The 56,915-nt window shown below is 71.9% G+C and carries 49 protein-coding genes (1 of these 49 cut by a window edge); 27 read left to right on the top strand and 22 right to left on the bottom strand.

Going from position 1 to position 56,915, the window contains the following annotated elements; all coding sequences use genetic code 11:
* The 3 genes from ACFYM2_RS01610 to ACFYM2_RS01600 form a co-directional block, all read left to right on the top strand.
* Nucleotides 1-447 carry the 3' portion of a histidine kinase gene (locus tag ACFYM2_RS01610; RefSeq protein ID WP_359008622.1) on the top strand. It extends 852 nt beyond the left edge of the window, so the window shows 447 of its 1,299 coding nt (coding positions 853-1,299); the start codon falls outside the window, past its left edge; its stop codon occupies nt 445-447.
* The gene (locus ACFYM2_RS01605) at nt 444-1,106 is read left to right on the top strand and encodes a response regulator transcription factor (RefSeq protein ID WP_359008598.1); all 663 of its coding nucleotides are present in this window, start codon (nt 444-446) and stop codon (nt 1,104-1,106) included. The genes ACFYM2_RS01610 and ACFYM2_RS01605 overlap by 4 nt, the downstream gene beginning before the upstream one ends.
* Nucleotides 1,107-1,178: 72 nt before the next feature.
* Nucleotides 1,179-2,414, top strand: coding sequence for a cytochrome P450 (locus ACFYM2_RS01600; protein WP_388832462.1), 1,236 nt, complete (start codon nt 1,179-1,181; stop codon nt 2,412-2,414).
* Nucleotides 2,415-2,974: 560 nt separating this feature from the next.
* On the opposite strand, the gene ACFYM2_RS01595 is transcribed toward ACFYM2_RS01600, so the two are convergent.
* Nucleotides 2,975-3,784, bottom strand: a complete 810-nt coding sequence (locus ACFYM2_RS01595) for a diacylglycerol kinase (RefSeq protein WP_359008602.1) — start codon at nt 3,782-3,784, stop codon at nt 2,975-2,977.
* Between the two features lie 177 nt (nt 3,785-3,961).
* On the opposite strand from ACFYM2_RS01595, the gene ACFYM2_RS01590 reads away from it, so the two are divergent.
* Complete coding sequence (locus ACFYM2_RS01590) at nt 3,962-5,245, top strand: adenylosuccinate synthase (RefSeq protein WP_388458401.1); 1,284 nt, start codon at nt 3,962-3,964, stop codon at nt 5,243-5,245.
* Between the two features lie 415 nt (nt 5,246-5,660).
* Nucleotides 5,661-7,640, top strand: a complete 1,980-nt coding sequence (locus tag ACFYM2_RS01585) for a hypothetical protein (protein WP_388832459.1) — start codon at nt 5,661-5,663, stop codon at nt 7,638-7,640.
* Nucleotides 7,641-7,657: 17 nt separating this feature from the next.
* Here ACFYM2_RS01585 and ACFYM2_RS01580 read toward each other — a convergent pair whose 3' ends face one another.
* From ACFYM2_RS01580 to ACFYM2_RS01570, 3 genes are read right to left on the bottom strand one after another with little or no spacing between them, the layout of a single operon-like run.
* Entirely contained in the window at nt 7,658-8,233 is a 576-nt protein-coding gene (locus ACFYM2_RS01580) for a GNAT family N-acetyltransferase (RefSeq protein ID WP_388832456.1), read from the bottom strand.
* Nucleotides 8,234-8,271: 38 nt separating this feature from the next.
* On the bottom strand, nt 8,272-8,583 hold the full coding sequence (locus ACFYM2_RS01575; RefSeq protein ID WP_388832453.1) for a DUF397 domain-containing protein: 312 nt from the start codon (nt 8,581-8,583) through the stop codon (nt 8,272-8,274).
* On the bottom strand, nt 8,580-9,416 hold the full coding sequence (locus tag ACFYM2_RS01570) for a Scr1 family TA system antitoxin-like transcriptional regulator (protein WP_388832450.1): 837 nt from the start codon (nt 9,414-9,416) through the stop codon (nt 8,580-8,582). Before ACFYM2_RS01570 ends, ACFYM2_RS01575 begins: the two co-directional genes overlap by 4 nt.
* A 156-nt stretch (nt 9,417-9,572) precedes the next feature.
* Here ACFYM2_RS01570 and ACFYM2_RS01565 point away from each other — a divergent pair, with 156 nt between their 5' ends.
* Complete coding sequence (locus ACFYM2_RS01565; RefSeq protein WP_388458408.1) at nt 9,573-9,977, top strand: hypothetical protein; 405 nt, start codon at nt 9,573-9,575, stop codon at nt 9,975-9,977.
* 93 nt (nt 9,978-10,070) lie between these two features.
* Here the strand turns inward: ACFYM2_RS01565 and ACFYM2_RS01560 are convergent, their stop codons facing one another.
* Nucleotides 10,071-10,826 (bottom strand): ALF repeat-containing protein, encoded by a 756-nt coding sequence (locus tag ACFYM2_RS01560; protein WP_388458410.1) that lies wholly within the window; start codon nt 10,824-10,826, stop codon nt 10,071-10,073.
* A 255-nt stretch (nt 10,827-11,081) separates the two neighbouring features.
* On the opposite strand from ACFYM2_RS01560, the gene ACFYM2_RS01555 reads away from it, so the two are divergent.
* Complete coding sequence (locus tag ACFYM2_RS01555) at nt 11,082-12,728, top strand: serine/threonine-protein kinase (RefSeq protein ID WP_388832447.1); 1,647 nt, start codon at nt 11,082-11,084, stop codon at nt 12,726-12,728.
* A gap of 806 nt (nt 12,729-13,534) precedes the next feature.
* Here ACFYM2_RS01555 and ACFYM2_RS01550 read toward each other — a convergent pair.
* Entirely contained in the window at nt 13,535-14,317 is a 783-nt protein-coding gene (locus tag ACFYM2_RS01550) for an SDR family oxidoreductase (RefSeq protein WP_388832445.1), read from the bottom strand.
* Nucleotides 14,318-14,364: 47 nt separating this feature from the next.
* Nucleotides 14,365-14,871: a nuclear transport factor 2 family protein gene (locus ACFYM2_RS01545; RefSeq protein ID WP_388458416.1), complete on the bottom strand. Its 507-nt coding sequence runs from the start codon at nt 14,869-14,871 to the stop codon at nt 14,365-14,367.
* A 159-nt stretch (nt 14,872-15,030) separates the two neighbouring features.
* Between ACFYM2_RS01545 and ACFYM2_RS01540 the strand changes: the two genes are divergently transcribed.
* The 5 genes from ACFYM2_RS01540 to ACFYM2_RS01520 all read left to right on the top strand — a co-directional run bounded on the left by ACFYM2_RS01540 (nt 15,031) and on the right by ACFYM2_RS01520 (nt 22,026).
* Nucleotides 15,031-15,933 (top strand): LysR substrate-binding domain-containing protein, encoded by a 903-nt coding sequence (locus ACFYM2_RS01540; protein ID WP_388832442.1) that lies wholly within the window; start codon nt 15,031-15,033, stop codon nt 15,931-15,933.
* Nucleotides 15,934-16,582: 649 nt separating this feature from the next.
* Nucleotides 16,583-17,944 carry an aspartate aminotransferase family protein gene (locus tag ACFYM2_RS01535; RefSeq protein ID WP_359008707.1) on the top strand — a complete coding sequence of 454 codons (1,362 nt, stop codon included), beginning with the start codon at nt 16,583-16,585 and terminating at the stop codon, nt 17,942-17,944.
* Between the two features lie 165 nt (nt 17,945-18,109).
* Nucleotides 18,110-18,781 carry a GntR family transcriptional regulator gene (locus tag ACFYM2_RS01530; protein WP_359008709.1) on the top strand — a complete coding sequence of 224 codons (672 nt, stop codon included), beginning with the start codon at nt 18,110-18,112 and terminating at the stop codon, nt 18,779-18,781.
* A 2-nt stretch (nt 18,782-18,783) separates the two neighbouring features.
* Nucleotides 18,784-21,204 carry a glycosyltransferase gene (locus ACFYM2_RS01525; protein WP_388833060.1) on the top strand — a complete coding sequence of 807 codons (2,421 nt, stop codon included), beginning with the start codon at nt 18,784-18,786 and terminating at the stop codon, nt 21,202-21,204.
* Between the two features lie 171 nt (nt 21,205-21,375).
* Nucleotides 21,376-22,026 carry a hypothetical protein gene (locus tag ACFYM2_RS01520; protein ID WP_359008711.1) on the top strand — a complete coding sequence of 217 codons (651 nt, stop codon included), beginning with the start codon at nt 21,376-21,378 and terminating at the stop codon, nt 22,024-22,026.
* A 66-nt stretch (nt 22,027-22,092) separates the two neighbouring features.
* Here ACFYM2_RS01520 and ACFYM2_RS01515 read toward each other — a convergent pair whose 3' ends face one another.
* Complete coding sequence (locus ACFYM2_RS01515) at nt 22,093-22,839, bottom strand: SLATT domain-containing protein (protein WP_359008713.1); 747 nt, start codon at nt 22,837-22,839, stop codon at nt 22,093-22,095.
* Between the two features lie 432 nt (nt 22,840-23,271).
* Between ACFYM2_RS01515 and ACFYM2_RS01510 the strand changes: the two genes are divergently transcribed.
* The 3 genes from ACFYM2_RS01510 (at nt 23,272) to ACFYM2_RS01500 (ending at nt 25,072) form a co-directional block, all read left to right on the top strand.
* The gene (locus ACFYM2_RS01510; RefSeq protein WP_350231204.1) at nt 23,272-23,607 is read left to right on the top strand and encodes a YbaB/EbfC family nucleoid-associated protein; all 336 of its coding nucleotides are present in this window, start codon (nt 23,272-23,274) and stop codon (nt 23,605-23,607) included.
* A 128-nt stretch (nt 23,608-23,735) separates the two neighbouring features.
* On the top strand, nt 23,736-24,335 hold the full coding sequence (gene recR / locus ACFYM2_RS01505) for a recombination mediator RecR (RefSeq protein ID WP_359008715.1): 600 nt from the start codon (nt 23,736-23,738) through the stop codon (nt 24,333-24,335).
* 77 nt (nt 24,336-24,412) lie between these two features.
* Nucleotides 24,413-25,072 carry a DUF5063 domain-containing protein gene (locus ACFYM2_RS01500; protein WP_359008717.1) on the top strand — a complete coding sequence of 220 codons (660 nt, stop codon included), beginning with the start codon at nt 24,413-24,415 and terminating at the stop codon, nt 25,070-25,072.
* Between the two features lie 33 nt (nt 25,073-25,105).
* On the opposite strand, the gene ACFYM2_RS01495 is transcribed toward ACFYM2_RS01500, so the two are convergent.
* Nucleotides 25,106-25,858: a helix-turn-helix transcriptional regulator gene (locus ACFYM2_RS01495; protein ID WP_388832438.1), complete on the bottom strand. Its 753-nt coding sequence runs from the start codon at nt 25,856-25,858 to the stop codon at nt 25,106-25,108.
* A gap of 115 nt (nt 25,859-25,973) precedes the next feature.
* On the opposite strand from ACFYM2_RS01495, the gene ACFYM2_RS01490 reads away from it, so the two are divergent.
* The 5 genes from ACFYM2_RS01490 to ACFYM2_RS01470 all read left to right on the top strand — a co-directional run bounded on the left by ACFYM2_RS01490 (nt 25,974) and on the right by ACFYM2_RS01470 (nt 31,333).
* A complete protein-coding gene (locus tag ACFYM2_RS01490; RefSeq protein WP_388832435.1) occupies nt 25,974-26,423 on the top strand; it encodes an RICIN domain-containing protein in 450 nt (149 codons plus the stop codon).
* A gap of 293 nt (nt 26,424-26,716) precedes the next feature.
* Nucleotides 26,717-27,997 (top strand): aspartate kinase, encoded by a 1,281-nt coding sequence (locus tag ACFYM2_RS01485; RefSeq protein ID WP_359008723.1) that lies wholly within the window; start codon nt 26,717-26,719, stop codon nt 27,995-27,997.
* The gene (locus ACFYM2_RS01480) at nt 27,994-29,052 is read left to right on the top strand and encodes an aspartate-semialdehyde dehydrogenase (protein WP_359008725.1); all 1,059 of its coding nucleotides are present in this window, start codon (nt 27,994-27,996) and stop codon (nt 29,050-29,052) included. Before ACFYM2_RS01485 ends, ACFYM2_RS01480 begins: the two co-directional genes overlap by 4 nt.
* Before the next feature lie 266 nt (nt 29,053-29,318).
* Nucleotides 29,319-29,987, top strand: coding sequence for a SigE family RNA polymerase sigma factor (locus tag ACFYM2_RS01475; protein WP_388832432.1), 669 nt, complete (start codon nt 29,319-29,321; stop codon nt 29,985-29,987).
* Entirely contained in the window at nt 29,984-31,333 is a 1,350-nt protein-coding gene (locus ACFYM2_RS01470; protein ID WP_388832430.1) for a hypothetical protein, read from the top strand. The genes ACFYM2_RS01475 and ACFYM2_RS01470 overlap by 4 nt, the downstream gene beginning before the upstream one ends.
* Here ACFYM2_RS01470 and ACFYM2_RS01465 read toward each other — a convergent pair.
* From ACFYM2_RS01465 to tatA, 7 genes are all read right to left on the bottom strand, one after another.
* Complete coding sequence (locus ACFYM2_RS01465; RefSeq protein WP_388458433.1) at nt 31,282-32,133, bottom strand: SURF1 family protein; 852 nt, start codon at nt 32,131-32,133, stop codon at nt 31,282-31,284. The genes ACFYM2_RS01470 and ACFYM2_RS01465 overlap by 52 nt on opposite strands.
* A 626-nt stretch (nt 32,134-32,759) precedes the next feature.
* A complete protein-coding gene (locus ACFYM2_RS01460) occupies nt 32,760-34,553 on the bottom strand; it encodes a prolyl oligopeptidase family serine peptidase (protein WP_388832427.1) in 1,794 nt (597 codons plus the stop codon).
* 66 nt (nt 34,554-34,619) lie between these two features.
* Entirely contained in the window at nt 34,620-35,000 is a 381-nt protein-coding gene (locus tag ACFYM2_RS01455; protein WP_359006892.1) for a hypothetical protein, read from the bottom strand.
* 68 nt (nt 35,001-35,068) lie between these two features.
* Nucleotides 35,069-35,578 (bottom strand): hypothetical protein, encoded by a 510-nt coding sequence (locus ACFYM2_RS01450; protein ID WP_359006889.1) that lies wholly within the window; start codon nt 35,576-35,578, stop codon nt 35,069-35,071.
* A gap of 27 nt (nt 35,579-35,605) precedes the next feature.
* Nucleotides 35,606-36,913, bottom strand: coding sequence for a hypothetical protein (locus tag ACFYM2_RS01445; RefSeq protein WP_388832424.1), 1,308 nt, complete (start codon nt 36,911-36,913; stop codon nt 35,606-35,608).
* A 952-nt stretch (nt 36,914-37,865) separates the two neighbouring features.
* Nucleotides 37,866-38,828, bottom strand: coding sequence for a threo-3-hydroxy-L-aspartate ammonia-lyase (locus ACFYM2_RS01440; RefSeq protein WP_388832421.1), 963 nt, complete (start codon nt 38,826-38,828; stop codon nt 37,866-37,868).
* A gap of 37 nt (nt 38,829-38,865) precedes the next feature.
* Nucleotides 38,866-39,111 carry a Sec-independent protein translocase subunit TatA gene (tatA, locus tag ACFYM2_RS01435; RefSeq protein WP_388832417.1) on the bottom strand — a complete coding sequence of 82 codons (246 nt, stop codon included), beginning with the start codon at nt 39,109-39,111 and terminating at the stop codon, nt 38,866-38,868.
* Nucleotides 39,112-39,284: 173 nt separating this feature from the next.
* Between tatA and ACFYM2_RS01430 the strand changes: the two genes are divergently transcribed.
* The 3 genes from ACFYM2_RS01430 (at nt 39,285) to ACFYM2_RS01420 (ending at nt 43,150) form a co-directional block, all read left to right on the top strand.
* Entirely contained in the window at nt 39,285-40,802 is a 1,518-nt protein-coding gene (locus ACFYM2_RS01430; protein ID WP_359006880.1) for an LCP family protein, read from the top strand.
* Between the two features lie 166 nt (nt 40,803-40,968).
* Nucleotides 40,969-42,492 carry an alkaline phosphatase gene (locus tag ACFYM2_RS01425; RefSeq protein ID WP_388832414.1) on the top strand — a complete coding sequence of 508 codons (1,524 nt, stop codon included), beginning with the start codon at nt 40,969-40,971 and terminating at the stop codon, nt 42,490-42,492.
* A 106-nt stretch (nt 42,493-42,598) separates the two neighbouring features.
* Nucleotides 42,599-43,150: a hypothetical protein gene (locus ACFYM2_RS01420; RefSeq protein WP_388832411.1), complete on the top strand. Its 552-nt coding sequence runs from the start codon at nt 42,599-42,601 to the stop codon at nt 43,148-43,150.
* A 33-nt stretch (nt 43,151-43,183) separates the two neighbouring features.
* Here the strand turns inward: ACFYM2_RS01420 and ACFYM2_RS01415 are convergent, their stop codons facing one another.
* The 3 genes from ACFYM2_RS01415 to ACFYM2_RS01405 all read right to left on the bottom strand — a co-directional run bounded on the left by ACFYM2_RS01415 (nt 43,184) and on the right by ACFYM2_RS01405 (nt 46,644).
* Entirely contained in the window at nt 43,184-44,275 is a 1,092-nt protein-coding gene (locus ACFYM2_RS01415) for a type III polyketide synthase (RefSeq protein WP_388832408.1), read from the bottom strand.
* A gap of 29 nt (nt 44,276-44,304) precedes the next feature.
* Nucleotides 44,305-45,510: a cytochrome P450 gene (locus tag ACFYM2_RS01410; RefSeq protein ID WP_388832405.1), complete on the bottom strand. Its 1,206-nt coding sequence runs from the start codon at nt 45,508-45,510 to the stop codon at nt 44,305-44,307.
* A gap of 465 nt (nt 45,511-45,975) precedes the next feature.
* Nucleotides 45,976-46,644: a DNA-binding response regulator gene (locus ACFYM2_RS01405; protein ID WP_388832402.1), complete on the bottom strand. Its 669-nt coding sequence runs from the start codon at nt 46,642-46,644 to the stop codon at nt 45,976-45,978.
* Nucleotides 46,645-46,778: 134 nt separating this feature from the next.
* On the opposite strand from ACFYM2_RS01405, the gene ACFYM2_RS01400 reads away from it, so the two are divergent.
* The 3 genes from ACFYM2_RS01400 (at nt 46,779) to ACFYM2_RS01390 (ending at nt 50,272) form a co-directional block, all read left to right on the top strand.
* Nucleotides 46,779-47,336 carry a hypothetical protein gene (locus ACFYM2_RS01400; RefSeq protein ID WP_359006863.1) on the top strand — a complete coding sequence of 186 codons (558 nt, stop codon included), beginning with the start codon at nt 46,779-46,781 and terminating at the stop codon, nt 47,334-47,336.
* A gap of 351 nt (nt 47,337-47,687) precedes the next feature.
* Nucleotides 47,688-48,914 (top strand): ATP-grasp domain-containing protein, encoded by a 1,227-nt coding sequence (locus ACFYM2_RS01395; protein ID WP_388832399.1) that lies wholly within the window; start codon nt 47,688-47,690, stop codon nt 48,912-48,914.
* The gene (locus ACFYM2_RS01390) at nt 48,911-50,272 is read left to right on the top strand and encodes an MFS transporter (RefSeq protein ID WP_388832396.1); all 1,362 of its coding nucleotides are present in this window, start codon (nt 48,911-48,913) and stop codon (nt 50,270-50,272) included. Before ACFYM2_RS01395 ends, ACFYM2_RS01390 begins: the two co-directional genes overlap by 4 nt.
* Here ACFYM2_RS01390 and ACFYM2_RS01385 read toward each other — a convergent pair.
* Both ACFYM2_RS01385 and ACFYM2_RS01380 read right to left on the bottom strand, forming a co-directional pair.
* Complete coding sequence (locus ACFYM2_RS01385; protein WP_388832393.1) at nt 50,195-51,838, bottom strand: PLP-dependent aminotransferase family protein; 1,644 nt, start codon at nt 51,836-51,838, stop codon at nt 50,195-50,197. The two genes, ACFYM2_RS01390 and ACFYM2_RS01385, sit on opposite strands and share 78 nt — an antisense overlap.
* Nucleotides 51,839-52,002: 164 nt before the next feature.
* Nucleotides 52,003-52,449 (bottom strand): hypothetical protein, encoded by a 447-nt coding sequence (locus ACFYM2_RS01380; protein WP_359006854.1) that lies wholly within the window; start codon nt 52,447-52,449, stop codon nt 52,003-52,005.
* A 387-nt stretch (nt 52,450-52,836) separates the two neighbouring features.
* Here ACFYM2_RS01380 and ACFYM2_RS01375 point away from each other — a divergent pair, with 387 nt between their 5' ends.
* Complete coding sequence (locus ACFYM2_RS01375) at nt 52,837-55,014, top strand: NB-ARC domain-containing protein (RefSeq protein ID WP_359006851.1); 2,178 nt, start codon at nt 52,837-52,839, stop codon at nt 55,012-55,014.
* Here ACFYM2_RS01375 and ACFYM2_RS01370 read toward each other — a convergent pair.
* Complete coding sequence (locus ACFYM2_RS01370; RefSeq protein WP_388832389.1) at nt 54,951-56,765, bottom strand: hypothetical protein; 1,815 nt, start codon at nt 56,763-56,765, stop codon at nt 54,951-54,953. The two genes, ACFYM2_RS01375 and ACFYM2_RS01370, sit on opposite strands and share 64 nt — an antisense overlap.
* Nucleotides 56,766-56,915 lie beyond the last annotated feature (150 nt).

The raw sequence follows: 56,915 nt of genomic DNA, 5'->3' as shown, positions 1-56,915 counted from the left end.
GACGCCCCCCAGCCCACCCTCGCCGACCTGGACAGCCTCCTCGCCAACGTCCGCGAGGCCGGGCTGCCCGTGGAGAAGGTCATCACCGGCGCGGTGCGCGAACTCCCGCAGGGCGTCGAGCTGTCGGCGTACCGGATCATCCAGGAAGCGCTCAGCAACACCCTGCGGCACGCGCCGGGGGCCGGGGCGCGGGTGGAGATCGGATACGTGCTGGGCGGGCTCGGCCTGCGCGTCGTCAACGGTCCCGCGACCTCGCAGGCGGGGCCGTCGCAGGGGTCGGGACACGGGCTCACGGGCATGGCGGAACGGGTGGCGATGCTCGGCGGCGTGATGACCGCCGAGCGGACGGCCGAGGACGGCTACGAGGTCACCGTCTTCATCCCGGTCGCCCCGGCCGAGCCGGAGTCCGCGGTGGACCTGGCCAAGGAGACGGGAGAGCGGGCATGACGATCAAGGTCCTCATCGTGGACGACCAGATGATGGTGCGCGAGGGGTTCTCCGTCCTGCTCGGCGCGCAGCCGGACATCGAGGTGGTCGGCGAGGCGGTCGACGGGCGCGAGGCGGTGGCGCGGGTCCGGGCGCTCCGCCCCGACGTGGTCCTGATGGACATCCGCATGCCCGGCATGAACGGCATCGAGGCGACGCGGGAGATCGTCGCGGCGGACGACTCGTCGAAGGTGCTCGTCCTGACCACCTTCGACCTCGACGAGTACGTCTACCAGGCGCTGCGGGCCGGGGCGTCCGGGTTCCTCCTCAAGGACGCCTCGGCGCGCCAACTCGCCGACGGTGTACGGGTGGTGGCGTCCGGGGAGGCGCTGCTCGCCCCCTCGGTGACCCGGCGCCTGATCAACGAGTTCGCCCGGGTCCTGCCGGCCCAGCGGGCGGCGTCGCCGACGGGTGAGGTCGAGGAGCTGACCGACCGCGAGACGGAGGTGCTGGTGCTGATCGCGGGGGGTCTTTCCAACCAGGAGATCGCGGAGCGGCTCGTGGTGGCGGAGTCGACGATCAAGACGCATGTCAGCCGGATCCTGGTGAAGCTGGGTCTGCGCGACCGCACGCAGGCGGCGGTCTACGCCTACGAAACCCGTCTGGTCACCCCGTCCTGAACCCTGGGCCCGGCCCCGGCCTCCGCGCGGGTTCGCGGGACAGGAGGGGCGGCCGGGGTTCATCCTCGCGGGATGGACCACACCCCGTTCCGCCCCGACGCCCAGGACTTCGTGACCGACCCCTACCCCGCCTACGCCGAGCTCCGCGCGGCCGGGCGCGTCCACCACCACCCGCCCACGAACCAGTGGCTGATCCCGCACCACGCCGACGTGTCCGCGCTGCTCCGCGACCGGCGGCTCGGCCGGAGCTATCAACACCGTTTCACGCACGAGGAGTTCGGCCGTACGCCGCCGCCGCCCGCGCACGAGCCCTTCCACACCCTCAACGACCACGGCATGCTCGACCTGGAGCCCCCGGACCACACCCGTGTCCGGCGCCTCGTCTCCCAGGCGTTCACGCCGCGCACCGTGGAACGCCTCGCGCCCGCCGTACGCCGGCTCGCCGCCCGCCTCGTGGACGACTTCGTCGCGGCCGGCGGCGGCGATCTCGTGGCCGGGGTCGCCGAACCGCTCCCCGTCGCCGTCATCGCCGAAATGCTCGGCATCCCGGCGGCCGACCGGCCCCTCCTGCGGCCCTGGTCCGCCGCGATCTGCGGCATGTACGAACTCGATCCGGACGAGGAGGCCGCCGCCCGGGCGGTGCGCGCGTCGCTCGAATTCTCGGACTACCTGGGCCACTTGATCGCCGAGCGGCGCGAGAACCCCGGCGAGGACCTGATCTCCGCCCTCATCGCGGCGCACGACGACGGGGGCGCGGGCCCCGGGGGCGGGCGCGCTCGCCTCACGGAGCAGGAGATGGTCTCCACCTGCGTCCTGCTCCTCAACGCCGGTCACGAGGCCACGGTCAACGCCACGGCCAACGGGTGGTGGGCGTTGCTGCGTCACCCGGGGCAGCTCGCCGCGCTGCGGGCCGAGCCGGACGCGCTGCTGCCCACCGCCATCGAGGAGCTGTTGCGCTTCGACACCCCGCTCCAGCTGTTCGAGCGCTGGGTGCTCGAGGACATCGAGTTCGCGGGGCAGCGGTTGCCGCGTGGCAGCGAGGTGGCGTTGCTCTTCGGCTCGGCCAACCGCGACCCGGCGCGGTTCGCGGACCCCGACGTCCTGGACCTCGCGCGGGGCGACAACCCGCACATCTCCTTCGGTGCGGGCATCCATTACTGCCTCGGCGCGGCGCTGGCTCGCGTCGAACTGCGGGCGTCGTTCGGGGAGTTGCTGGCGCGGGCGCCGGGGTTGCGGTTGGCGGCGGAGCCGGTGAGGTCTCCGGGTTTCGTCATCCGAGGCGTGACCGAACTCCGGGTGCAATGCTGACCACCCCGTTCGCGCAGTTCCCCGCGCCCCTGAGGCATCCGGTGCGGGCCCAGAGCGGCACCCTCAGCCTGCCCGGCGTTTCGCGAACGGGGTTGGCTCTCCCGTGCGGGCCGTGCGTGGCTGGTCGCGCAGTTCCCCGCGCCCCTGACTACTCGGCGCTGGTCCAGAGCGGCAATCTCAGCCTGTCCGGCGTTTGAGGACGAGGCCGTTCAGGCCGATCGGGGTCTGGGGCGGAGCCCCAGGGACCCTGGCTGCGGACCGTGGTCGCTCCTCGCGCAGTTCCCCGCGCCCCTGAGGCATCCGCGTGCGGGCCGGCATGCGCATACCCAGCCTATCCGGCGATTGAGGACGAGCGCCCTTCAGGCGCGAATGGGGTCAGCCTTTGCGTGCGGGCCGTGCGTGGCTGGTCGCGCAGTTCCCCGCGCCCCTTGGCGGGGTCCGTGCTGGCCCGGACCGGCAACCTCAGCCCGTCATGGGGGTCCCCCCTGGCCCTTAAGGCCTTGGGGGAGATTGAGGACGAGGCCGTTCAGGCCGAACGGGGTCTGGGGCGGAGCCCCGGGTCACCCGGGCAGGACCAGTTGCCACGCGCCCGGGCGTACGGTCCACGTACGCGTGCGAACGGGCCCCGCCACCACCCCGTCCGCGCGGTAGCGAAACCCACCCACCGGCCCGGAGATCGTGACCGCCCGGGCCGACGCCCGCACCCACTCCTCCCCCGCACACCCCCGCACCGCGACCTGCGCCAGCCCATCCGCGGAGGCGACGGACACCCCGGCCACCGGCAGGTCGAGGTCGCTCAGGAGCACCCCGTCCGCCTCCACCCGCAACCGGTGCGCCACCGCCGCCGCGACCGGCGCCGGCGCCCGCACCAGGGTGCGTACGAGGGAGCGCGCCGCCCCCCACACCGTCGGCGACGCGCCCCGCGCCCGCACCGGCCCGAGCGCCGGCACCCGCAGCGCCCCGAGCACCACCTCGTCGCAGTCGTCGACCAGCAGGTCGAGCCGGCGCCCCGCGCCCTCAAGGACGGCCCGCGCGGCCGCCACCGCCCCCATCGGCACCCCGAGCGACCGCGCGAGCCGCAGCGAGTCCGCCCCGCCCACCGGAACCAGGGCGAGTTCGCCCCGCCCGAGCTCACGCTCCTTGTGCAGCAGGGTCACGGTGCGTAGCAGCGCCTGGTCGTCGCCGACCACCACCGTGCGCCGCCGGCCCCGCCGGGCCAGCGCACGCGCGAACTCCTCCGGCCCCTGTGGCCAGCAGATTTTCGCCTGTGCTCCCGCACACAGCACATCTTTCGCGATCCGTACGGACTCGCCGTCAATACGGCGGGCGACCGGGTCGATGAGCACGACGAGCTGGTGCGCAGCCGACACCTCGGTCCTTCCTCGGGTAGCATCTTTGTGCAAGAGCCCCTTGCGCTATTGCGCCAGGGGCTTCGTCTATTCCGGGGCAACCGGTTCAACGGATCAGGCCCATGGTGTACGCACCCATGTAGGGAACGCGTATGCCCCTGACCTTGGACATGCCCCGCCCGGAAGGGGTGTACGCCTGTGCCCGCACTTGTGCTGCTCGGTGCTCAGTGGGGTGACGAGGGCAAGGGAAAGGCCACCGACCTCCTCGGTGGATCCGTTGACTATGTGGTGCGCTACCAGGGCGGCAACAATGCCGGCCACACGGTCGTCGTAGGCGACCAGAAGTACGCGCTGCATCTTCTCCCTTCCGGAATCCTCTCCCCGGGGTGCACCCCGGTGATCGGTAACGGAGTCGTCGTCGACCCGGCGGTCCTGCTCTCCGAGCTGAGCGGGCTGAACGAGCGCGGCGTCGACACGTCCAAGCTCCTGATCAGCGGAAACGCTCACCTGATCACGCCGTACAACGTCACGCTCGACAAGGTCTCCGAGCGCTTCCTCGGCAAGCGCAAGATCGGGACCACCGGCCGCGGCATCGGCCCGACCTACGCCGACAAGATCAACCGCGTCGGCATCCGCGTCCAGGACCTCTACGACGAGTCGATCCTGGAGCAGAAGGTCGAGGCGGCTCTGGAGGGCAAGAACCAGCTGCTCGCCAAGGTCTACAACCGCCGCGCGATCGAGGCCGGCAAGATCGTCGAGGAGATGCTCCAGTACGCGGAGCAGCTGAGGCCGTTCGTGGCCGACACCACGCTGATCCTGAACCAGGCGCTCGACGAGGACAAGGTCGTGCTCTTCGAGGGCGGCCAGGGCACCCTGCTCGACGTCGACCACGGCACGTACCCCTTCGTCACCTCCTCGAACCCGACGGCGGGCGGCGCCTGCACCGGAACCGGCGTGGGCCCGACGAAGATCAGCCGCGTCATCGGCATCCTGAAGGCGTACACGACCCGCGTCGGCGCGGGACCGTTCCCGACCGAGCTGTTCGACGAGGACGGCGAGGCGCTGCGCCGCATCGGCGGCGAGCGGGGCGTCACCACGGGCCGCGACCGCCGCTGCGGCTGGTTCGACGCGCCGATCGCCCGCTACGCGACCCGCGTGAACGGCCTGACCGACTTCTTCCTCACCAAGCTGGACGTGCTGACCGGCTGGGAGGAGATCCCGGTGTGCGTCGCGTACGAGATCGACGGCAAGCGCGTCGAGGAACTGCCGTACTCGCAGACCGACTTCCACCACGCGAAGCCGATCTACGAGAAGCTGCCCGGCTGGTCCGAGGACATCACCAAGGCCAAGACCTTCGCCGACCTGCCGAAGAACGCGCAGGCCTACGTGAAGGCGCTGGAGGAGATGTCGGGCGCCCCGATCTCCGCGATCGGCGTCGGCCCCGGCCGCACCGAGACGATCGAGATCAACTCCTTCATCTAGTACGGCGGCTCTGTACGGCCACCCCGTACGGCCGGACCGGCGCCCGCGTGGCGCCGGTCCGAACGCGGCAAAGCGAAGCCCCCCGGCGCGCGCTCCCCAGCGGGCGCCGGGGGGCCTCGCGCTTCTCCGCCCCCTTCACGCCTGGGTATGTCCATGCGGGCCGGCACCAGCCCCGCCAGGGGCGCGGGGAACTGCGCGACCAGCCACGCATGGCCCGCAGCCGGGGCCCTTGAGGCTTCGCCCCGGACTCGGGCCGAGGGGTGCCGGACGGACCGGCGCCAACCCCGCTCCCCCAACCCGCGCCCGGCCACTTCCGGACGTATGGCTCGTTCGCCGCTCTTGTCGCCGATGTCCGTCAGTTCTTAGCTGCTGGCGGGTCCCGGCCGGGGCCCGTGGACGAAGGGGCGGGTGGGTCATGCCGGAGTTCCGCAGTGCCGAGGAACGCTTGGAGCGGGTGCGCGAGACCCTGCGGGGGTTCCAGGGCGAGCGCGCCCGGTCGCGGGCCGCGCGGCGCAGGGGGCTGAGCCGGGGGCAGAACCTGCTGCTGGGCGCGGCGCTGCACGCGGCGTCCCGGTTCGAGCAGGGCCTGGAACCGACCGGCCTTGAGGCGATGCTCCTGGACGTGCTGCGGGCGGGCGCCGCCGACGACCGGGAGATCGCGTCCTGGGGCCGGGTCTTCGCCGAGCAGCGGACGGCGCGCGGCGGCGTCGCGGTCTTCCCCGCCGAGGTCAACCGCCTTGAGGACAAGACGGGTTACGACTTCGCCCAGCTGCGGGACGACCTGGCGGCGCTCACGGCGGAGATCGTGGCGCAGCCCAACGTGGAGATCGTGGACGTCACCGGCACGGAGCCCGAAGGCCCAAGGGACAGCGAGGAATTCCTGCGGGCGCTGGCCGAGTACGGCGCGGGCGTGACCGTGCTGACCGCGTCGCGCGGGACGGAGGCGGCGGACGCGGCGGACGTGGCGCGGGTTCCGGCGGCGTCCGCGATGCCGCTCCGGGTCAAGCTGGCGCCGTCGCGTTTCGTGTGCGAGCGGCGTTCGGACGAGCTCGGCAAGGACGAGATCTACTGGGCGATGGCGGCCGGCACCGACACCGAGGCGAAGAACTCCGCCAAGACACCGGAGTTCGGGTCCGTCGTCACCGGCAGCGATCGCGCCTTCACCGGGGACCACGCCCTCACCCTGGTGGACGGCACGGTGCGCGCCTATGTCTCGCTGAACATCGAGTGCTGGGAGGCCGACCACAGCTCGGGCGGCTTCTACAACAAGATGCGCGAGGTGCTGCGTACGCTCTCGGACCGGCTCGCGGAGGCGTCCAAGGAGCAGAACTACAGCCCGCCCGACCGCGAGTTCAACGCCGAGGGCTGGGCCGCGCTCCTGTCGGTGCTGGGCGAGCTGATCAACGCGCTCCTCGGCTGGCTGACCAACGAGGACGACCTGGTCTGCGAGCGTTCCATCGGCCTGTCCCACGCGGCCCTGACCCGCTACTTCACCCCGGCGGGCCGCGACGAGTCGTGGATGTTCGACGGGGGGCGCGGCGGCCGCCACAAGCTGTGGCTGCGCGGCGCCGTCGAGCCCGTCCCGGTGCGCCCGCACTACCGGCGCACGGCCGGGACGAACTGGGAGACCGGTGAAGGCGCCTTCGACGACAAGCGCACCGTGGGCACCGCGCCCGTCGGCGTCTTCTTCACCTACGACACCCAGCCCAGCGTCTTCTGCACCGACGCCGCCACCCAGTACCTGTACTGGGCGCCCCACACGAACACGCCGGGCACCACGTTCCACGGCGTCGCCACCCATGTGCCGCCCGGGGCGGCCGTCCACGACGGAACGCTCCACTGCGTGCACATCGGCCGCGACGACCGCGTCTGGTGGAACTCCCGTACCGCGACCGGCGGTTGGACCTTCCCCGTCCACGTCAGCGCCTGGGATTCCGCCCTCACCCCGGCGCTCGCCTCGCACAACGGCACCCTGTACTGCGCGTACGTCGGCGGCGACGGCAGGATCCACGTGTCCCTCCTCACCGGCACCATCTGGTCCGGCGCGACCACCATCACCGGCTGGCAGACGCCCCGCCCCGTGGCGCTCACCTCCCACGCGGGCCGCCTGTACCTGGCCCATACCGGGATGGACGGCGCCGTCTGGCTCGCGTCGAGCACCGACGGAGTTACCTGGGCGGGCCTGGCGGGCGTCGGCACCGCGACCACCATCGAGGCGCCCGCCCTGGCCTCGCACGCGGGCAAGCTGCACGTCGCGTACCGCGACGCCTCCGGCACGCTCCACATCGCCGTCCAGAACGGCACCGCCTGGTCCACCACCCAGGTCCAGACCGGCGGCTACGGCGCGCCCAGCCTCACCGCCCGGGCCGACCGGCTCTACGCCCTCTTCATCTGAGCGCGCGGCCCTCCGCGTCACCAGAGTCTGTCGACCGTGCCCGGATACAGCGCGATCCGGGCACCCCGCAGCGACGGCCGGGCGGCGCGGGCGGCGGGCGTGAAGAAGGCGGCCATCGTCACCTTGTCGAAGCCCGCCCCGTCGCTCGGGAACGGCGCGTCGGGCGTGCCGCCGACCACGACGGCGCCGGGCAGCTCCCGCCAGCCCGCCCGCTCGTAGAACGCCCGCAGCGGCCGGTCGCACGTGAACAGGCCGAGGTCGATCCCGTACGAAGCCATCGACTCCCGGGCCGCGCCCACAAGACGCCGCCCGTGCCCCTGCCCGCGTTCGGCACGCAGCGTCACCACCGTGCTCAGGCCGCCCGCCCGCAGCCGGTGTCCCGCGTGCGTGAGGTCCTTGCGCAGGATGGCGAGGGCGGCGAGCACGGTGCCGTGTTCGTCGGTGAGCAGCATCGAGAGCGGGTCGAGCCCCGGATCGTGGCTCGGCCCGCTGCTCGGTACGTCACCCGGCGGCCAGGCCTCGTCCTGGAGGGCGAGCACCTGGGCGCGCAGCGGGGGCGGTGTGTCGGCCTCGGGGTAACTCAGGATGGGCACCCGGCGATTATGACCCCGCCGGCCGCCCCCACCCGGGGTCACCGGGCCGGTGCCGCCGCCTTCCACCCGAGGAACGCGGTCCATACCCCGGGCGCCACGGCGAGCGAGGGGCCGTCGGTGGCCTTGGAGTCCCGTATGTGGACCGCTTGGGCGCAGGGTGCGACCTCTACGCAGTTGCCTCCGCTGTCGCTGCTGTATGAGGACGTCTGCCACGGCAGGGCTACTTCGACGCACTGGCCGCCGCTGTCGTCGCTGTACGAGGACTTGCGCCACGTGATGGCTGTCTCAAGACACTCCCCGCCGCTGGAGCTGCTGTAGCTGGACTTGAACCACCGGAGGTTGTTGCTCATCTCTGATCTCCCGCCAACTCCTCGATGAGGCCCAGCGATGCGCGAGGATCCAGGGCCTGTGCTCGGATCTTCGCATAGCGCTGGGCGTACGTGCTCACCTTCGCGGGGTCGGAAATCAGCAAGCTCTCATCCTGTGGTTCCAGGTAGAGGAGGTGATCGTGTTCCGGCGTTTCCGCCAACGTCATTCCTCCACGGTCACCTGCGTGCTCGCCGGTCAACCCACAGTCAATGGGCAGGACTTGAAGCGTCACGTTGCGTCGGCGCGCGCACTCCGCCAGGTGCAGCAACTGCCCCCGCATGACCTCGGCCCCGCCGATCACCCGGCGCAGTACGGACTCCTCCAGCACCACCTCGATCAGCGCGACGGGCTCGCGGTCGAAGAGGGCCTTGCGTGCCATTCGCACCTCGACCAGTTCCTCGACCCGCTGCTCGGAGAGCGGAGGGTAACCGCCGCCGATCAGGGCGCGGGCGTACGCCTCCGTCTGGAAGAGGCCGTGGACGACCAGGGTGGCGTACAACCGCAGCACCACCGCCTGCTCCTCCAGCGGGGCGTAGTCCTGGAACTGCACCGGGTACTTCTCCAGCCGTACGAACGGGCGGGCCTCCTCGAAGATGCCCATCCCTTCCCCGAGCACCTTCTCCAGCGCGACGAGCATGTCGTCGGACGCGGGCTGGGCCAGCGTTTCCATCGCGCTCACCGCGCCGGCGGAGAAGCCGAGAAGCTTGCCCAATTTCTCTTGCGACCACCCTTTTCGCAGCCGCAATCGGCGGGCGAGTTTGGCGACCATCTGGGCGGTCGGTCCCGCCGTCTCCTTGTTTTCTGATCGTGCCATGTGCGATCACGCTCCGACTCAACCGGTCTCAACCGGTCACGACTCAGCCTCGCTGAATTCGACCCAGTACAAGGGGAGTTGAGGCTGGTCAACGGCTCCCCGACCTTCCCCGTATGGCCATGGAAAACGCTAGCGGGACGGGCGGAGACTGTCCCCGTGAACGCACAAATCGACGAAGCGAACCCTGACTGGATTCCCCTCTCCGGGGTCCATCTCAGAAAAGCGGGCGTGCAATTCGACGCCGTACGGATCAATGGGCCCATCGGGCGCTGCGTGGCGGACGCGATGGAGGAGCTGACCGGGGGCGACCCGGGGCCGATCGTGGCGGACGAACGCGGATGGCGGCCGGTGTACTTCCTGGTGCCGCCGCGCAGTACGTCGCACCGGGCGTGGCCGGTGGTGGCGACGGCGTTCAACTCGCATGGCGGCAGCGTGAGTTACGTACCCGTGCCGGCGCTCAGCGGGCAGACCTGGCCGCTGTCGTGGCGGTGTCTCCCCTCGGGGCCCGACCGGTTCGTACACACCCCGCTGCTGTGCTCGGTGATCAACCGGCTGGGCTGAGGCGGTGCCGTCGGATGGTCGGGGCGGGACGTGAGTGGGGCGCCCGGCCAAGGTGACCGGGCACCCCACTCGGCACGGCTGGCGGCGGCGGTGTCAGCCGGCCACGTTGTACTGCCCGACCTCCAGGAAGTACCGCATGTCCGAGGGGGTGCCGTCGAGCGCCTTGCTGGCGGCCGCGCGCAGGGCGTCGCTGATGCCCGGCCTGGCCAGGATCACGGAGATGGCGAAGCTGTCGTCCTCGGCCTGGGCCTGGGGGTATCCGGTGGTGCGGAAGGCGCGGAGGGCTTCGGGGGTGCCGGTGTCGAGTGCCGTGCTGGCGGCCTTGATGACGGCCTTGTCGCCGTTCTGCTGGGCGCGGTACAGGATGCGGAACACGGCGAAGCTGTCGTCCTCGGCCTGGGCCTGGGGGTATCCGGTGGTGCGGAAGGCGCGGAGGGCTTCGGGGGTGCCGGCGTCGAGTGCCTTGTTGGCGGCCTTGATGACGGCCTTGTCGCCGTTCTGCTGGGCGCGGTACAGGATGCGGGACGCGGCGACGCTGTCGTCCTCGGCCTGGGCCTTGGGGTAGCCGGTGTCGAGGAAAGCGCGTAGTGATTCCGAAGTGCCGGTGTCCAGTGCTCTGTTGGCGCCCTGGATGACGGCTCGATCGCCGTTCCTGGTCGCCTGGTCCAGGATGCGGAGGACGGCGACGCGGTCGTCGTCCTGGGACGGGTCGGTCACGGACGCGCCGGTCGTGGCCGTCACGGTCGTCGATGCCGGGGCCGCCGGTCCGGCGGCGAACGCCGGGGCCGCGAGGAGGGCCGGAGCCAGGGCTGCGGCGGCGATGAGCAGGGCGGCGCGGGTGGGTCGCATGGGTGTGCCTCCGTAATGGGTCAGTCTTTTTGACGATCATTCATGCGGTCGGCGCCGCTGTCACTGCCGGAACAAGGCAGTCTTCTGCCGCACTCGTTGCCCGTTTCGTACCGCGCCCGGGGCCCATGTGGGTGCCCCCCGGGCGAGGGGTTCGCGCTGTGCGGGATGGCCGGTGCGACCCCGCCCCCCGACCTCGCGGCGCGAGCCCCACTATTCTCGGCCCGGTCAGCAACCCCGAAGAGAGGCGCGGCAGACGTGGGCACGGGCAGTACGCAGCGCCTCGAACCGGGCGACCCCGAGCGAATAGGGACGTACCGCCTCCTGGGCCGGCTCGGGGCGGGTGGCATGGGCCAGGTCTACCTCGCCCGTTCCGACGGGGGCCGCACGGTGGCCGTGAAGCTGGTCCGGCCCGACCTCGCCGCGCAGGAGGAGTTCCGGGGCCGCTTCCGCCAGGAGGTACGGGCCGCCCGCCGCGTCGGAGGCCTGTGGACCGCCCCCGTCCTGGACGCCGACACCGAGGCCGCCGCGCCCTGGATCGCGACCGGCTATGTCGCGGGGCCCTCCCTCCAGTCCGTGGTGAAGGGCCCGCACGGCCCTCTGCCCGAGCACTCCGTACACGTCCTGGCCCGTGGCCTTGCCCTCGCCCTGAAGGACATTCACGGGGCCGGGATCGTGCACCGCGACCTGAAGCCGTCCAATGTCCTGGTCACCATCGACGGGCCGCGCGTCATCGACTTCGGTATCGCCCGCGCCCTGGAGACCGGCACGGACGGGGGTCTCACGCGGACGGGCGCGCTCGTCGGGTCGCCCGGGTTCATGGCCCCCGAGCAGGTGCGCGGCGACCTGATCACCCCGGCGTGCGACGTGTTCTGCCTGGGCTCGGTGCTGGCGTACGCGGCGAGTGGGCGGCTGCCGTTCGGGGAGGCGTCGAGCGGGGCGCACGCGCTGATGTTCCGCATCGCGCAGGAGCCGCCGACGCTGGACGACGTGCCCGCGTCCCTCCAGGACCTGATACGCGACTGTCTGCGCAAGGACCCGGCCGCGCGCCCGGGCCTGGACGACATCCTGGCCCGGGTCTCGGCCCACCACCCGGACCCGTGGCTGCCGGCGCCGTTGGTGGCCCAACTGGGCAGCCATGCGGCGCAGTTGCTCAATGTGGAGGCGCCTGGGGGTGCGGCCGGCGACACGGTCGGGGGTGCTGCTGGGTGTGTCGCCGGGGGCGCGGTCGGGGGCGCGGCGGTCACCGAAACGACCCCGCCCGCGCCGCAGGCGCCCGGCGCCCCGACCGCGCCCGGCGCCCCGGTGGACCCCGACCCGTATGAGTACCCGCCCTCGCTCTCGACCTCGTACACCGAGCCGGACCCGCCGCCGCGCAGCACGAAGTCCACCGTGGCGCTGATCGCCGTGGCCCTGGTGGTGGCGGTGGGCGCGGGTGGCTCGGTGTACGCGTTCATGCGGGGCGACTCCCCGGGGAGCGGCCCGCGTACGTCGGCGTCCGCCAACCCGCCCTCGGGGCAGGGGAGTTCGGGTCCGTCGGCGACCGATGCGCCGTCCGGTGGCGTACCGGAGCAGTACCTCGGCACGTGGTCGGCCACGCTTCCCACCGGGCACGGCGAGGACCCCCGCCATCTGGTCATCCGCCAGGGCGGGCCCGGCGACACGGTCCTCACGCTCACGGCTGACGGCAGCGGCTACCACTGCGTCTTCCAGGCCCGCCTGACCACGGCCCCGGCGGCCGGCGCCCCCCTCGCACTGGGCCCCTCCGAGGTGGGGCCGGGTTCGACGGGTGCGTGCCTGCCGGGGAAGCCGAGCACCATCAGTCTCCTGCCGGATGGGCGTCTGCACCGGCTGACGACGGAGACGGGGGACTATCTGGACTACACGAAGTCGAACGCCGACTGAACGCCGTCCGCGCAGTTCCCCGCGCCCCTGGGGGGTGGGTGCTGGCCCGCATGAACACCCTCGGCCCGCCTGGCGGCGGTGAGCATCTGGTGCGGGGCCCCGGGGACCCCGGCTGCGGGTCGCGGTCGCTCCTCGCGCAGTTCCCCGCGCCCCTGGCAGGGACGGTGCTGGTCCGCATCGACATAGTCAGCCCGTCCGGCGTTTGAGGACGAGCGCCCTTCAGGCGCGAACGGGGTCTGGGGCGGGGCCCCGGGGACCTCGGGTGCGGGTCGTGGGTGGCTGGGCGCGCAGTTCCCCGCGCCCCTGGCGGGGTCGGTGCTGGTCCGCATCGACATAGTCAGCCCGTCCGGCGTTTGAGGACGAGGCCGTTCAGGCCGAACGGGGTCTGGGGCGGAGCCCCGGGGACCTCGGGTGCGGGTCGTGGGTGGCTGGGCGCGCAGTTCCCCGCGCCCCTGGCGGGGTCGGTGCTGGCCCGCATCGACATAGTCAGCCCGTCCGGCGTTTGAGGACGAGGCCGTTCAGGCCGAACGGGGTCTGGGGCGGAGCCCCGGGGACCTGGGGTGCGGGTCGTGGGTGGCTGGGCGCGCAGTTCCCCGCGCCCCTGGCGGGGTCGGTGCTGGTCCGCATACTCAGCCCGTCCGGCGTTTGAGGACGAGCGCCCTTCAGGCGCGATCGCGGTTTGGGGCGGAGCCCCAGGGGCCCTGGCTGCGGGTCGTGGTCGCTCCTCGCGCAGTTCCCCGCGCCCCTGGGCGGGGCGGGTGCTGGCCCGCATACTCAGCCTGTCCGGCGTTTGAGGACGAGGCCGTTCAGGCCGAATGGGGTTTGGGGCGGAGCCCCGGGGGTGTTCTGTCTGAGGACACGAGCCAGCTGCAGTAGTGCTCTGGGGCGATGTGCGCGCTGCCTGCCGTGGCAATGAGCGCGTTGCCGGACGCCGCCGCAAAGGGACCCGCGCAGGCATCGGTGACGACGGTGCGACCGTCGCCACGCGCGGCGAGGGTGATCCTGCCAAGCTCGTCCAGCGGCACGACATCGGGTCCGGCCATGTCACGAACGCCGTGCAGAGGAGCGCCGACCGCGATGTCGGCGACAGCACGGGCGGCGTCCGCGGCAGCGATGGGCTGGAGCAGGGTCGCGGGCAGCCGGACCGTTCCGCCATCCGCCGTCCAGGACATGATCTCTTCGATGTACTCGAAGAACTGGGTGGCACGGACGATGGAGTAGGGGACCGACCCCCTTGTGAACAGTTCCTCCTGGACGACCTTGGACCGGTAGTAACCCAGGCCGGGCACCTTGTCCACACCGACGATGGACAACAGGACGGCGTGCCGGACGCCGGCCGCCTCGGCGGCGGCGAGAAGGTTGCCCGTCGCGATCCGGAAGAACTCGGCGGAGGCGTCGTCGGCCGTCGGTGACTGCGTCGCGTCGACGACACCGTCGGCCCCGGCGAGTGCCTGGGCAAGTCCTTCGCCGGTCAGGAGGTCGACCCCGGTGGATCGCGCGTGGGGTGCTGCTTCATGCCCGGCCGCCGTGAGGGCTTCCACGACCTCGGAGCCGATCCGCCCGGTCCCGCCGATCACCGCGAACTTCATGTCGAGCCTTTCTGGAAAAGTTGTGAAGCAGGCCTGCGCGTCGGGTGTCAGCCGAAGATCGCGGTGGGATTGCCGGTGTACCAGGCGTTGTCGATGCGCAGTTGGCGAATGACCCAGCGATCGCCGTCGCGGACCAGGTCGACGTCGTAGGGATTCTTCAGGAGCGCGTGCGTGGTGCGGTCGGCGACGAGCAGGTGCTGGGCCTCGACCAGAGCGGTGAGGCGTGCGGTGTCTCCGTCGATGACGATCCGTACGTTCGTGATCTGGTGGGTGGTGTCCACGCGGCCCGCGAACATGGCCAGGATGGTGGTGACGATGGTGTCGCGCCCGGCCATCAGCGGCGGCTTGGCCCCCCACCGCGCGGCGGCCGGGCGGAAGTCCAGTTCGGCGTCGGCAGCGAAGGCGGAGGCGAACAGTTCCTGGTCCTTGAGGTCCTGCCCCAGGCCGAAACGGTAGAGCGCGTCGGCGATTTCCGCACGGTCCCTGAGCTCCGCGACGACTGCGGCCGTCTCCTGGGCAGGGGCGGTCAGGGCGCGGTCGAGGGTGACGTACATGATGTTCTCCCGTGCGGGTCAGGGGCGGGTCTTCCGTGCTTCAGATCCTGTCGCGGCGCACAGGGGGCATCAATGTGCACCTGCGCAACGATCGTGAAGCGTCGATTAACGACGGGTCGATCAACGACGGGTCGATCAACGGCGGAAGGGGCAGGGGAGTTGGAGCGGCACGAACTGGAGGCGTTCCTGACACTCGCCGAGGAGCTGCACTTCGGCCGCACGGCCGAGCGGCTGCGTCTCTCCACGGCCCGGGTCAGTCAGACCATCGCCAAACTGGAGCGGCGCATTGGCGTGCCGCTGTTCCACCGCACCAGTCGGCGGGTGGAACTGTCCTTGGTGGGACGGCAGTTGCAGGAGGAGGTACGCCCCGCATGGTCGCGCATCATCGACGCGTACGAGCGGGCCGTTGACGCCGGGCGTGGCGTGACCGGGCTGCTGCGGGTGGCGTTCAGCGGGCCGGCGGCGAGCCAGTTGCTGGTCGGTGCCGCCCAGGCGTTCCGCGCCCGGTACCCCGACTGCGAGGTCCAGATCAAGGAAGCACATCTGCCGGAAGTGCTGCCTTGGCTGCGTCGTGGTGAGGTGGACATCGCGCTGACCTGCCGTCCGATGCACGAAGAAGACATCATCACCGGACCGGTCCTTGTGAGCGAGGCGCGCATGCTCGCTGTCCCGGCCGGGCACCCCTTCGCTCGACGCGGGACCGTCTCCGTCGAGGACTTGGGCCGCGTGACGGTGCTCCAGATGCCCGAAGCGCTCCCCCCATCCCTGTGCGAGGAGGGCACGTCATCGCGGACCGCCACCGGCAGGACAATCGCCGCAGGTCCGTCGGCCATGACCCTCAACGAGATGCTGACGCTTGTCGGTGCTGGTGAGGGCGTTTTCCCCGTCGGCGCCCACGCGCGGCGCTACTTCGCGCGCCCCGACGTCAGTTACGTGCCTATTCGCGACGCGGAACCGGTGGAATGGGGTCTCAGCTGGCTTGCCGCCGGCGCGACGTCGCGGGTGCGCGCTTTCAGCGAGGCGGCGCTCGGCCTGGTCCAGGGGTCCACGCCGGCCTCGTGATGCCGCTGACCACCGGCACGCCTCGCCGGGGCGAAGCCCCGGGGACCCTGGCTGCGGGCCGTGCCTGTTCGCGCAGTTCCCCGCGCCCCTGGCAGGACTGGTGCTGGCCCGCATCGACATAGTCAGCCCGTCCGGCGATTGAGGACGAGGCCGTTCAGGCCGATCGGGGTCTGGGGCGGAGCCCCAGGGGCCCCGGGTGCGGGCCGTGGGTGCCTGGTCGCGCAGTTCCCCGCGCCCCTGGCGGGGTTGGTGCCGGTCCGCATGGACATCCTCGGCCCGCCTCGCGCCGCTGGGCACCTGGTGCGGGGGCGTACCGGCACCCTCAGCCCGTCCGGCGATTGAGGACGAGCGCCCTTCAGGCGCGAACGGGGTCTGGGGCGGAGCCCCAGGGACCTCGGCTGCGGGCCGTGCGTGGCTGGTCGCGCAGTTCCCCGCGCCCCTGGGCGGGGTTGGTGCTGGTCCGCGTGGACATCTTCGGCCCGCCTCGCGCCGCTGGCGGGGTTGGTGCTGGTCCGCGTCGACATGCTCGGCCCGCCCCGCGTGCCTGCGCATCCTGGGCGGGCGGGGGCGACATCTTGCCGAGGTGGGGTGGGCGGGGTGGACAGGATGGCCATGGCTGGGGCGGGGGGAGGGAATTTACGCTGGGCCCATGACCCCTCAGCGCACTCCCGACCCGCAGACCGGCGCCGCAGTCAAGGCCGCCGACCGCGCGCACGTGTTCCACTCCTGGTCCGCCCAGGGCCTGATCGACCCGCTCGCCGTGGCCGGCGCGGAGGGATCGTACTTCTGGGACTACGACGGCAACCGCTACCTCGACTTCACCAGCGGGCTGGTGTTCACGAACATCGGCTACCAGCACCCGAAGGTCGTCGCCGCGATCCAGGAGCAGGCCGCGACGATGACGACGTTCGCGCCCGCCTTCGCGGTGGAGGCGCGCTCGGAGGCGGCCCGGCTGATCGCCTCGCACACCCCGGGCGACCTCGACAAGATCTTCTTCACCAACGGTGGCGCCGAGGCCGTCGAGAACGCCGTCCGCATGGCCCGGCTGCACACCGGCCGCCACAAGGTGCTCAGCGCGTACCGCTCGTACCACGGCGGCACGAACACCGCGATCAACCTGACGGGCGACCCGCGCCGGTGGGCGTCCGACAGCGGGTCGGCCGGGGTCACGCGGTTCTGGGCGCCGTTCCTGTACCGCTCGCCCTTCCACGCCACCACCGAGGCGGAGGAGTGCGCGCGGGCCCTGCGCCACCTGGAGGACACCCTGGTCTTCGAGGGCGCCGCCACCGTCGCAGCCATCATCCTGGAGTCCGTGCCGGGCACGGCCGGGATCATGACGCCCCCGGCCGGCTACCTGCCGGGCGTGCGCGCGCTCTGCGACACGTACGGCATCGTGCTCATCCTGGACGAGGTCATGGCCGGGTTCGGCCGGACCGGCACGTGGTTCGCGTGCGAGCACTACGACGTGGTGCCGGACCTCATGACCTTCGCCAAGGGCGTCAACTCCGGATACGTGCCGCTCGGCGGCGTCGCCATCAGCGCGAAGATCGCCGAGACCTTCGAGCACCGCCCCTTCCCCGGCGGCCTCACCTACTCCGGGCACCCGCTGGCCTGCGCCGCCGCCGTCGCCACCATCAACGTGATGGAGGAGGAGGGCATCGTCGAGCAGGCCGCCCACATCGGCCGCGCCGTCCTGGAGCCTGGCCTGCGCGAGATCGCCGAGCGGCACCCCTCGGTCGGCGAGGTGCGCGGCACCGGCGTGTTCTGGGCGCTCGAACTCGTCAAGAACAAGGAGACCCGCGAGCCCCTGGTGCCGTACAACGCGAGCGGCGCGGACAACGCGCCAATGGCCGCGTTCGGCGCCGCCTGCAAGAAGAACGGCCTGTGGCCCTTCATCAACATGAACCGCACGCATGTCGTCCCGCCGTGCAACATCTCCGAGGCCGAGGCCAAGGAAGGCCTCGCCGTCCTGGACGAGGCCCTGACGGTGGCCGACGAGCACACCGTGTGACGCGCCCGCGCACCGGCGCACTCACGCACCGGCGCATCCACGCCCCGGCGCATCCACGCACCGACGCACCGGCGCGCCGCATCACGCGACGAAAAGCCCCACTCCTTTGTTCGGTTTCCGGCGCACCCCATAGGGTGTGCCGGAGCCGGAGAAGGGGAGCGAGCCATGCCCGCGAGCGGAGCGGTCACCCGCAGCACCCTTCGACAACAGATCGCGGACGCGCTGCGTGACGAAGTGCTCGCGGGGCGTATGCGGCCCGGCGAGGAGTTCACGGTCAAGCAGATCGCCGAGCAGTACGGCGTCTCCGCCACCCCCGTGCGCGAAGCACTCGTCGATCTGTGCGCGCAGGGCCTGCTCGACTCCGACCAGCACCGGGGCTTTCGCGTGCGGGTCTTCTCGGTCGAGGACTACAAGGGCATCGTGGAGGCGCGGGCCCTGGTGGTCGACGGGATATTCCGGCGGGCCGCGCTCCCCGGCTGCCCCCAGGTGCACGGGCCGGCCCTGGTGTCGGTGCGCCGGCGCGGCGAGGAGGCGGCGCGGGCGGCGCGCGGCGGCGACCTGAACATCCTGGTCGGCTACGACCTGCGGTTCTGGCGCGAGCTGTGCGCGCTTGCCGGCAACGCCTACATCTCCGACTTCCTGCACCGCCTGCGCATGCAGAGCTGGGTCTTCGCGGTGCCCCACCTGCGCGGCGCCCACGACATCAGCGCGTGCCTGTGGACCGGTCACGACGAGGTCGTCTCGGCGCTCGGCGTGGGCGACTTCGAGGCGGCGCGGGTCCTGATCGCCGCCTACAACGACGACTCCCTGACATGGGCGGAGCGGTTGCCCCGGTGACGATGACCACCCCGGCCGGACCGGTCGAACTGAGCGTTGTCGTCCCCGCGTACAACGAGGAGCACCGCCTCGCGCCGACCCTCGACGCGATCCGCGCCCACCTCGGCGACAGCTGCGCCTGGGAACTGATCGTCGTCGACGACGGATCGGACGACGAGACCGTACGGGTCGCGAAGGAGGCCGCCGCGCGCGACGCGCGCATCCAGGTCGTCGTCAGCGACGTCAACCGGGGCAAGGGCCACGCCCTGCGCCTTGGGGTACTCGCCTCCTACGGCCGCCGCGTCCTGATCACGGACGCCGATCTGGCCACCCCCATCGAGGAGTTGGACCGGCTCGACAAGGCGATGACCGAGGGCGAAACGGCCGCCGCGATCGGTTCGCGCGCCCACCCCGACGCCCGCATCGAGGTCCACCAGAGCCGTCTGCGCGAGTACTTGGGACGCATGGGCAACCGGCTCATACGGGCCGTCGCCGTGCCGGGCGTCCACGACACCCAGTGCGGCTTCAAGCTGTTCGACGGCGAGAAGGCCCGCGCCGCGTTCGCCGACGCCCGCCTCGACGGCTGGGGCATCGACGTGGAGATACTTCAGTTCTTCCGCCGCCGGGGCTGGGCGGTCGCCGAGGTGCCGGTGCGCTGGTCGCACCAGGAGGGCTCCAAGGTGGGCGCGGCCGACTACGGCAGGGTGCTGTGGGAACTGGCCCGCCTCAAGGCGCGTGCGGTGCGCCGCGTCGACCTCGTGCTCGGCGCCCTGTTCCTGCTGACGTCCGTGCTGCTCTACAAGAACCTCTGGCACGGCCTCGGGCGCAGCTACCTCACCGACTCGGGGCAGGACCAGAACCAGTGGGAGTGGTTCTTCGCGGTCACCGCGGACAACGTGGCCCATCTGCGCGACCCCCTGTTCACCACCGTCCAGAACTTCCCCGACGGCGTGAACCTGATGGGCAACACCCCGATGCTGGGCCTTTCGGTGCCGCTGGCGCCGGTCACGCTCGCGTTCGGGCCGAGCCTGACGTGGGCGCTCGTCCTCACCCTGGGGATCGCGGCGACCGCGTACGCCTGGTACTGGCTCTTCGCCCGCCGGGTGAGCGAGAACCGCTGGGCGGCCGGGCTCGGCGGGGCGCTCGCCGCGTTCGCGCCGCCGATGATCTCGCACGGCAACGCCCACCCGAACTTCTGCGTCCTGTTCGTGCTCCCGCTGATCATCGACCGCGCGCTGCGGCTGTGCGAGGGCCGCGACGTGCGGCGGAACGGCATCGTCCTCGGCCTGTTCACCGTGTACCAGATCTTCCTCGGCGAGGAGGTGCTGCTGCTCGCCACCCTCGGCATGGCCCTGTTCGCCCTGTCGTACGCGCTGGCCCGCCGCGATGTGGCGCGCGCGGCGATCCGGCCGCTGGCCACGGGAGCGGCGTACGCGCTCGGGGTCTGTCTGGTCCTCGTCGCCTACCCCCTGTACTGGCAGTTCGCCGGGGCGCAGAGCTACCACAGCGTGCTGCACGGCGACAGCGCGGGCAACTCACCGCTCGCGCTCGTCGAGTTCGCGGGCCGCTCGCTGTTCGGTGACGACGCGACCGCCGACAAACTGGCCCTCAACCGCACCGAGCAGAACGCGTTCTACGGCTGGCCGCTCCTGGCGCTCGCCTTCGCGCTCGTCGTACGCCTGTGGCGTCGGCCCCTGGTGAAGGCGCTGGCGTTCACGGGCGTGGCGGCCGCGGTGCTCTCGCTCGGCCAGAAGATCCGTATCCCGTACACGGACGTCGTCCTGCCCGGACCCTGGAAGCTCCTCGCCCACAAGCCGCTCTTCGAGTCGGTGATCGAGGGCCGGGTCGGGATGATCTGCGCGCCGGTGCTCGGCGCGCTGATCGCGCTCGGCGCGGACCGCCTCGCGCACAGCGGGGTGCGGCTGAACAGGGCGGCCGGATTCACGGCGATCGCGCTCGCGCTGCTGCCGATCGTGCCGACGTCGTTCCCGGTCAACGCGCGCCCCGGGGTGCCCGAGTTCATCGCGTCGGGGATGTGGAAGAAGTACGTCGGGCCGGGGGAGTCCCTGGTCCCGGTGCCGTTGCCCGACCCCGGCTCGGCGGAGGCGTTGCACTGGCAGACGCGGGCGGGCCTCGCCTTTCCGGTGCCCGGCGGCTACTTCAACGGGCCCTGGGGGCCGGACCGGATCGGCATCTACGGGGCCTCGCCGCGCTGGACGTCGAACCTGTTCGGCGACGTACGCTCCGGCAAGCCGATCCCCGACATCGGCACCGACTGGCAGAACCAGGCGCGGGCGGACCTGGCGTACTGGCGGGCCGGTGTGCTCGTTCTTGAGCCTCAGCCACGGGCGCCCGAACTGTACGAGACGGTGGCGCGGCTGCTCGGCCGTCCCGGCACGAAGGTCGGCGGCGTGTGGATCTGGGACGTGTCCTCGGTGCGCTGACGCGCTCAACCGCGCGTAAGGGCCCGGCTGGTGGGTAAACCCTTGCGACCGGGGCGCGCGGGAGGATCCGGTCACCTCGCGCCGGGAGTCGCCGGGCACCCTTCGCGCCGTGTGCCCGGCGCACTACGCTGTTGCGACCATCGCGCGAAACGAGTTGAGAGCGAGCCCGTCTTGGCCTGTGACCTGTGGCTGGTCCCCCTCGTCGACGTGCTGTGCCACAGCCCCGACAACCCCTTCGCGCAAGAGATCGCCTCCTACGACAAGGCGCTCGGTGACGCAGGCCTCCCGCCCGTGCCGGTGTTCTCCTACATGCCGGGCCTGTCCGGCGACGTGGCTCCGGTGGCGGGATTCGACTACGACGCGCTGCACTTCCTGCGCCGGGCCTACCTGCTCCAGCTGTGCGGGCTCGCGGTGACGCCGGTCGACGAACTCGGCGGCGACTACGAGCAGCTGCTTGAGATGTTCGAGGCGACCGCGCAGCAGTCGCATCTGGTGTGGCACTACGACCACGCGGGGGCGTACGTCCCGGTCGACTTCGCGGTGCCGCTGTCCAACGAGGAGCTGCTGGCGGGCGGCGGTCCGCTCGGGTCCGCGCAGGGGCTGCTGCGGGAGCTCCAGTTCGTGGCGCCGGCCATCGGGATAGATCCGGCCAACCCGCCGTCCGCGCCCGCGCCGCCGGCCGGGCCGACCTCCCTTGAGGAACCGGCCGGGCCCATCCCGTACGACGCGAGTCCCTTCGCACGGGAGCGGCACGTGTGGCTCGGGCTGCACGCGGCGGCGACGCGGAGCCTGGCGCAGGGCTCAATGATCATCTTCAGCTGATCCGTGGTCCGCTGCGCGCCCGCGCTCGCGCCCGCGTGTGCACGCCCGCGCCCGCGCGCGAGCGGGTCAGCGGGGGCTCTCCGGGGGGCGCTGGCGGGGCATGTTGGGACGGGGGGAGGGGGGCAGCGGGAAGCGGCCGGGTCCGGGCGGGCCGTCCGTGCGCGGAGGCGGCGCGCTCAGGGTCTGGGTGACCAGCGGGGCCGGGCCGGACCGGAACTCCACCATCCAGTCCGCCGTCTCGGAGCGGATCAGCTCCGTGACGTCCTCGGTGAACCGGCGCAGCACCGACAGACAGCGCTCCGCCGCCTCGCTCGCCGTCCCGTCGGTGGGCCCGAGCACTTCGCGCACGCTCTCCGACGCCCAGTCGAACTGGAGCGTCTGGAGCCTTCGCTGCACGGCCTGCGCGGTGGCGACGTCGCGCATCCAGCCCGAGGTGAGACCGAAGTAGCGGTCGCACGCCAGGCAGACCGCGCCGAGCAGCAGGGAGAGACCGCCCCAGCGGGCCGCGCCCGCCAGGGCGTGCGTCAGATCGAGCAGCGCCAGGACGGCCCCCGCGACCGCGCCGGCCGCCGTTCCGCAGCGCAGCACGCGCGCGCCCCGGCGCTTGCGCAGCCGGTCGGCGAGGTACCAGTCCGCCGTGCGCAGGGCGCCCGCCTCGACCCACTGGTACAGCTCGAAGAGCCGTTCGGCGGGCTCGCCCCAGTCGCCGAGCGGGAACGGCCGCCCGGTCAGATCGGCCCCCTGGCCAGACCCGCCCTCGTCCCGCCGGGCCCGGCCCGGGGGCCCCTCGGGCTGCATGTCAGGCTGGCTCACCCGGCCGCTCCCTCCGCACTGCTTGCTGTGACCCCCGGTGACACCGTGTGGCGCCCGGACACCTGGACGCGTGGTGGGCCGGTCACTGGTTGTGGCCCTGGCCGTGGTCAGTGGCGTGGCTGCCCGGTGGATACGCGCGGTGCGTGGGTGTTCACGGACGCCGGTGAGGCGTCCGACCGACATTCCTACCGCCGAATGGAGGGCTCCGGACGGCGATATCCCGGCATTTCGGCCCGGAAGTGGCCGTTGATCAGGTATAGGAGCCACCCACCGCATCACTCGAAAGAGTCGCGCGGCAGGGCGCCTTTCGACCACGTAGGCTCGGAGTGCCGGCCGGGGCAGTGGTGTGACCGCTGTCCCGCCGCACCCGCCGTGCCGGACGGACGTGTCCGGCCCGGCAGCCGAACCGTCTAGCGAAACCCGGAGTGCACCGTGATCCCTGGTGGTGGCCAGCCCAACATGCAGCAGCTTCTTCAGCAGGCCCAGAAGATGCAGCAGGATCTCGCCCTTGCCCAGGAGGAGCTTGCGGCGACCGAGGTCGAAGGCCAGGCCGGCGGCGGCCTCGTCAAGGCGACCGTGACCGGCTCGGGCGAGCTGCGCGCCCTCGCCATCGACCCGAAGGCGGTCGACCCGGACGACACCGAAACCCTCGCGGACCTCGTCGTCGCGGCCGTGCAGGCCGCCAACGAGAACGCGCAGCAGCTCCAGCAGCAGAAGCTGGGCCCGCTGACCCAGGGCCTCGGCGGCATGCCGGGTCTGCCCTTCTAGGACCGTCCGCCAGGACCGTCCCGGCCGCGCGCGCCCCGGTCGCGCGGAGCCCGCTGTGCGCCTGCCCTACTGAGGCGGACGCACAGCTACTACCGTAGGCATCAGAGCAACCCACGAGAGGCGTTCCGTTGTACGAAGGCGTGGTTCAGGACCTCATCGACGAGCTGGGCAGGCTGCCCGGCGTCGGTCCCAAGAGCGCGCAGCGGATCGCCTTCCACATCCTCCAGGCGGAGCCGGCCGACGTGCGCAGGCTCGCGCACGCCCTGCTCGAAGTGAAGGACAAGGTCCGCTTCTGCGCCGTGTGCGGCAACGTGGCGCAGGAGGAGCGGTGCAACATCTGCCGCGACCAGCGGCGCGACCTCAGCGTCATCTGTGTCGTGGAGGAGCCCAAGGACGTGGTGGCGATCGAGCGGACGCGTGAGTTCCGCGGGCGCTACCACGTGCTCGGCGGCGCCATCAGCCCGATCGAGGGCGTCGGCCCGGACGACCTGCGCATCCGCGAGCTGCTGGCTCGTCTCGCCGACGGCACGGTCACCGAGCTGATCCTGGCCACCGACCCGAACCTGGAGGGCGAGGCGACGGCGACGTACCTCGCCCGCATGATCAAGCCCATGGGCCTCAAGGTCACGCGGCTCGCCAGCGGCCTGCCGGTCGGCGGCGACCTCGAATACGCCGACGAGGTCACCCTGGGCCGGGCCTTCGAAGGAAGGCGGCTGCTCGATGTTTGACGCTCAGGCGGACGACGCTCAGGCGGACAACGCCCAGGAGGACAACGCCCACGCGGGCCACGAGGAAGGTCAACTCGATGTCTGACGCAACGCTGCACGCGACCACGCAGGACCCGGACTCCTTCGCGGTCCAGATCGCCGACCAGGTCGAGTCCTTCATCGTCGCGGTCACCGAGGTGGCCAAGGGCGACGAACCCGACAGCGCGGTGCCGTTCCTGCTCCTTGAGTTCTCCCAGCTCCTGCTGGCCGGCGGCCGGCTCGGCGCGCACGAGGACATCGTCCCCGACGAGCGCTACGAGCCCGACCTCGGCCCGGAGGCGGACGCCGACGAACTGCGCGAGCGCTTCGCCCGGCTGCTTGAGCCGATCGACGTGTACTCCGAGGTCTTCGACCCCTACGAGCCGCGCAAGGCGCCGGTGCCGTGCCGGATCTCCGACGACCTGGCCGACGTCGTCACCGACCTGCGCCACGGCCTGGCCCACTACCGCGCGGGCCGCACCTCCGAGGCCCTGTGGTGGTGGCAGTTCTCCTACTTCTCCAACTGGGGCTCGACGGCCTCCGCCGCCCTGCGCGCCCTCCAGTCCCTCGTCGCCCACGTCCGCCTCAACCAGCCGCTGGCGGAGCTGGACGGGCTTGACACGGACGAGGAACTGACGGAGGACGCGCTGGAGGAGGCGGCGGGCCGCGTCATGGCCGAGGAGCTTGCCGGCCCGCTGGGCCTCGGCGAGGTCAAGTAACCCCCGTTTCAAGGGCGTACGCCTTGGGCTCGCTCAGGCCGGCTCCCACACGGGGGAGTCGGCCCGGCTCCGGGTGGACCAGTTCAGCGGGGCGGCCGGCGTCTGGGTCGGGGTCAGGCCCGTCGTCGCCTTGAAGACGTGGTTGTAGTGGGCCTGGTCGTGGAAGCCGCAGCGCTCGGCGACCAGGCACGGCGGCAGCCCGCTGTCCCGCAGCCGCAGCGCCGCCCTGAACCGCAGGATGCGGGCGATCGCCCCGAGGGAGCGCCCCACCTGCTCGCGAAAGCGCCGCTCCAGATGGCGCACGCTGCAATGCGTGGCGGCGGCCAGGTCGCGCACGGTGACCCTCCCCCGCCGCAGCTTCAGCTCCCGCCACGCCCAGTCGACCTCCGCGGCCGTGCGCGGGCTCGCGCCGCCGAGCAGCCGGCCGAGCTGTTCGTCCAGGAGCCGGCACTGCTCCGGCCAGCCGGGCGCCGCCTCCAGCCGTTCCGGAAGGTGGCGCAGGGCGTGCGGCAAGAGCTGGACGGGGTCCAGATGCGGTACGTCCCATTCGTGCATCGCCACCCCGAACAGGCGGTGGGCGCCCATCGGCGTCAGCCGCACCGCGACGCCCCGCACGCCGCCCTGGTGGTGCCCAAGGAGCGCGGTGGTGAACGGGAGGTCGGCCCGCGAGCGGCAGCTCACCGTACGGTGGGGCTCGACCAGGCCCACGATGTGCAGGGGTGCGTCGAACCCGAAGACGACGGTGCTCGCGGGGTCGGGGAAGAGCAGTCTGCGCTGGGGGCGCATGGGGGGTAGTGGTAGCCGAAGTAGCCCAGGACGTGCGGCCGCAGGCGGGGGCCGGGCGGTCTGAAGCGCAGTGGCGGTGTGCCCATGCGGGAACCCCTTCGCGAACCTTCCCGTGGTGGTCCGGACGCTGAGATGGTCCCCGCGCCGTGCGCCGCCCACAACGGATTCGCGCGCCAATCGGGGCGCCCGCCCGCTGGACTCCGGCGCGCTCAAGAACGTCAACACCGGCCGCTGTGTGGACGACAGCGGCGCCTACGGCCTGCGGTCCTTCGGCTGCAACGGCCTGAACTACCAGTACTGGGGTCTGTACGGCCAGTCGAACGGCAACTGGGTCCTGAAGAACGGCAACACCGGCCGCTGCATCGACGACAGCGGCGCCTACGGCCTGCGGTCCTTCGGCTGCAACGGGCTCAACTACCAGCGCTGGGCGATCTACTACAACGGCAACGGCACGCTGACCTTCCAGAACGAGAACACCGGCCGCTGCATGGATGACAGCGGCGCCTACGGTCTGCGGTCCTTCGCCTGCAACGGGCTCAACTACCAGCAGTTCGTGGGCCAGTAGGCCGCGCGGGCGACACCGTCGCGAAGGGGTCCGGGGCGGCGTCCCCGGGCCCCTTCGTGGCGCGGGCTACGATCGGCGCGCCGGGACGCCCTGGCGGCGTGCGGCCCCTGTGAGCCCGGACACATGCCGCGTATCCGGCGGGGCCCCGGGCAGGCAGTCCGTGCGAGCGGTGCCGGTGGCCGCCCGGTGTCATGCAGTGAGCGGGACATCTCACGAAGTGATACGGGGCGGGCGAATCCGGCCCGCTCGTTAAACTGAGCCGACCGCAGTAATGGAATGAGCTAGGAGCGCACGTGGGCCTTGTCGTGCAGAAGTACGGAGGCTCCTCCGTTGCCGATGCCGAAGGCATCAAGCGCGTCGCCAAGCGGATCGTGGAAGCCAAGAAGAACGGCCACCAGGTGGTCGTCGTGGTTTCCGCGATGGGCGACACGACGGATGAGTTGATCGAGCTCGCGGAGCAGGTGTCTCCGATGCCCGCCGGGCGGGAGTTCGACATGCTGCTGACCGCCGGAGAGCGGATCTCCATGGCGCTGCTCGCCATGGCGATCAAAAGCATGGGCCACAAGGCCCAGTCCTTCACGGGCAGCCAGGCCGGTGTCATCACCGACTCGGTCCACAACAAGGCGCGGATCATCGACGTCACCCCCGGCCGCATCAGGACCTCGATCGACGAGGGCAACATCGCCATCGTCGCCGGGTTCCAGGGTGTCAGCCAAGAGGGCAAGAACATCACCACGCTCGGGCGCGGTGGCTCGGACACCACGGCCGTCGCGCTGGCCGCGGCCCTGGACGCCGAGGCGTGTGAGATCTACACGGACGTCGACGGCGTCTTCACGGCCGACCCCCGCGTCGTGAAGAAGGCGAAGAAGATCGATTGGATCTCCTTCGAGGACATGCTGGAGCTGGCCGCGTCCGGCTCCAAGGTGCTCCTGCACCGGTGCGTCGAGTACGCCCGGCGCTACAACATCCCGATCCATGTGCGGTCGTCCTTCAGCGGACTCCAGGGCACCTGGGTCAGCAACGAACCACGTTCCCAGTCGGAAGGCCAGAAGGTGGAGCACGCCATCATCTCCGGAGTCGCCCACGACGTCTCCGAGGCGAAGGTCACGGTCGTCGGAGTGCCCGACAAGCCCGGTGAGGCCGCGGCGATCTTCCGCGCCATCGCCAACGCCGAGATCAACATCGACATGGTGGTGCAGAACGTCTCCGCCGCGTCGACGGGGCTCACCGACATCTCGTTCACGCTGCCCAAGGCGGAGGGCCGCAAGGCCATCGACGCCCTGGAGCGGATGAAGCCCACCATCGGCTTCGAGTCGCTGCGCTACGACGACCAGATCGCCAAGATCTCGCTCGTCGGCGCCGGCATGAAGACCAACCCGGGCGTCACGGCCGGCTTCTTCGAGGCGCTGTCCGACGCGGGCGTGAACATCGAGCTCATCTCGACCTCCGAGATCCGCATCTCGGTCGTCACCCGCGCCGACGACGTCAACGAGGCCGTGCGCGCGGTGCACTCCGCCTTCGGTCTCGACTCCGACAGCGACGAGGCCGTCGTCTACGGGGGCACCGGGCGATGACCGGCAGACCGGCGCTCACGGTCGTCGGAGCGACCGGGGGCGCCGGTGCGGTCATGCTCCAGATCCTGTCCCAGCACGCCGACGTGTGGGGCGAGGTCCGCCTCGTCGCGTCCGCGCGCTCGGCCGGGCGCAAGCTGCTCGTACGGGGCGAGGAGTGCGAGGTCCTGCCCCTGAGCGAGGAGGCCCTTGAGGGGGCCGACGTCGCCGTCTTCCTCGTACCCGCCGACGTCGCCGCCCGGTGGGCGCCGGTCGCGGCCGCCAAGGGCGCGGTGGTGGTGGACAGTTCGGCCGCCTTCCGCATGGCCGACGACGTACCGCTCGTGGTGCCCGAGCTCAATCCCCATGCCGTGCGGATGCGTCCGCGCGGCATCGTGGCGAGCCCGCACGCCACCACGCTGGCCATGAGCGTGTCGCTCGGCGCGCTGCACGCCGAGTTCTGCCTGAGCGAGCTGGTGGTCTCCACCTACCAGGCCGTCAGCGGCGAGGGGCAGGCCGGTGTCGAGGCGCTGCGCCGGCAGATCGCGATGGTGGCCGGCACCGAACTGGGCACGAGCCCCGGCGATGTGCGCAGGGCCGTCGGCGAAGGCCTCGGCCCGTTCGCCGCGCCCGTCGCCCTGAACGTGGTGCCCTGGACCGGCGAACTCGCCGCCGACGGCTGGTCCTCGCAGGAGCTGGGGATCCGCGACGAACTGCGCAAACTGCTGGACCTGCCGCGCCTTCCGGTGGCGGCCACCTGTGTGCGGGTCCCGGTGGTGACCACGCACTCCGCGTCGGTGCACGCCCGCTTCGAGAACGAGGTGGAGGTGGCGCGGGCCCACGAGATCCTGGCGACCGCGCCCGGCGTGGTGCTCTTCGACAACCCCGCCGCCGGGGACTTCCCCACCCCCGCGGACGTGGTCGGAACCGACCCCACTTGGGTCGGCCGGGTGCGCAGATCGCCGGACGATCCGCACGTACTGGAACTTTTCGTCTGCGGCGACAACCTCCGCAAGGGCACGGCCCTGAACGTGGCCCACATCGCCGAACTGGCGGCCCGCGAATTCACCGGACGCTGAGCCTTCCCGTTTGTAGGATTTGTGAACGCTCTGTGAGCAAGTCGCTGGTCTGTACCACTTGAACTGCCCCAACGGCTTGTTACACGATTCATTTCCGTGTCCCTGCAACCGCAGTCCGGCATGGAGCGTCTATGCGGTCGCCCCTCAAGGTGCCGTATAAATCGGGGCATTGGGGAAGAGCGGGTACGGATGAGGGCATGTGTCGCACCGCCAAAAACAGTGTCGTACGCGTACAACCCTGACGGGGAGGAACGTGTCCAACAGGCGTGGCAGAGGTACTCGACTTCAGAGCGGTACCGGCGCGTGGCATGGCAGTCCGCCCGCGCCGGCGGTCCGGTGTGCCCGGTGGCATGCCGGTGATCGCGCCGATGCCCGCCACCCGTCCGGCCCGCGTACCGTCCCAGACGACGTCGTGCGAGAGCGCTGACGAGGCCATGGCGGCCGGCACCACCGTCGATCACCTCACCGAGACCTACCGGGCGCACTACCGCTCCCTGCTCGGCCTCGCCGCACTGCTCCTGGACGACACCGCCTCCTGCGAGGACGTGGTGCAGGAGGCGTTCATCCGCGTCCACTCGGCGCGCGGCCGGGTGCGCGAGCCGGAGAAGACCCTCGCCTATCTGCGCCAGACGGTCGTGAACCTGTCGCGTTCCGCGCTGCGCCGGCGCATCCTCGGGCTCAAGCTGCTCTCCAAGCCGATGCCCGACATGGCGAGCGCCGAGGAGGGCGCGTACGACCAGCTGGAGCGCGACGCTTTGATCAAGGCGATGCGCGGGCTCCAGCGCCGCCAGCGCGAGGTCCTTGTGCTGCGGTACTTCGCCGACATGACCGAGGCGCAGGTCGCCGAGACGCTGGGCGTGTCCCTGGGGTCGGTCAAGGCGTACGGGTCCCGAGGCATAGCCGCCCTGCGTGTCGCCATGGAGGCGACGGCATGAAAGCGCCCGACGGCAACGACAGATGGCCGGGCAAGCGGAGAGAGAACGCCGAAAACGCCGAGAACGCGGAGAGCGCGGAGAGCGCGGAGAACGGCAAGCACCAGAGGACCCAGAGGACCCAGAGGACCCAGAGGAACCAGAGGAACCAGAGGAACCAGAAGCACGGGAGTTACGGGGACTACGGGAAGTACGGGCCGGACCAGCGGCCCGGCCATGACCTGAACGACCTGACTGGATACGGATTCGTGGACACAACGCCGGAAAAGAACAGCACCGGCACCCCTCCCTTCGGCCTCTCGCCCGCCCCGGGCGGCCTCGACGCGGACGGCGAACGTGCGCTGCGCGAGCTGCTGCACGGCGCGGTCGACGAGCTGAAGCCGTCCGAGGGGGCGCTCGAACACCTGCGGGCGGCGGTGCCCCTGCGGCGCGCCCGCAAGCGGCAGGCCGTCGTGGGTTCGGTCGCGGCCGCCCTCCTGGTGGCGACCGCCGTACCCGCCTTCCTCCACGTCGCCAACAGCGCGAGCAGCACCGACGAGCAGCCGGCCGTCGCCGGGCACGGCCGGCGGACGTACGGCACGTCGGGCGGGACCTCGGGCACGCCCGAGGGGGTGCCCGACGGCGGCCGCGCCACCGGGGCGGGCCCCCAGGCCGGTGCGACGCCCGACGGCAAGGGCGCGACGAAGGAGCCCACCAAGCAGGCCACCGGTACCGCAGGGAGCGTCGTGAGCGTGCCCGGCGGCGGTCCCGTCCAGGCCAACTCGCCGGCGTGCGCGGCGGGCGAGCTGAGCGTGAAGTCGGCGAGCGTGGGCAAGCCGGACGCGACGGGCAAGGTCTACGGGGCCTTCCGCGTCGTCAACGCGTCGGACAAGCAGTGCGCGATCGGCGGGGTCGGCACGTTCGACGTCCACGCGCAGGGCGCGGCCGACCCCGCGAAGATCACCGTCGTCGAGCACGCGGTGGGCGATCCCGCGCCGGGTCTTCCCGACCCCGCCAAGGACGCAACCCACCTCGTCCTCAAGCCGGCCGCCGCCTACGAGGTGCGGTTCGCCTGGGTGCCCTCGGACACCTGTCCCAAGGCGACGCCCTCACCCGACCCGAGCCCGTCCAACAACCCGGCGAGCAGCAGCGGCATCACCGCGCCCGCCAAGTCCGGTGGCGCCGAGAGCCCGCAGCACACGGCGGACGGCGGGCCCCAGGCCACGACGGAGAACGGCGCGGTCGCCGTCACGCACGTCGCGGAGCCGGGCGCGCCGACGGCGGAGGCGAAGATCCCGAACGCGTGCGCAGGGACGATCTACAAGACGGGCGTCCTGGACGCGGGCTCGGCCACGCCGTCGGCGGGCTGAACCGGGGCGGGCTCCGGCCCGGCGTCCTTCGCGACCTCCGTCCCGCCCGAGCCCTCCGGGGCGAGCCCCAGCTCGGCGTCCTCCAGGGCCTCTGCCTCGCGGCGCACCAGGCGGAACCACATGAAGACCACGAACCCGGCGAAGACGAACCACTCGCCGGTGTAGCCGAGGTTCTGGAACGCCTTCAGGTCGAGCCCGCTGTTCTGCGGCGCGCTGGCCGGGACCGGGGTCAGACCGGCGTCCGCGTGGGGCAGTGTCACCCACGCGTCGTACACCGGATACGGCACCAGGTTGACGAGGGCCGCCGCGCTGATCACGCCGACCTGGCCGCGCGGCAGTCCGCCCTGGGCCCGCACACCGTCCGACCCGGCGGTCTCGGACGCCTGGAGCGCGCCGGTCACGGTCACGTCACCGGCCGGCGCGGCCGGGGCGGTGGCGCCCTTGGGGATCCAGCCCCGTACGACGGGCAGCGCCTTGCCGCCGTCGGTGCGCAGCAGGGTCAGCACATAGCTGCCCGACTTGCCGTCGACCTCACGGCCCGGCACCAGGAACTGCTCGGCGTAGTGCCCCCGGGCTCGCGCGGGCCGGCCCGAGGTGCGCTGGTCCACCGGCAGCAGCGAATCAAGCGGCTCGGCCTCGCGGGTGGCGGGGTCGGGGGCCTTCTCGGCGGCGTCGTGGGACTGCACGCGGTCCTCGAAGCGGCCCAGCTGCCAGGAGCCCATGAAGACGCAGACGGGGATGGCGAGCAGGACGAAGGCGTGGATTCCCCACCAGCGGGGTGTGAGCAGGAACCGGTACACACCCCCACGGTACGGAATCCCGCCGGGGGTTTGGGCGGGGGGTCAGCTTTCGGGCCCCGGCCCGCGGGTGCCCGGCCACGCCCGGGGCGGAGCCCCTGGGACCCCGGCTGCGGGCCGTGAGTGGCCGGTCGCGCAGTTCCCCGCGCCCCTGGCGGGGCTGATGCTGGCCCACGCGGGTATCTTCAGCCCGTCCGGCGTCTGGGGCGGAGCCCCTGGGATCCCGGCTGCGGGCCGTGGGTGGCCGGTCGCGCAGTTCCTCGCGCCCCTGGCGGGGCTGATGCTGGCCCACGCGGGTATCTTCAGCCCGTCCGGCGTCTGGGGCGGAGCCCCTGGGACCTCGGCTGCGGGCCGTGGGTGGCCGGTCGCGCAGTTCCTCGCGCCCCCAACCCCTCAGCCCGTCGTGGGGGTCCCCCCTGGCCCTTAAGGCCTTGGGGGAGATTGAGGACGAGGCCGTTCAGGCCGAACGGGGTCCGGGGCGGAGCCCCGGGGTTTTTGACCCCCGGAGGGTTTCGGGAAGGGGCGGGGTGGGGGATCCTCCGGGGCCGGGGCGAAGCCCCAGGCCCCCGCGCCCCCCGGAGGCATCCGGCGCCGGCCCACACCGGCCCGCACAGACCGCACCGGCAACCTCAGCCCGCCCGGCGAGTGAGGTGCCGCGCGGCGAAGTCGAGCTCCTGCCGCACCTGCTTCACCCGTTCCTCCACCACCAACGACCCGTGCCCCGCGTCATACCGGTACACCTCATACACCGCCCCCCGCGCAGCCAACCGCTTCACATAGTTCTCCACCTGCCGAATCGGACAGCGCGGATCATTGACCCCGGCCGAGATGTAGACCGGCGCCGTCACCGCGTCGACGTACGTCAGCGGCGAGGACGCCCGGAACCGGTCCGGGACCTCCTCGGGCGTGCCGCCCAGCAACGTCCGGTCCATCGCCTTCAGCGCCTCCATCTCGTCGTGGTACGCCGTGACGTAGTCCGCGACCGGCACCGCCGCGAGCCCGAGCGCCCACGCGTCGGGCTGGGTGCCGAGCCCGAGCAGGGTGAGATAGCCGCCCCAGGAGCCGCCCGCGAGGACGAGCCGCGCCGGGTCGGCCAGACCCGAGGAGACGGCCCACTCGCGGACCGCCGCGATGTCCTCAAGCTCGATGAGCCCGACCCGGTGCTTGAGCGCGTCGGTCCACTGACGCCCGTACCCGGTGGAACCCCGGTAGTTGACCCGCACCACCGCGTACCCGTGATCGACCCAGGCCGCCGGCCCCGCCGCGAACGCGTCGCTGTCGTGCCAGGTCGGCCCGCCGTGGATCTCGAACAGGGTCGGGAAGGGCCCCTCGCCCTCGGGCCGCTGCACCAGCGCGTGGACGCGTCCGCCGGGTCCCTCCACCCACACGTCCCGCACCGGCACGGACCCGGGCGCCTTGAAACCGGGCGGGTCCAGGACGACCTCGCCCGTCGTGGAGCGCACCTCGGAGGGCCGGGCCGCCGACGACCACAGGTACTCCACCGTGCCGTCGGGCCGCGCCGTCGCCCCGGACACCGTCCCCGCCGGGGTGTCGATCTCGATGAGCTGACGCGTGGCGAGGTCGAAGCGGAAGAGCCCGCTGCGGGCCTCGAAGCTGTGGACGACGAGCAGCCCCGAACCGTCCGGGTACCACTCCGCCGAGACGTCGCCGGGCAGATCCAGCGCGAGATCGGTCTGCTCGCCGGACGCCACGTCCCAGATCATCGGCTCCCAGCGGCCGCGCCGCTGGTGCGCGACGAGCAGCCGGGAGTCGCCCGCGAGCGGCGCGAACCCGAGCACTTCGAGCCCCAGCTCCTCCGTGCCGCCCTTGGTGTCGTCGAGTTCGGCGACCGGCGTGCCGTCCAGGCGCGTCACCCGCAGCGCCGAGTGCATCGCGTCGCCGTGCTCGGTGTGCTCGAGCGCGATCAGCGTCCCGTCGTGCGAGAGGTCGCCGACCCCCGCCGACTCGCGGTGCCGGTAGATCTCGACCGGCGCCGACCCGGGGCGTACGACGTGGATCGTGGAGCCGTCGTCGTCGGTGGAGCGGCCCACCACCGCGGTGCCGTCGCGGCCCAGGGCCAGGCCCGCCGGGTAGGACGGGGCGAGCCCGGGCACGCCCGGCTCGTCCGGGCCACCGCCGAAGGGCTGGCGCCGCCACACGCCGAACTCGTCGCCGTCGGTGTCGTCGAACCACCAGATCCACGCGCCGTCGGGCGTCAGGACGCCGTCCGTCGTGCCGTTGGGTCGGTCGGTGGCCCGGCGCTGCTCCCCGGTGGCGCGGTCCCACGCGTAGAGCTCGTACGTCCCCGTCGCGTTCGACACGAACAGAGAGCGGTCCGGAGCGTCCTCCGCCCAGTCGGGAAGCCCCACCCTCGGCGCCCTGAACCGCTTCTCCCAGTCGGGCATGGCTGCGTCAGTCGTCATGCCCCCATCCAACCTGAACATTCGGGCGGCCGGGTGGCAGTGCCGTCGCCAAAGCGTTCTCCGAGTTCAGAGCTTGATCACACCCCGCCACTTCCACCCGGCGCGCAGCACCGCGACCTCAAGAGGGGTCGTGACCTGCCGGGTGTCGAACCGGAACACCACGTCGCGTCGCTTACGGCCGTCGTTCCCCAGCACGGTCCTCTTCTCCGTGAACACCGAGGGGGCATGGCCGCGTCCGTACTCCACCTTGGCGTGACCGGCGGCAGGGCTCACCCACCGCTCGTGGACGACCCGCACCTCGTGCTTCTCCGGGACCAGCCGCATGCTGATCTTCATGCGCAGCCCTACCCGCTTCAGGTCGCACTCCGCCACCAAGTCGGGCTTCTCTCCGTCTCCACCCTCGCGGACGGTGTAGAGCGCGTCGGGATGGTTCAGTGCGAGCAACACCTCACGAACCGCTGTCGCCGGTTTCTTGGTGACGTGGCTGCCGGGGACCCTCGTGCCGGTCCACTTGCTCAAAAGGCCCATGGCTGTGCTCGCGTCCCGGTGTCGGAGTGAACTGAGCGGATGAGGTCCTGGAAGTCTCCCAGGACCTCATCGTGTTGAACCGCGGTGGCGGTCAGAGCCAGGCGGATCAGCACGCGGCTCGCTGGATCCTCGATGCCCGGCAGTGACATGTACGCCTGCGTCTGGACGAGCTCGCGGTGGATGCCGTTGACGGTGGCGGAGAAGGCCAGGCGCTGAGTCAGGGCCGGTGCGCCCGCGGCGCCCGCTTCACTGCGCTGCTCCACCTCCACGCCGGCGACGGCATCACGCAGCCGCCCGACCGACTCGTCGGCAATGTCGACGAGCGTCGTCGATGGCTCGGCGAGCACCTCGCCGGCGATGGTGATGTTCGCGGCGAACCCAGCATCCGGCTGCGGGTGCACTGCTGCGAAGGCCACATCCTCGGCCAGCTCGGGGCGGGCGGGAACCCAGCCCTCCGGCAATCGGAATTCGATGGGGATCGGCAATGGTGTCGGCACCTCCTGCTCTCCTTTCTGAAGGGTTGGTCAGTCGAACCAGCCAGTGATGGTGTCCCTGAGAGAGGTGGCTCCGTGTCCGATCACCTTCGTGCCGTCGCCGACTGCATCGGCTAAATCACCGGCACATTCGCTCAGCTTGTGCGGGTCGACCGTGATCTCTAACCCGAGCGATCCGCCGACGATGGGAGAAGCACCGGCATCCGCGTCAAGACGGTAGACGCCGTTGTCGTCCTTCTTCCAACCACCCCAGGCCTCGAACCCGGGGCCGGCCCATCCCTCGGCTGTTCCGCCGATCCCGATGCCGGCGACCTCGAAGCCCGTAGCGCCGCCGATCTTGCCCCCGGCGAACGCCTTCGCCTTCACCAGGACCTCTTTTTTGGTCACCTTGCCGGTGGCGCCCATTTCACCGCCCACGAAGCCGTCACCCCGTACGTATCCGCCGATCCAAGGGCCGTACTCGGCACGGCCCTCGGTCAGACCGCGCACGCCCAAGGACACTTCGGCCTTGCCGGCGATGCCCTGCTCGGTGAACCCGTAATTCGCGGTGGCTCGGCCTCCGCCGTAGACGTCGCCGACCCACGCAAGCTTCATGTCGCCATCGGTGACCGTCGCTTTGCCGGTGTCGTGGAACATGTCGATGTACGCCTTGAGAGAGCCTTCCTTGCCGTACTTGGCTCCCGAGACGGTGAAGCCCATCTTCGGCCACCCGTCTGTCTTGGTGTCCGCGTCCTTGCCCTGGTTCTGGTCAATGTGGCCGTGCGCCTGCCCGTTGAATCCGGTCACGGTGCCGTCCGAGATATCGCCGTCCATCACCACGTTCTGCAGCGCGATCTGCACGTCCTCGTCAGCTTTGTCCCCGTCCTTGAGGCACTGATTGATGACTAGTTGCCAGGAAGCGACGGCCTCATGGATGCCGTTGCGGTAATCGGGGTCGTGAACCATGGCCATGTGGTCGGCCTCGGTCAGCTTGGAGATGTCGAAGGAGACCTCGCCCTGGTCGGAGACCTTCATGCCCGCCTTGATGGCATCCTCACGGGCGTGCTCAAGCTGCCTCCGCAGGCTCGTGAACCCTGAGTGCGCTTCGCGCAGCAGTGAGGCGACGGCCTTCGCCTCGGTCTGGGCCTTCTGGAATTCCGTGAGCGTGATGTCGAACCGCTTGCTGGCTGCTTGCGCGCTGAGCCCGGTCCATGTACTGCCCATCGATATGCCGTGCACGTCACGGCGGTACACGCCTTCCAGATCGTGGAATCTCTTGGTCGCCATGTGCTCCCACTGCTCGGCAGCCGTGGTGAGCGTGGACAGGTCGGTCGTCAGGAGTTCGTAGTAGGTCGGCATGAGGTCCCCGTTGGATGCTGCGGCACTGTTCGTCGAAAGGGCAGGGATCAGAATGAGTCGAGCGAAGACGAAGCGCGGACCCCGGATCTGACCGAAGCATCCGTGCCTGCCAATGTGGTGTTAGTGCTGAGCAACGCGGCCTTCTCCGATGAGAGCCGGCGCGTGAGGTTCCGCACCTGGTCACCCCAGACTGACTGGACCTTCGCCATACCTTTGGACGTGAGCCATCCATGCCCGTCCTTGGGTCCGAATGCCTTCACGACTCCTTGGCTATCGGAGTCGGCCGAATTCCCCGCGTCCGTGGTGTCGGGCTCGATGTGATCTTGAATGGCTTGGGCCGCAGCACGCTTCTGCGTGGGCGACGACGCCAAATCCGGCTGGCCGAAAGCGGGTTGGCCCCCGCCCCCATCGGCCGGGATCTGGTTCAGACGCGTGCCGACAGAACCGGCTGATCCTCCGGCATCTCTCACGGTTCCCCCGTTCAGTCATGGGCTCGCGAGCTGATCTACACGCCATGTCGTGGCGTATATGGCACGTCCGTGCGATCGCTCAGATTTGGGACCGAGTATCTGTGGTCAGGCGCGCACCGCGAGCCCGGAACGCCTGGGCCGGATCTTGGGGCGGCTCAATACGGTCGGTGCTGGTCCTGCGGGTTCGTGCTGGTCAGCCGGTACGTCGGGCGGGGTCCGTACGCGACATGGGGACGGGTGACCTGTCCGGATACGGCTGCCCGATTCCGGCGCCGTGCGAGCGTGAATCCGGCCGGCGGTTCACCGGCCGGGTCTTCGCTTGGTGCGGCCATGCCCGGCCCGGGGCCGTGCTCCGAGGCCGCAACGCCTACGGCGCCCGGCGTTGCGGCCGAATGCATGCCTCAGGCATCCACCCTCGGGGCGAGCGGCTGCGCCGGTGACGGGTCCGGCCCTGCCGGCGCCACGGACCCGGCCGCCCCCGCTCACCCGCCCACCAGCCGAGCGAAACGGTCCAGGTCCACGTTGCCGCCGCTGATGATGACGCCCACCCGCTTGCCCCGGTAGCGCTCGGCCAGGGCCCGGGCGCCGGCGAGTCCGAGGCAGCCCGTCGGCTCGACGACCATCTTCAGGCGGGACGCGAACAGCCGCATGCCGTCGACGAGTTGGGCGTCGGAGGCGGTGAGGATGTCGCTCACGTGGTCGCGGATCAGGGGGAAGGGCCGGGTGCCCAGGTGCTGGGTCTGGGCGCCGTCGGCGAGGGTGTCGGGGGTGTCGATGTGCACGATGCGGCCCGCCCGCAGCGACTGGCGGCCGTCGTCGCCGGCCTCGGGCTCGACCCCGTACACCGCGCAGTCGGGCGCGAGGGCGCCGGCGGCGAGCAGGGTGCCCGAAAGGAGGCCGCCGCCGCCGAGCGGCACGAACAGCGCGTCGAGCGGGCCGGTCTCCTCGAAGAGTTCCTTGGCGGCGGTGCCCTGGCCGGCCATGACATCGGGGTGGTCGTAGGGCGGTACGAGGGTGAGGCCGCGCTCCTTCGCGAGCGCCGCGCCGATCTCCTCGCGGTCCTCGCTCCACCGGTCGTAGATCACGACCTCCGCCCCGTACCCCCGGGTCGCGGCCAGCTTGGCGGCGGGCGCGTCGTGCGGCATGACGATGGTCGCCGGGATGTCGAGCAGGGCGGCACTGAGCGCGATGGCCTGCGCGTGGTTGCCGGAGGAGTAGGCGACCACGCCGGCCCGCCGCTGTCCCGCGTCGAACCGCGACAGCGCGTTGAACGCGCCACGGAACTTGAAGGCCCCCATGCGCTGGAGGTTCTCGCACTTGAAGTACGCGCTCAGGCCGAGCTCCGCGTCGGTGAGCCGGGAGGTCAGGACCGGAGTGCGGTGGGCGTGCGGGGTGATCCGCTCGTGCGCGCGGACCACGTCGTCGTACGTCGGCAGCTGTTCCATGGCCGCCGAGCGTACGGTGAGCGAGTTGAGGGGCAGGTTACGGGGCCGGGTGCGCCGGGGTCTCCGCGGGGGCCGGGGCCGGGGTGACGTGGGCGACCGGCGCGGCGGCGGTGGCCGGAGCCGAACCGTCCTCGCGCATCGCCTTGGTCTCGCTCTTGAGGATGCGCAGGGACTTGCCGAGCGCGCGTGCCGTGTCGGGCAGCTTCTTCGAGCCGAACAGCAGGATCAGTACTACGGCCACGATCAGCAGGTGCCAGGGTTCGAGCCCGTTGCGCAGGAACATCCCGCGGTCCTCTCTCGTTCGCGTCCTACAGCCGTTGTCGTCCGGCCGGATTCTCGCCCGGCTGGGGCTGATGGCTCTTAATGAGACTTGCTACATTGCGCAACTGTACAACCAGACCGTACGACTCACCGTCTCCTCTACAGAAGAGGCGCGAATGAGGGATGAGGGGTCCGATGGCCGGGAGCCACAAAGCGGGAGCGGCAAGCAGGCGCGAGGGTGAGGAACCGGCCGCGCCGAGGCGCGGCAAGAAGCGCAGCCGCGCGCGCCTCATCGGCATCACCAGTCTCTCCGTGGTCGTCCTGGCCGTCGCGGGCGGCGGCTGGATCTACTTCCAGCTGAACGGCAACATCAAGACGTTCGACGACGGCGGCGTCTCCGCCAACCGGCCCGCCGCCTCAAGCGCGGGCTCGAACGTCCTGATCCTCGGCTCCGACACCCGCTCGGGCGACAACGCCCAGTACGGCCACGGCAAGGGCGACATCGGCCGCTCGGACACCGCGCTCCTGCTGCATGTGTACGCGGACCAGAAGCACGCCGTCGCGGTCTCCATACCCCGCGACTCCCTGGTCGACATACCCCCGTGCAAGCTCCCGAACGGCAGCTGGACCAAGGAGAAGCACAACGAGATGTTCAACTCGGCGTTCGAGGTGGGCGAGACGGTCGAGGGCAACCCCGCGTGCACCCAGAACACCGTCGAAAAGCTCACCGGGCTCCGCGTGGACCACACGATGGTGATGGACTTCGAGGGCTTCGCGAAGATGACCGAGGCCGTCGGCGGCGTCGAGGTCTGCGTCCCCAACAACGTCTACCAGGGTGACCTCAACCCGAACCTCCACCGCAAGGGCACCCTGGTGTTCGCCAAGGGCCCGCAGAAGGTCTCCGGCGCGAAGGCACTGGACTACGTGCGCATCCGGCACGGCATCGGCGACGGCTCCGACATCGGCCGCATCAAGCGTCAGCAGGCGTTCATCGGCAGCCTGATCAAGCAGGTCAAGGGCAACGGCCTCGACCCGACCTCGCTGCTCCCGCTCGCCAACGCGGCCACCAAGTCGATGACCGTCGACTCCAGCCTCGGCTCCGCCAGCAAGCTGATCTCGTTCGCGATGTCGATGAAGGGCATCGACCTGCACAACACCAAGTTCGTCACCCTGCCCTGGCGGTACGAGGGCCCGCGCGTGGCCGTCGTGAAGCCGGAGGCGGACGCGCTGTTCGCGGCGCTGCGCGCGGACAAGACCGTGGACGGCCAGGACGCCGGCGCCAAGGGCGCGAGCCCCACGCCCGCCGCCTCCGCGTCGCAGGCGGCGCCCGAGTCCGGCAAGGGCATCGCGGTCGCCGTCTACAACGGCACCACCGCCAAGGGCCTGGCGAGCACCGCCGCCGAGTCGCTGAAGAGCGCGGGCTTCACGGTGACCGGCGCCACCACCGCCGCCACGCAGGACTACACGCACACCGTCATCCAGTACGGCCCGGGCGAGGACGCCAAGGCCAAGACGCTGGAGACGCACTTCCCCGGCGCGCTGCTTCGCCAGGGCAAGAAGCCGGGCCTGAGCGTGATCCTGGGCACGCAGTACAAGGAGAGCGCCGGGGGTGCCTCACCCAGTACCGGCGCTCCCGCCGAGGTCCCCTCCTCCGTCGTGGACGCCGCCCGCTCGGCCGACGACAACATCTGCTCCAACCTCTCCTACGGGTGAGGCGGCACTGAGACGGCACTGAGGCCGCGCCCGCGCGTGCGCCGGGGCGGGAGGCAACGGGAGGTAAAGCGCGGGGGCGGAAACGTTATAAGGAAGGCAAAGGCGTTCGCGTCGGCGTCGCCCGGTCCTTGTGGTCCGTTCACTTACGGCTCATAGCTTCGCGGCCATGAGACACACCACCTTGAAGGTGCTCGCGGTGTTCGCGGCGGCCTCCGCGGTCGCCGCCTCCACGGCCGTCACCGCCAGCTCCACGCCCCGGCACGGGCACGGCGGCGACGGCGGCCGCGAGATCCACAACGTCATCTACCTGCTCGGCGACGGCATGGGCCGCACCCACGTCACCGCCGGCCGCGAGCGCTACTACGGCGCCCAGGGCAAGCTGAACATGGAGAAGCTGCCCTACACCGGCGCGGTCGCCACCTACGCCGTCGAGAAGGGCAGCGACCGTCCCGCCCTGGTGACGGACTCGGCGAGTGCCGCGACCGCCTGGGCCTCGGGCGTCAAGACGTACAACGCCGCGATCGGCGTGGACAGTTACGAGAAGAAGCGCGCCACGCTCATGGAGCAGGCCAAGGCGGCCGGCTTCGCCACCGGCAACGTCTCGACCGCCGAGATCACCGACGCCACGCCCGCCGCCCAGTTCAGCCACGCGCTGCTGCGCGGCTGCCAGGGCCCCACGTACTCCGACGCGGCGTGCCTGCCCAAGAACGCCGACGGCGGCTACGAGAAGGCGCCCGCCGACAAGACGCTGATCACCCCGATCGCCGAGCAGATCGCCCGCAACGGCACCGCCGACGTGGTGTTCGGCGGCGGCCTCGCCCGCTTCGAGCCCGACGACCAGCAGGCGCTGGTCCAGCAGGGCTACCAGGTGCTCGGCTCCTTCGGCGACCCCAAGTCGCCCACGCAGAACGCCGGTACGCAGCGGGTGGCGACCCGGGCCGACCTCGACAAGGCGCACGGAAGGAAGGTCGTCGGCCTCTTCAACCGGGGCAACCTCACCGTCGAGGCGGCGAAGGCGGCGCTGCCCGCGAACGCCCCGCAGCAGCAGGAACCCACCCTCGCCGAGATGGCGAAGAAGTCGATCGACCTGCTCGACGGCCGCTCCCGGAAGGGCTTCTTCCTCCAGATCGAGGGCGCCCAGATCGACAAGCGCAGCCACGCCAACGACGCCGCGCAGACGCTCGCCGAGGTCAAGGCGTTCGACGACGCGGTCAAGGCGGCCACCGACTTCGCGAAGCGGGACGGCCACACCCTGGTCGTCGTCACCGCCGACCACGAGTGCGCGGGCTTCAACATCGTCGAGAAGGGCACCTACACCAACGCCGAGGCGGCGGCGCCCCCGTCCAACACGGACTCCGGCAACCCGGCCAACAACTCCCTTCCCTCGCGCGCCACTTCGGGCGACAAGGACCGGTCCCGCTCCACCGGTCCCGTCAACGGCGCGGGCGCGGGCGACGCGAAGAACTTCGCCCCGGCCACCTTCCGCACCCCCGACGACCCCAAGGGCGTCAAGGACGGCAGCCTTGAGGCCAGCCTGTGGCTGACCTATCTCTCCGGGAACCACACCGGCGCGGACGTGCCGATCTTCGCCTACGGCCCCGGCGCCGCCCGGTTCGCGGCGAGCCAGCTCAACACCGACCTGTACGGGAAGATGTACGGCTCGCTGTTCGGCCGCGCGCCGCGCGCCTGACCGCCCCCGTCCCGCCCGCCGCACCCGGCCCGCGCACCCCGTCCGCCGCACCCCGCCCGCCGCGTCCCGAACGCCCCGTCCGAGCACCGCACAGGAGTCGTACGTCATGAGTCCGAGCCGCATCACGGCCCCCGCCGTCCTGGCCGTCCTCGCCCTCGCCCTGGTGACCGGCTGCGGCGGCGGGTCCGGCGGCGGGCGGACCGAGGGGGCGGCGGAGCCCGGCCCCGTCCCCTCGGTGAGCTTCACCGCGCCGCGCCAGGCCGCAGCTCCCGCCGCGTACCAGAAGCTCGCGCGGGGTGAAGTACGCCTGGAACAGGGGCCGTTCAGCGACCGCGTGAAGGTCACGGGGGCCGCGATCGGCGCGCGGTCGGCGGTGACCGGGCACCTCGCCGTCACCTCGGACGTCAGCGAGCTGATCGCCCTTGAGCTGCGCGCCGCCTACTACGACGCCGACGGCAAGCTCCTGGGCACCGGCTCCTACCACTACGCCGAAGAGGGCCACGAGGGGCAGGAGGGGCGCCAGGGGCAGGGGGCGCACGGGGCCGGCCAGGTGCCGCCCGCCGAGGGCGCGGGCATCGACTTCGAGATCGTGCCCGCGTCCCTGGGCGCCACGCCGGCCGGCGCGGTGCTCTCCCTTCCCGTACTGGTCAACGAGTAGGCGCAGCCCAACTGCCGCTGGGCCGCCCTGGCCTCAGACCCGGGCGGCCATCGCGCTGAGCTCTTCGTCCAGCTGCGGGCCCGCGTTCCAGCTGCCCACGCCGATCTCCGCGGTGATGCCGGGCCCGAAGCCCGCGATCAGACCCCGGGCGCCGTCGTCCATGCCGCCCTCGTCGAAGAGCCGGGCCAGCGCGTCGAAGACGACCGAGCTCGCGATGTTGCCGCGCTCGGTGAGGGTGCTGCGGCTGAAGCGGAACATCTCAGGGCCGAGGTCGAGGAAGTGGCACAGGTCGTCCAGGATGCGCGGACCACCCGCGTGCACGATGTAGAAGTCCAGCGCGCCGACCTCCCAACTGTGCTGCGACACAAGGGTTTTGAGGGCGGGGGCCAGCATCTCCATGGTGCCGGGCACCCGCTTGTCGAGCTGGAAGTGGAAACCCGTCTCGCGCACCGCGTAGGAGATCCAGTCCTCGGTGTCCGGCACCAGATGGGAGCCGTTGCGCTCGATCCGCATGCCGACGCCGCCCTCACCGCGTACCACGGCGGCCGAAAGGGCGTCCCCGAACAGGCCGTTGGAGAGCAGCGAGCCGACCCCGATGTCGGTGGGCTGGTAGAGCAGCGAGCAGAACTCGCACGACACGATCAGCACGTTGGAGCCCGGGTAGGCCGTGATGAAGTCGTGCGCCCGGTTGATCGCCGCGCCGCCCGCCGCGCAGCCGAGCTGGGCGATGGGCAGCTGGCGGGTGTCGGAGCGGAAGCCCATCGTGTTGATCATCCAGGCGGTCAGTGAGGGCATCATGAAGCCCGTGCACGACACGTAGACGAGCAGGTCGATGTCGGCGGCCTCGACCTCGGCGTGGGCGAGCGCCCGGCGCACCACGTCGGGCACCCGCCGCTTGGCCTCGGCCTCGTACATCCGGTTGCGGATCTCGAAGCCGGGGTGGGCCAGCGTCTCCTCGACCGGCTGGACGAGGTGGCGGGTCAGGACGCCGGTGTTCTCGATCAGGCGCAGGACCAGGCCGAGTTGGGGGTGGTCGGCGTGGGTCTCGCGGGCGATCGCCAGGGTCTGTTCCTGGGTGATGACATGGTCGGGTACGGCGACCGCCGGTCGGCACAGGGTGGCCATCTAACTGCCCTTCAGTTGGTGGGGGTCGGTCACCAGGCGACCGGAAGGCTGAGCGGGTGGCGCCAGATGGAGTGGGTGTTCCACGGCACGTCGGTGGGGGCGCCGGCCAGGCGGAGGCCGGGGAAGCGGGTGAGCAGGGAGGTGAACGCCACCTCCAGCTCCATCTGGGCGAGCGGGGCGCCGAGGCAGTGGTGCGCGCCCCAGCCGAACGTCATGTGCGGGACCGTGCCCCGTTCCAGGTCGACCTCGTGGGCCCGGTCGAACTTGCCGGAGTCGCGGTTGGCGGTGAGATAGGAGACGTGGACGATGTCCCCGGCCCGGATGAGCACCCCGCTCAGCTCGACGTCCTCGGTGGCGACCCGGGGGATGCCGACGCCCTTGCGGAACGGGATGAAGCGGAGCAGTTCGTCGAGGACCGAGGGGAAGCGCTCCGGGTGCGTGCGCAGGCCGTCGAGGATGTCCGGCCTGGTCAGGAGCGTGTACGCGATGTTGCCGAGCTGGTAGGTGGTGGTGTCCTGGCCGGTGATGAGCAGGACCATCGCCATCACGGCGAGCTCTTGGTCGTCCAAGAGTTCATCGCCGTCGCGGGCGGTGGCGAGGGTGGAGATCAGATCGTCGCCGGGGGCGCGGCGGCGGGCGGCGGTGAGGTCGGTGAAGTAGGCGCGCAGCTCCGCCTTGGCCCGCACGGCGGCCTCCCGCCCGGCGGCCCCGATGTTCATCATGGTCAGCGCGTGGGCGCGCAGCCAGTCCCGTTCGCCGTCCGGGATGGCCAGGACCTCGCAGATGGTGACGAGGGGGAGCGGCGCGGCGATGTGCTCGACGTAATCGGCGGGTGAGCCGTGCGCTGCCATCGCGTCGAGGAGTCCGTCGACCACGCGCTGGGTGCGCTCGCGCATCCGCGCCACGTGCTTGGGGGCGAAGCTCTTGGCGACCAGGCTGCGCAGCCGGCTGCTGGCCGGCGGGTCCATGAGGTTGATCGACTCGTCCTGCACGATGGGCTCGGGCGTCATGCGCGGAAAGTCCCGGCCGATGACGGCGCTGCGGCTGAAGCGGCGGTCGGTGGTCACCGTGCGCACGTCCTCGTAGCGGGTGACGAGCCACGCCTCGCCCTCCCCGTACGCCATCCGGATCCGGGCGACCGGCTCCTCGGTCAGCATCCGCTGGAGCTGGGGGTCGAATTCGAGTGCGTCGGCGTAGTCGAAGGGGCAGCTCCACACGGTGTCTGTGGTCTCCACGAGGCGAACTCCGGGGTGTCAGGGACAGGCTGGGCGGGTCACCAGCCGTGTATCCCCGGACGCCGTCATGGGCATGTCCGTGAAGAACCTAATTAACCGATTAGAGGGAGAGCCGCCCGGCGCGCGTACCGTCACCGGGCGCGCCCGCGCGCGCCGTGTTACGTGGGCTGCGAGGCCCCATAGTGCCGGCTCGGCCGGTGAGGTGATGGTGTCCGGGGTGAGCGCGGCAGCTCCGTACGGCCGAGCGGCGCGTCCCTTCCCGGCCCGTGCGTGCGAACCCTGGTTCAGCGGACGAGCCCCTCCGGCCGGGCGTACGTACCGAGGCGCGCCCGGGTGATGCCGCTGACGCAGCGCGCCCCGCAGCGGTCCGAAGGCACCACCAACTGGGCGCCCGCACCGTCGAGTTGGGCGCCGCCCAGCACGGTGCGAGCAGGGCCGGCGAGTCACCGAAGTCCTCGTCGCGCCTCACACCTGGTCGTCCACCAGCTCGCGCGCGCGGAGTCCCGCCTGGAACCGGGAGGTGGCGCCGAGCGCGTCCATCACATCGGCGACCCGCCGCCGGTACGTACGCAGCGACATGCCGAGGTGCCGGGCCGCCGCCTCGTCGGTGTGCCCCGACCCGAGCATCCGCAGGATCCGCCGCCCCTCCGAGCCCAGCGCGGCGGGAGGCCGGCGCAGATGGTCGTCGAGGTCGAGGGAGGTCTCCCACGCGGCGTGGACGAGCGTCCTGAGACCCGCGACGACATCGGGCGAACGGATCACCGTGTACGTGCGGGCGCCCCGGGTGGGGACACCCGCCAGGATGGCGACGCGCCGGTCGAGCACGATGGTCTCCTGGACCAGCGGCGCCGGGGAGATCCGGATCTGCGCGCCCTTGGCGGCCATCCTGGTCAGCCGCAGCTCGGCGCGCGCGTCGGCAAGCGCCCGCGGGGTGTAGAGCTTGCGCAGGGCCACGCCGCCCGGCTCGGTGGTGGGGCGCAGCCCGGCGGCGAACGCGGTGCGCACCCCGACCGACCAGGTCACCGGGTCGGCCGCGGCCACAAGGAACTCCCGCCGTGCCCCCGCGAACAGATGCCCGGCCCGGTCGATGAGCGCGCGCTCGCCGTGGAGGGTCACGATCGGTTCGTCGTTCATGGTCCGGCCAGTGTGCGGGGCACGGGAGATCGGGTCAACGCGCGGCGGCGGCACGGGGGGAACGGGCATCCCACCCGCCGCACCCATCGCTCCGGCCTGTTCCGCGAACCGCCGTGACCTGCCACGCTGTTGCGATGACAGAGGTGTTCTTGCGGCGGCTGTCGCGATGGCAGGCCGAGCAGCAGCGGGAATCCGTCGCGGATCTGTACGTGGCGGCCTACGAGAACGTGCCCGCCGCGCCCGGCGCACCCGGCGTGCCGGGCGGGTTCCTGGGCCGGGACGGCTTCCTGCGCCGCTTCGCGCAGGATGTGCAGCGGCCCGGCTTCGACATGATCATCGCGGGGGACCCGTTCCTGCTCGGCTGCGCGTACGGCTACCCGCCGGGCCGCGAAGGCGAGTGGTGGCACGGTTTTCGCGGGGCGGCGACCGACGGCGACGAGGAACTGGCCGCGTCCGACCGGGTGTTCGCGCTCGCCGAACTCATGGTGCTGCCCGCCCGCCGCCGCGCGGGCGTCGCCACCCGCCTGAAGGAAAGACTCCTGGAACGCCAGGAGGCCGACCTGCTCACGGCCCTGATCACCCCCACGAACACGGCGGCCGCGGCGGCCTTCACGTCCTGGGGCTGGACCCGTTCCCCCCAGCCCACCCCCACCCCACCCCTGACCGCCTGGACCCACCGCCCCAGCCCCTGAGCCCAATCCGAAGCCGACGCCCTGCGTCGCCCGTCGCCCGTCGCCCGTCGCCCGGGTCCCGGCATCAGACCTGCCCGAGGCCGATCCCCACGGCGAAAGGAGCCGCCACCTCGACCCTGCCGGGGAACACACCGCCGTCGCGATACGTCCTGGTCGCGGGGTGCCTGGCCGGCCGGGGTGGTGGCGGGCAAGTGGACTACAGGAATTGCCGGGAATTGGTCACATCCGGGGCCGGGTGTGCTCCGTACTGTCGGCGGGGTCCTCGGGGGCGGGGCTCGTCCCCGGGGGCGCCTTCCGTGCGCCGGGGCCCGGCGCGTGGCGGATCGTCCCGCAGTCGCTGAGGAGCACCCCATGAACCCCTCGATCCTCGTGGTCCACCGCCCCGCCGCCGGGCGCTACACCACCCAGTTCCGCGGCGTCGTCGCGGCCGCCGCCGAGCTCGGCGTGGCCACGGTGGCGCTGCTGCCGGCCGGCTCACGGGCGCCCGAGGCGGACGGGCTCGCGCGGTACCACGCCGACCTCGACGACCCGGCGGCCCTGCGCGCCGCCGTCGCCCGCATCGTCACCGAGCACCGCATCGAGAGGATCTTTCCCCTCTTCGAGGGCGACGTCCTGCCCGTGAGCCGGGCCCGCAAGGAGCACGGGATACCCGGCCTCACCCCGGAGCAGGCCCTCAACTTCCGGGACAAGAACGTCATGCACCGCAGGGCCGAGGAACTGGGCGTGCGCGTGGCCCACTCCTGCCGCCCCGACACCCTCACGGCGGTCGCGGAGTTCGCCGAGCGGGCCGGCTACCCCGTCGTCGTCAAACCGCACGCGGGCTGGGCCTGCGGCAACACCTACCGCGTGGACGACCGGGCCGAACTCGACCTCGCCTGGGCGAAGATGGGCGACGACCGGCACGAGTACCGGGTCGAGGAGTTCATCTGCGGCACCGAGTACCACGTCGACTCCCTCTTCCAGGGCGGCGAGCCCGTCTTCGCGCAGCTGTCCCAGTACACGTACTCCGTCCTGGACTACCTCGACGAACCCGGCGGCACCATCTCCCGCAAGTACGGCCTGACCCCCGGTGAGCGGCGCGTCTTGGACCTGAACACCGTCGTGGTGGGCGGCTTCGGCCTCGGCACGGGCGTCGCGCACGCCGAGTTCTTCCTCCTGGACGACGGCGACATCGTCTTCGGCGAGGCCGGGGCCCGGGCCGGCGGCGGCTCGATCGTGCCGGCCATCGAGGCCGGGCGCGGCATCAACCTGGCCGGCGAATGGTGCCGCCTGGAACTCGACCCCGGCCACCGCCCCGCCGCCCGCCTCGGCCCGGAGACCGGCACCGAGTACCTGTCGTCGAGCCAGTACGGGACGATCACCGCGATCACCTCGGCAGCCGAACTGACCGCGCTGGACGGCGTGGTGGACGCGGACGTGTGGAAACGCGTCGGCGACGTCCTCACCCCGCCGACCGCCTCCAACGACGTCCTGGGCTGGTACGTCTGCGAGGGCGCCGACTTCGACGACGTATGCACCCGCTTCAAGGCGGTACGGGACAGCTTCCGCGTGGAGACGGCCCCGGCCCCGCAGCCATGAGCGGGCCGAGCCGCCTGCGCCAACTGCCGCTCCCGCTCCAGGCGTTGTTCGTCGCCACCTTCGTCAACCGGGCCGGCATGTTCGTCTTCCCGCTCCTCACCGTGTACCTGGTCCGGGGAAAGGGCCTCGATCCCGGCGCCGCGGGCCTGCTCATCAGCGTCGCCGGCACGGGACTCCTGGCCGGCAGCCTGCTGAGCGGGCCGGTGTGCGAGCGCGGGGGCCGGCGCGCCGCCCTCCTGACCGCACTGGTCCTCAACGCCGCCGGAAACCTCGGCCTCGCGGTGCTGGACGGCCCGCCCTGGACGTACGCGACGCCGCTGTTCGTCGCCCTCACCGGCACGGGCATGTTCGGCCCCGCCTCCAACACCCTGGTGGCCGCCCTGACCACCCGCGAGCAGCGCCCGTTCGCGTACACGGTGGGCTACATCGCCACCAACCTGGGCATGGGGGTGGGCCCACTCCTCGGCGGCCTGGCCGCCGCGTACTCCTACCGTGTCATGTTCGCGGGCGACATCCTCGCGAGCCTGCTGTGCGCCGAATTGATCAGGCGCTGGATACCGCACGACGGGCGTACGAGCGTGGCGACGACGGCCAACTCCCGTACGCGACGCGGGGTTTCGGCAGTCACGCCACAACGGGACCGCCCCCGCCGCGACCGGCACCCCCGCCACGACCGGCACCACCGCCACGTCCGCCTCCTGGTCCTGCTCTCCTTCTTCTACGTCGTCCCGCTCATCGGCCTCGAATATGCGCTGCCCCTCACCGTCACCACGGTCCTGCACGGTTCGGCGGGCCTGGTCGGGGTGGTCTACACGATCAACAGTGTCGTCGTGGTCGGCCTCGGTCTGCCGATCGAGAAGCGCCTGCGCGGCCACGGCGTCAAGCGGCCGCTGCTGGTCGCGGGGCTGCTGTGGACGCTCGGGCTCTGCGTGATCGTCCTCGGGTTCTCGCTGCCCGCGCTGCTGCTCTCCACGGTGGTGTGGACGCTCGGCGAGATCATCGCGTCCGTCGTGGTGCCCACGTACGTGGCCGACCAGGTGGAGGAGCGCCGGGTGGGCCGCCTCATGGCGCTGGGCGGATCCGTCCTGGGGCTCGCGCGGCTGGCCGTGCCGGCGGGCCTGGGCGCGCTGTGGACGGCCGAGGGACACCGCGCCGTCTTCCTGGTCCTGCTGTGCGCCCCGCTCGTGGGCATGGCCGGGTTCGCCCTGGTGAGGACGCGGCCCGTCGCGCCGCAGGGCGTACGCGCGCCTGGTGATCTAGAAGGGCGTACTGACGGATCATCAGTCGAGGCCGCTGGAGGAGCGTCGCCGGGCGGCGGAGGCCGGGAGGTGGGGCGCGTCGGCGGGGAAGCGGGATGAGCCGGCCGAGGATGAGCCGGTCCGGGGCGGGCCCAGCGCCTCGCGTACGGCGCCGGCGAGCACCGCGACGCCCTGAGTGATCCGGGGCGCGGGCAGGGCGGCGTACCCCATGAGGAAGGAGGGCTCGGCGGGCGGGTCCTGGACGAAGTAGCCGGACGCGGGGTAGATCCGCACCCCGTGGCGGGCCGCGGCCTCGGCGAGCCGGTCCTCCGAAACTCCGCGCGCCCCGGTCAGCGTGACCAGGACGTGCAGCCCCGCCGCCTCGCCGGAGACGCGGACCCCGGCGCCGAAGTGGTCGTACAGCGCCTGAAGGAGCCGGCTGCGGCGCTGGCGGTAGAGGCGGGACATGCGGCCGATGTGGCGGGCGTAGGCGCCGGTGGTGATGAAGTCGGCGAGCGCGTCCTGGGTGACCGTGGGGGAGAGCCGGTCGGTGATCCACTTGATGCCGAGGAACGGCTGGACGAGGTGCGGCGGCAGGATGGCGTAGCCGACGCGCAGGGCGGGGAAGAGGGTCTTGCTGAAGCTGCCGACGTAGACGACGGTGTCGCGGTGGCGCTCGGCGGCGAGCGCGGGGAGGCGGTCGCCGGTGAAGGTGAACTCGTTGTGGTAGTCGTCCTCCAGGATGATCGCGCCGTGTTCGTACGCCCAGCCCAGGAGCGCGCGCCGCCGGGCGGCGGAGAGGATGAACCCCGTGGGGAACTGGTGCGAGGGGGTCACATACACCAGCTTCACGCGGCCGGGATCGTGCCCGTGGGCGCGTACGCGGGCGTCGATGTCGTCGACCCGCAGGCCCTGCGGGTCGACGGGTACGGGGACGACGGCGGCCCCCGAGCAGCCGAAGATCTGGCGCAGAACGGTGTGGCTGGGATCCTCGATGACGACCACGTCACCCGGCCCGGCCAGGGTGCGGGCCAGGATGTCCAGGGCCTGGGTGGCGCCGCCGGTGACCATGATGTGCTCGGGCGACGCGTCCAGGGCCCGGCTCTGGCGGACCAGCGTGGCGATCTCGGTACGCAGCGCGAAGGAGCCCTCGGCGGGCCCGTACCCGAGCGCGGCGGCGTCCGCGCGGCCGTAGGCGCTGTGCAGGGACTGGCGCCAGCGGGCCATGGGGAACTCGGCGAGCGCGGGCGTACCGTGCCGGAAGTCGACCGCACCGTCGGGACGGAGGCTCGGCGTGGTGTCCCAGGGCTGCCAGAGCGCGCTGCTGCCGTCGGTGGGGCGGGGCGGGAGGGGCGCCAACTCGGGTGCGGGGGGCGGGGGTTGGTGTCTGGCCGTGCGGGCCACGCGTTGGCCGGGGCCTGGTCCCGGGGCGGGGCCCGGTGCGACGCGGGTGCGGGAGCCGCGCCGGGCGACGAGGACGTTGTTGGCACGCAGCAGCTCATAGGCCCGGGTGACGACGGTCCGCGACACGTCGAGCTGCCGGGCGAGCTCACGAGAGGCAGGCACCACGTCCCCGGGCCGAAGCCGCCCGGCCCGAACGAGAGCGGTGATCTGCTCGGTGATCTGCTGCTGGAGCGGCGTGCGGGAGCCCCGCCGCAACACGACAAGCAACTCAACCGACCCCATGCCGTCCCCTCGCTCCAGCCGCGCGGTGTGCCTCGGCCACTGCCCTCATCGATCGCCGGGCTGACGGGGAACCTCTTCCGGATCGCCGGACAGCTCGCTGCGAGCGTAGTGTTGTACCGAGCCGCCCTGGCCCCGCGAAGCCCGGCCAGGGCTTCGGAGAGCCGCTAGCGATCAGTCCTCTCGTGGGAGGCGGCGGGGCCCGACATGTTGAAGGTGAGGGCGGAGACGTCCCGGCTCTGGACCACGGTGGCGCCGCTTTCGACGTTGCCCCCGATGCTGTTGTGCACGTCACCGCCCGAAGAGCCGGCCTGCGCCCGTTGCCACCACTCGTCCAGCAGCGTGCGGAACTCGCTGTCCAGGGCGGCGCGTACGCCGAGGGCAGTGGCCAGCGCCTGGGCGCGCAGTGGGTCGGCCGGCTCTCCCTCCAGCGCGGCGACTTCGAGTTCGCCGGAGCTGATCAGGGGTGCTGCGGCGTCGTCCGCCCCCTGCGTCGCGGCGCGTCCGAACGGCCGCCGCACCAGCGCGATGAGTCCTTGCCATGCGTGGCGTCCCGCTTCGCCGCCGACTCCGCCGGCCAGCGCGGCGAGGGCCGCTGCGGTGATCGGGTCCATACTGGGCTCCCTCGTTGGCTGTGTCGGGCGACGGATCCCCTCAACCTTAGGCCGAACGTCCCGCAGAGGGAGCAGTTCCGCTACGCCGGCTCCGGTCTCAGCCCCCTACCGTGTCCGGATCGTACGCGTCGTCATGTCCCGTGTGCGCCACCGCTGTTGGGGCATGGTGCGCCGCTGTGTTCTCCGTACGCCGTCCGATGCGGCGAGGAGACGAGGATCCGGGCCCAGTGCCGGATCAGCGACCACGACAGCACGGGACTCCGTCGCGGGGCCGTTGGTCGCCCTCGAAGACCGGATTCCTGATCGTGGCGGGCTCGGAACCCCTCCCTCCTCGCCCCGGGTCCAGTACCGTGACTACGGGCTGGAGATCCCGGGAGGCGGTGGTTCGTGAGCGTGCAGGACGGTCCGGAACGCCCGGGGCAACCAGGGATCAGGAATGACCTCTCCGGCAGTGTGCGGGGGCAGCTGGCCCAGGCCGGCGTCGTCCACGGCGGCATCACCTTCAACTACCACCACACGGGGCAGGAGACGGCGCCACCCGACCGGCGTCCCGACCAGGTCCCCCGGCCGCCGCGTGGCTTCGTCAACCGCCAGGAGCCGCTGGCCGAGCTCGACGGCTTACTCGCGTACGGCGGCTCCGCCGACTGCCCGATCGGCGTCTTCAGCGGGCTCCCCGGGATCGGCAAGACAGCCGCTGCCTGCCAGTGGGCCCACAACAACAAACCGCGCTTCCCGAGCGGACAGATCTTCATCGACTTCGCGGGCCTGCGCGGCGGCACCGGCGGGGACGTCTCCGAAGCCCTTGCCATCTGCTTGCGCGCCCTCGGCGTGGGCGACCCGTACCTCCCCGCGGGACTCGCCGACCGTACGGCTCTCTACCGGGACCTGTCCGCCAGGCACCAGATGCTGGTGGTGCTGGACGACGTGACGCATCCGGCGCAAGTGAAGGCCCTCGTCCCGCAAGGGCCCGGCAGCGCCGTACTGGCGACCAGCACCTGGCGCCTCGGTGAGCTCGTGCTCGACGGCGCATCCCTGTTCCAGCTCGAAGTCCTCGGGACCGACAGCTCACTGGAGCTGCTGTCGGTCCTCTGCGGTCCCCAGCGGATCGCCGACGAAGCCGAGGCCGCGGCCCGGCTGGCCGACCTCTGCGGCGGGCTGCCGCTCGCCCTGCGCATCTGCGGTGCGCGGCTGCTCACACAGCGCCGCCTCACGATCGGCGCGCTGGTCACCGAACTCTTCGACGAGCAGAGCCGCCTCAGTCGCATCGCCGTGTCCTCACCCCACGAGGAGCGCACCGTGTCCGCAGCCCTCGAACTCGCTTACCGGGACCTCCCCGAGTCCGCCGCCCGCGTGTACCGGGTCCTCGGCCTGCTGCCCGGCCTGAGCTTCGACACCGCCGTCGCCGCGGCGGCCGCCGGGCCGGACACCGGGGACCGGGTCCAGGAAGCCCTGGACGTACTGGAGGCCGCGAGCATGCTCGCGGTGACGGACGACGGCAGGTACACCCTGCACGGCCTGGTCCGGCTGCACGCCCGGGCCGCCGCCCGCGCCCTCGACCCGGCCGACGCGGAACGCGACACGGTCCGGCGGGTGGCCGGTCACTACCTCGCGCTGACCGTCGCTGCGGATCTCGCGGTCCGGGCCGATCGTCTCCGGATCGTCCAACTCGCCCGTGACGCGGGTACGTCAGGCCCCGGCACCGACGGGCCGTTCGCCGGGGGGACCGACCCCGGCCGTGACGCCATCAGCTGGCTGGAAGCCGAACGCGCCAACGTCCTCGCCGTGCTGCGGGCGGCAGCCGCCTTCGGGCTGGACCGCACCGTCTGGCAGACGGCCGAGGCGTTCACCGTGCTCTTCCTCCACCACCGGCACCTCGCGGACTGGCGGGAGTCCCTTGACCTGGGCGCCGAAGCGGCCCGGCGGGACGGCAACGCGGCAGCCGAGGCCCGGCTGCGCAGCCTGCTGTCCCGGCCGCTGCTCGACCTGGGGCGGGACGAAGAGGCCAAGGCACAGCTCGACCTGGCCGAGCAGCGCGCCGTGGAGTCGGGACACCTGGTGCTCCAGGCCTCGGTTCAGGAGTTCCTGGGCCGCTACTGGGACGTGCACGACCCGGCCCGGGCGGTGGACGCGTACCGGATGTCGCTCGCCCTCAACGCCGAGGCCGGGGAGCAGCGCGGGGAGGCTCTTGCCCGCCATTTCCTGGGCTGCGCGCAGAGCGCGACCGGTGATCACGCGGCGGCCCTGACCGCTCTCGGCCGGGCTCGGGAGGCATTCCTGGCCCTGGGCGACGGCCGGATGGCGGCGCGGTCGCTGGCCGACACCGGCCGGGTCCTGGCCCGTACCGGTGCGCGCGCGGAGGCAGCCGGTGCCCTGTCCCGGGCCGCCGACGACCTGCGCGCCGCCGGGGCCTCGCACTATGAGGCCCTTGCCCTGGAGGACCTGGCGGACCTACTGGCCGATCCGGTGCGGGTCAAGAGCTGCCTGCGCCGAGCGCTGGCGGTCTACGAAGAGGGCGGCAGCCCCCGCGCGACGGCGGTCCTGGCCCGGCTCGCGGCTGCCGGCTGATCCGTCGCCGGCGGCACCGAACGGAGCAGCAGCCGCTGCCGTCGCGCGCCGTGAGCCACGAGCACAGTGGTGGCGTCGAGGGGGAGATCGAGCCGAAGGCACGCGTAGACCACTGCGGCGGCGGTGCCGGGGTCGGTGCCCGCCCCCTCGGCGGTACGGACGTGGATCAGCCGCCCGTCGCGCATCCCGACGGTGCAGCCGGCCACGCCGGGCAGCGCCGCGATGCGGGCTCCGGGGAAGTCGTTCAGAAGGGCAACGACGCGCTGCCGCCCCGCCTCCAAGGCAAGGGCCTCCGTGGCATGGACCTCCGTGGCAAAGACCTCCGAGGATGAGCAGATGACCGTGGCGCTCTCGATGAGACGGGTATCCGGCTCGTCGACCTCGCAGGCCAGGTGCCAGAAGGCGGTGTCGGTCTCAGCCGTGCCCTCTGCCAGCGCGGCGGGGAAGCGGCGTATGTCCACCAGGAGTTCGCCCCCGGTGTCGCGCCCGACGGAAGTGTTCACCATCAGGGACCGGGCCCGTCCGGCGTCCGGGGCCGGGATCGGGAAGGCACGCGGACCGCGGCCGGGCTGGTGCGGCTGGTTGGGCTGCGTCGGCGGCTTCGGGTGCGGGAGTTCGAGGAGGTCGTAGACCAGCTCACGGAGCTTCGGCAGCGCCTGGCCGGGCTCGGCGAAGGCCGCTGCGGTCACCGCGGCGTACCGGTCAGGTCGGTGGTCGGCCACCGCCGTCGCCACCTGCGCGAGCAGCGGCCGGTCCGCGTCCAGCCGTCCCGCTGCCGTGCGCAGCGCGCTCCCGGCCGTGCCCGGAACGGCCTCCGACCCGAACGCGCCGAGCAGTACGGGGCGTTCGAGCGCCGCCCCGTACAGGGTCACGGACCCGTGGTCCCCGATGACTACGTCCGAGGCCACCAGGGCTTGCTGCCAGCCGTCCGTGGGATCGGCGACGATCAGGCCGGCCTCCAGGGCGCTCTGCTGCACGACCCGGATCTGCCAGGCACCGTGGCCCGCCCAGACGTTCGGGTGCAGCACCAGTGCCACCCGGAACTCGTCCGCCGGCAGCTGGGACAGCAGGTCGGCCGGAAGGCCCGGCCACGTCCCGGCAAGCGACTCCTCGCCCCAGGTCGACGTCACCAGGACCAGCCGCTGGCAGGGCCGCACGCCCAGGGCGGAGCGGTAGCGCCCCCGCCACCGCACGCTCGCCTGTAGCCGGTCGAGACACGGATCGCCGACCAGCACCGTGCTGCCGGCGGTGCCGGGATGGGCGGCGGCCAGCTGGGACTCCTGGTCGGGGTGGGAGATGGCGAGCCGGGCCCGCCCCGCCGCCAGCAGGTCGTCGTGGACCAGTCCGGACAGGCGGGTGCCCGGGCCGGCGGAATCGGGGACCTGCTTGTGGAAGCCGACCCCGTGCGGGAGCACCAGGACCGGGTAGTCGCCGGGCGGGACCTTGATGTTCTCGGAGGCGGAGACGAGCAGGTCGGGCTCGATCTCGGCGAGCTGGGGCCACGGGAGAGTGCGACAGCCCAGCGTCCGGAGCAGGTCGAGAACGCCGTCGTTGAAGGCGGAGGTGGGGTCGTATGCGAAGACGACGGCGATCCGCGGGTCGTCGTGGACGATCTCGGGCACCACGTCGAGTACGCGTACCAGCGACGTCACCGTCCGGGCGGCGACCACGATCGTGCGTTCGCCACCGAAGGTCCGCCAGCGTGCGGCGTCGCGTCCCACCGGGACGAGAATGCGCTCGTCGGACTCCATCGCGTACCTCCGCCCGAGGGCAGGATCGCACACAACCAGGTCAGACGGCCTTTCGGCTCCCGGCTCCCGGCTCCCGGCTCCCGGCTCCCGGCTCCCGGCTCCCGGCTCCCGGCTCCCGGCTCCCGGCTCCCGGCTCCCGGCTCCCGGCAC

It is taken from the genome of Streptomyces sp. NPDC006711, from assembly GCF_042869775.1.
GTDB lineage: Bacteria > Actinomycetota > Actinomycetes > Streptomycetales > Streptomycetaceae > Streptomyces.
The sequence above is the reverse complement of the archived record's forward strand: the minus strand, read 5'-3'. Positions and strand labels throughout refer to the sequence as shown.

Bases quoted from the DNA above. Each gene is read 5' to 3' on its own strand.
- ACFYM2_RS01425 (WP_388832414.1), top strand. From the start codon at position 40,969: ATGAGACACACCACCTTGAAGGTGCTCGCGGTGTTCGCGGCGGCCTCC.
- ACFYM2_RS01570 (WP_388832450.1), bottom strand. From the start codon at position 9,416: ATGGCACGATCAGAAAACAAGGAGACGGCGGGACCGACCGCCCAGATG.
- ACFYM2_RS01370 (WP_388832389.1), bottom strand. From the start codon at position 56,765: ATGGAGTCCGACGAGCGCATTCTCGTCCCGGTGGGACGCGACGCCGCA.
- ACFYM2_RS01535 (WP_359008707.1), top strand. From the start codon at position 16,583: ATGACCCCTCAGCGCACTCCCGACCCGCAGACCGGCGCCGCAGTCAAG.
- ACFYM2_RS01500 (WP_359008717.1), top strand. From the start codon at position 24,413: ATGTCTGACGCAACGCTGCACGCGACCACGCAGGACCCGGACTCCTTC.
- ACFYM2_RS01430 (WP_359006880.1), top strand. From the start codon at position 39,285: ATGGCCGGGAGCCACAAAGCGGGAGCGGCAAGCAGGCGCGAGGGTGAG.
- ACFYM2_RS01545 (WP_388458416.1), bottom strand. From the start codon at position 14,871: ATGTACGTCACCCTCGACCGCGCCCTGACCGCCCCTGCCCAGGAGACG.
- ACFYM2_RS01530 (WP_359008709.1), top strand. From the start codon at position 18,110: ATGCCCGCGAGCGGAGCGGTCACCCGCAGCACCCTTCGACAACAGATC.
- ACFYM2_RS01480 (WP_359008725.1), top strand. From the start codon at position 27,994: ATGACCGGCAGACCGGCGCTCACGGTCGTCGGAGCGACCGGGGGCGCC.
- ACFYM2_RS01605 (WP_359008598.1), top strand. From the start codon at position 444: ATGACGATCAAGGTCCTCATCGTGGACGACCAGATGATGGTGCGCGAG.
- ACFYM2_RS01600 (WP_388832462.1), top strand. From the start codon at position 1,179: ATGGACCACACCCCGTTCCGCCCCGACGCCCAGGACTTCGTGACCGAC.
- ACFYM2_RS01550 (WP_388832445.1), bottom strand. From the start codon at position 14,317: ATGAAGTTCGCGGTGATCGGCGGGACCGGGCGGATCGGCTCCGAGGTC.
- ACFYM2_RS01395 (WP_388832399.1), top strand. From the start codon at position 47,688: ATGAACCCCTCGATCCTCGTGGTCCACCGCCCCGCCGCCGGGCGCTAC.
- ACFYM2_RS01440 (WP_388832421.1), bottom strand. From the start codon at position 38,828: ATGGAACAGCTGCCGACGTACGACGACGTGGTCCGCGCGCACGAGCGG.
- ACFYM2_RS01380 (WP_359006854.1), bottom strand. From the start codon at position 52,449: ATGGACCCGATCACCGCAGCGGCCCTCGCCGCGCTGGCCGGCGGAGTC.
- tatA (WP_388832417.1), bottom strand. From the start codon at position 39,111: ATGTTCCTGCGCAACGGGCTCGAACCCTGGCACCTGCTGATCGTGGCC.
- ACFYM2_RS01585 (WP_388832459.1), top strand. From the start codon at position 5,661: ATGCCGGAGTTCCGCAGTGCCGAGGAACGCTTGGAGCGGGTGCGCGAG.
- ACFYM2_RS01405 (WP_388832402.1), bottom strand. From the start codon at position 46,644: ATGAACGACGAACCGATCGTGACCCTCCACGGCGAGCGCGCGCTCATC.
- ACFYM2_RS01525 (WP_388833060.1), top strand. From the start codon at position 18,784: ATGACCACCCCGGCCGGACCGGTCGAACTGAGCGTTGTCGTCCCCGCG.
- ACFYM2_RS01560 (WP_388458410.1), bottom strand. From the start codon at position 10,826: ATGCGACCCACCCGCGCCGCCCTGCTCATCGCCGCCGCAGCCCTGGCT.
- ACFYM2_RS01495 (WP_388832438.1), bottom strand. From the start codon at position 25,858: ATGCGCCCCCAGCGCAGACTGCTCTTCCCCGACCCCGCGAGCACCGTC.
- ACFYM2_RS01445 (WP_388832424.1), bottom strand. From the start codon at position 36,913: ATGCCGACCTACTACGAACTCCTGACGACCGACCTGTCCACGCTCACC.
- ACFYM2_RS01470 (WP_388832430.1), top strand. From the start codon at position 29,984: ATGAAAGCGCCCGACGGCAACGACAGATGGCCGGGCAAGCGGAGAGAG.
- ACFYM2_RS01420 (WP_388832411.1), top strand. From the start codon at position 42,599: ATGAGTCCGAGCCGCATCACGGCCCCCGCCGTCCTGGCCGTCCTCGCC.
- ACFYM2_RS01400 (WP_359006863.1), top strand. From the start codon at position 46,779: ATGACAGAGGTGTTCTTGCGGCGGCTGTCGCGATGGCAGGCCGAGCAG.
- ACFYM2_RS01575 (WP_388832453.1), bottom strand. From the start codon at position 8,583: ATGAGCAACAACCTCCGGTGGTTCAAGTCCAGCTACAGCAGCTCCAGC.
- ACFYM2_RS01390 (WP_388832396.1), top strand. From the start codon at position 48,911: ATGAGCGGGCCGAGCCGCCTGCGCCAACTGCCGCTCCCGCTCCAGGCG.
- ACFYM2_RS01415 (WP_388832408.1), bottom strand. From the start codon at position 44,275: ATGGCCACCCTGTGCCGACCGGCGGTCGCCGTACCCGACCATGTCATC.
- ACFYM2_RS01460 (WP_388832427.1), bottom strand. From the start codon at position 34,553: ATGACGACTGACGCAGCCATGCCCGACTGGGAGAAGCGGTTCAGGGCG.
- ACFYM2_RS01385 (WP_388832393.1), bottom strand. From the start codon at position 51,838: ATGGGGTCGGTTGAGTTGCTTGTCGTGTTGCGGCGGGGCTCCCGCACG.